General features: G+C 72.7%; 56 protein-coding genes (1 of these 56 running past the window's edge). 31 read left to right on the forward strand and 25 right to left on the reverse strand.

Translation table 11 applies throughout. The annotated features are described in order from the left end of the window. Window positions 1-1,014, forward strand: partial view of an LVIVD repeat-containing protein gene (locus tag IH50_RS0123570; RefSeq protein ID WP_030865735.1) — the 3' portion only. The gene continues 489 nt to the left of window position 1, outside the view; the window shows 1,014 of its 1,503 coding nt (coding positions 490-1,503); its start codon lies off the left edge, out of view; the stop codon is at window positions 1,012-1,014. Here the strand turns inward: IH50_RS0123570 and IH50_RS0123575 are convergent. The 4 genes from IH50_RS0123575 to IH50_RS0123590 form a co-directional block, all read right to left on the reverse strand. Next, entirely contained in the window at window positions 1,002-1,679 is a 678-nt protein-coding gene (locus IH50_RS0123575; RefSeq protein ID WP_030865739.1) for a TetR/AcrR family transcriptional regulator, read from the reverse strand. The two genes, IH50_RS0123570 and IH50_RS0123575, sit on opposite strands and share 13 nt — an antisense overlap. Before the next feature lie 177 nt (window positions 1,680-1,856). Continuing rightward, window positions 1,857-2,537, reverse strand: coding sequence for a phosphatase PAP2 family protein (locus IH50_RS0123580; protein WP_030865742.1), 681 nt, complete (start codon window positions 2,535-2,537; stop codon window positions 1,857-1,859). Window positions 2,538-2,833: 296 nt separating this feature from the next. Continuing rightward, window positions 2,834-3,772, reverse strand: coding sequence for a M56 family metallopeptidase (locus IH50_RS0123585; protein ID WP_030865746.1), 939 nt, complete (start codon window positions 3,770-3,772; stop codon window positions 2,834-2,836). Window positions 3,773-3,866: 94 nt separating this feature from the next. Next, a complete protein-coding gene (locus IH50_RS0123590) occupies window positions 3,867-4,421 on the reverse strand; it encodes a DUF5134 domain-containing protein (protein ID WP_030865749.1) in 555 nt (184 codons plus the stop codon). 158 nt (window positions 4,422-4,579) lie between these two features. Here IH50_RS0123590 and IH50_RS0123595 point away from each other — a divergent pair, with 158 nt between their 5' ends. Next, complete coding sequence (locus tag IH50_RS0123595) at window positions 4,580-6,262, forward strand: FUSC family protein (RefSeq protein WP_030865753.1); 1,683 nt, start codon at window positions 4,580-4,582, stop codon at window positions 6,260-6,262. Next, window positions 6,259-6,840, forward strand: coding sequence for a MarR family winged helix-turn-helix transcriptional regulator (locus IH50_RS0123600; RefSeq protein WP_030865758.1), 582 nt, complete (start codon window positions 6,259-6,261; stop codon window positions 6,838-6,840). The genes IH50_RS0123595 and IH50_RS0123600 overlap by 4 nt, the downstream gene beginning before the upstream one ends. 101 nt (window positions 6,841-6,941) lie before the next feature. Here IH50_RS0123600 and IH50_RS0123605 read toward each other — a convergent pair whose 3' ends face one another. Continuing rightward, window positions 6,942-7,346: a VOC family protein gene (locus tag IH50_RS0123605; RefSeq protein ID WP_030865761.1), complete on the reverse strand. Its 405-nt coding sequence runs from the start codon at window positions 7,344-7,346 to the stop codon at window positions 6,942-6,944. Between the two features lie 82 nt (window positions 7,347-7,428). On the opposite strand from IH50_RS0123605, the gene IH50_RS0123610 reads away from it, so the two are divergent. Beyond that, entirely contained in the window at window positions 7,429-7,971 is a 543-nt protein-coding gene (locus IH50_RS0123610; RefSeq protein ID WP_030865764.1) for a GNAT family N-acetyltransferase, read from the forward strand. A 4-nt stretch (window positions 7,972-7,975) separates the two neighbouring features. Here the strand turns inward: IH50_RS0123610 and IH50_RS0123615 are convergent, their stop codons facing one another. Beyond that, window positions 7,976-8,659, reverse strand: coding sequence for a glycerophosphodiester phosphodiesterase (locus IH50_RS0123615; RefSeq protein ID WP_030865766.1), 684 nt, complete (start codon window positions 8,657-8,659; stop codon window positions 7,976-7,978). A gap of 253 nt (window positions 8,660-8,912) precedes the next feature. On the opposite strand from IH50_RS0123615, the gene IH50_RS0123620 reads away from it, so the two are divergent. The 4 genes from IH50_RS0123620 to IH50_RS0123635 all read left to right on the forward strand — a co-directional run bounded on the left by IH50_RS0123620 (window position 8,913) and on the right by IH50_RS0123635 (window position 12,831). Beyond that, entirely contained in the window at window positions 8,913-10,310 is a 1,398-nt protein-coding gene (locus tag IH50_RS0123620) for a DUF6421 family protein (RefSeq protein ID WP_030865769.1), read from the forward strand. A 38-nt stretch (window positions 10,311-10,348) separates the two neighbouring features. Further along, window positions 10,349-11,095: an SDR family oxidoreductase gene (locus IH50_RS0123625; protein ID WP_030865773.1), complete on the forward strand. Its 747-nt coding sequence runs from the start codon at window positions 10,349-10,351 to the stop codon at window positions 11,093-11,095. Then, the gene (locus IH50_RS0123630; protein ID WP_030865778.1) at window positions 11,092-12,162 is read left to right on the forward strand and encodes a threonine aldolase family protein; all 1,071 of its coding nucleotides are present in this window, start codon (window positions 11,092-11,094) and stop codon (window positions 12,160-12,162) included. Before IH50_RS0123625 ends, IH50_RS0123630 begins: the two co-directional genes overlap by 4 nt. 75 nt (window positions 12,163-12,237) lie before the next feature. Continuing rightward, window positions 12,238-12,831 carry a transglutaminase domain-containing protein gene (locus IH50_RS0123635; protein ID WP_030865780.1) on the forward strand — a complete coding sequence of 198 codons (594 nt, stop codon included), beginning with the start codon at window positions 12,238-12,240 and terminating at the stop codon, window positions 12,829-12,831. A 335-nt stretch (window positions 12,832-13,166) separates the two neighbouring features. Here IH50_RS0123635 and IH50_RS0123640 read toward each other — a convergent pair whose 3' ends face one another. After that, window positions 13,167-13,895, reverse strand: a complete 729-nt coding sequence (locus IH50_RS0123640) for a lysophospholipid acyltransferase family protein (RefSeq protein ID WP_030865782.1) — start codon at window positions 13,893-13,895, stop codon at window positions 13,167-13,169. 290 nt (window positions 13,896-14,185) lie between these two features. Between IH50_RS0123640 and IH50_RS0123645 the strand changes: the two genes are divergently transcribed. The 7 genes from IH50_RS0123645 (at window position 14,186) to IH50_RS0123675 (ending at window position 19,619) form a co-directional block, all read left to right on the forward strand. Next, a complete protein-coding gene (locus IH50_RS0123645; RefSeq protein WP_078914083.1) occupies window positions 14,186-14,491 on the forward strand; it encodes a TlpA family protein disulfide reductase in 306 nt (101 codons plus the stop codon). A 217-nt stretch (window positions 14,492-14,708) separates the two neighbouring features. Continuing rightward, window positions 14,709-15,218 (forward strand): flavin reductase family protein, encoded by a 510-nt coding sequence (locus IH50_RS0123650; protein WP_030865787.1) that lies wholly within the window; start codon window positions 14,709-14,711, stop codon window positions 15,216-15,218. A gap of 220 nt (window positions 15,219-15,438) precedes the next feature. Then, on the forward strand, window positions 15,439-16,227 hold the full coding sequence (locus tag IH50_RS0123655; protein WP_030865789.1) for an electron transfer flavoprotein subunit beta/FixA family protein: 789 nt from the start codon (window positions 15,439-15,441) through the stop codon (window positions 16,225-16,227). Window positions 16,228-16,318: 91 nt separating this feature from the next. Continuing rightward, complete coding sequence (locus IH50_RS0123660) at window positions 16,319-17,281, forward strand: electron transfer flavoprotein subunit alpha/FixB family protein (RefSeq protein ID WP_030865790.1); 963 nt, start codon at window positions 16,319-16,321, stop codon at window positions 17,279-17,281. A 276-nt stretch (window positions 17,282-17,557) separates the two neighbouring features. After that, window positions 17,558-18,829: a DUF6986 family protein gene (locus IH50_RS0123665; RefSeq protein ID WP_030865793.1), complete on the forward strand. Its 1,272-nt coding sequence runs from the start codon at window positions 17,558-17,560 to the stop codon at window positions 18,827-18,829. 74 nt (window positions 18,830-18,903) lie between these two features. Further along, the gene (locus IH50_RS0123670) at window positions 18,904-19,401 is read left to right on the forward strand and encodes a DUF2975 domain-containing protein (RefSeq protein ID WP_030865794.1); all 498 of its coding nucleotides are present in this window, start codon (window positions 18,904-18,906) and stop codon (window positions 19,399-19,401) included. Beyond that, a complete protein-coding gene (locus tag IH50_RS0123675) occupies window positions 19,401-19,619 on the forward strand; it encodes a helix-turn-helix domain-containing protein (RefSeq protein ID WP_030865797.1) in 219 nt (72 codons plus the stop codon). Before IH50_RS0123670 ends, IH50_RS0123675 begins: the two co-directional genes overlap by 1 nt. Window positions 19,620-19,623: 4 nt before the next feature. Here the strand turns inward: IH50_RS0123675 and IH50_RS0123680 are convergent, their stop codons facing one another. Beyond that, complete coding sequence (locus tag IH50_RS0123680; protein ID WP_030865798.1) at window positions 19,624-20,439, reverse strand: hypothetical protein; 816 nt, start codon at window positions 20,437-20,439, stop codon at window positions 19,624-19,626. A gap of 7 nt (window positions 20,440-20,446) precedes the next feature. Next, window positions 20,447-21,541 carry a LacI family DNA-binding transcriptional regulator gene (locus tag IH50_RS0123685; RefSeq protein ID WP_199822124.1) on the reverse strand — a complete coding sequence of 365 codons (1,095 nt, stop codon included), beginning with the start codon at window positions 21,539-21,541 and terminating at the stop codon, window positions 20,447-20,449. Between the two features lie 197 nt (window positions 21,542-21,738). Here IH50_RS0123685 and IH50_RS0123690 point away from each other — a divergent pair, with 197 nt between their 5' ends. The 3 genes from IH50_RS0123690 (at window position 21,739) to IH50_RS0123700 (ending at window position 24,153) form a co-directional block, all read left to right on the forward strand. Continuing rightward, window positions 21,739-22,692, forward strand: coding sequence for an ROK family protein (locus IH50_RS0123690; RefSeq protein ID WP_030865803.1), 954 nt, complete (start codon window positions 21,739-21,741; stop codon window positions 22,690-22,692). Between the two features lie 78 nt (window positions 22,693-22,770). Then, window positions 22,771-22,962, forward strand: coding sequence for a hypothetical protein (locus tag IH50_RS0123695; RefSeq protein ID WP_030865805.1), 192 nt, complete (start codon window positions 22,771-22,773; stop codon window positions 22,960-22,962). A gap of 150 nt (window positions 22,963-23,112) precedes the next feature. After that, window positions 23,113-24,153 carry an NUDIX hydrolase gene (locus IH50_RS0123700; protein ID WP_030865807.1) on the forward strand — a complete coding sequence of 347 codons (1,041 nt, stop codon included), beginning with the start codon at window positions 23,113-23,115 and terminating at the stop codon, window positions 24,151-24,153. A 9-nt stretch (window positions 24,154-24,162) separates the two neighbouring features. Here IH50_RS0123700 and IH50_RS0123705 read toward each other — a convergent pair whose 3' ends face one another. Further along, window positions 24,163-24,927 (reverse strand): MBL fold metallo-hydrolase, encoded by a 765-nt coding sequence (locus IH50_RS0123705; RefSeq protein ID WP_051767423.1) that lies wholly within the window; start codon window positions 24,925-24,927, stop codon window positions 24,163-24,165. Window positions 24,928-25,006: 79 nt separating this feature from the next. Continuing rightward, on the reverse strand, window positions 25,007-26,368 hold the full coding sequence (locus tag IH50_RS0123710) for a dipeptidase (protein ID WP_030865812.1): 1,362 nt from the start codon (window positions 26,366-26,368) through the stop codon (window positions 25,007-25,009). 195 nt (window positions 26,369-26,563) lie between these two features. Here IH50_RS0123710 and IH50_RS0123715 point away from each other — a divergent pair, with 195 nt between their 5' ends. After that, the gene (locus IH50_RS0123715; protein WP_030865815.1) at window positions 26,564-27,796 is read left to right on the forward strand and encodes a geranylgeranyl reductase family protein; all 1,233 of its coding nucleotides are present in this window, start codon (window positions 26,564-26,566) and stop codon (window positions 27,794-27,796) included. Here IH50_RS0123715 and IH50_RS0123720 read toward each other — a convergent pair. Next, window positions 27,786-28,241 (reverse strand): nitroreductase family deazaflavin-dependent oxidoreductase, encoded by a 456-nt coding sequence (locus IH50_RS0123720; RefSeq protein ID WP_030865818.1) that lies wholly within the window; start codon window positions 28,239-28,241, stop codon window positions 27,786-27,788. The genes IH50_RS0123715 and IH50_RS0123720 overlap by 11 nt on opposite strands. A 177-nt stretch (window positions 28,242-28,418) precedes the next feature. Here IH50_RS0123720 and IH50_RS0123725 point away from each other — a divergent pair, with 177 nt between their 5' ends. From IH50_RS0123725 to IH50_RS0123735, 3 genes are all read left to right on the forward strand, one after another. Next, the gene (locus IH50_RS0123725; RefSeq protein WP_037872750.1) at window positions 28,419-29,162 is read left to right on the forward strand and encodes a TetR/AcrR family transcriptional regulator; all 744 of its coding nucleotides are present in this window, start codon (window positions 28,419-28,421) and stop codon (window positions 29,160-29,162) included. Window positions 29,163-29,257: 95 nt separating this feature from the next. After that, a complete protein-coding gene (locus IH50_RS0123730; RefSeq protein ID WP_051767424.1) occupies window positions 29,258-30,565 on the forward strand; it encodes a sensor histidine kinase in 1,308 nt (435 codons plus the stop codon). After that, complete coding sequence (locus tag IH50_RS0123735) at window positions 30,562-31,227, forward strand: response regulator (protein WP_030865828.1); 666 nt, start codon at window positions 30,562-30,564, stop codon at window positions 31,225-31,227. The genes IH50_RS0123730 and IH50_RS0123735 overlap by 4 nt, the downstream gene beginning before the upstream one ends. Here the strand turns inward: IH50_RS0123735 and IH50_RS0123740 are convergent. Beyond that, window positions 31,188-31,472: a DUF6332 family protein gene (locus IH50_RS0123740; RefSeq protein ID WP_107062128.1), complete on the reverse strand. Its 285-nt coding sequence runs from the start codon at window positions 31,470-31,472 to the stop codon at window positions 31,188-31,190. The genes IH50_RS0123735 and IH50_RS0123740 overlap by 40 nt on opposite strands. 186 nt (window positions 31,473-31,658) lie before the next feature. On the opposite strand from IH50_RS0123740, the gene IH50_RS0123745 reads away from it, so the two are divergent. Then, window positions 31,659-32,051: a MarR family winged helix-turn-helix transcriptional regulator gene (locus IH50_RS0123745; protein ID WP_030865834.1), complete on the forward strand. Its 393-nt coding sequence runs from the start codon at window positions 31,659-31,661 to the stop codon at window positions 32,049-32,051. 12 nt (window positions 32,052-32,063) lie between these two features. Here IH50_RS0123745 and IH50_RS0123750 read toward each other — a convergent pair whose 3' ends face one another. The 3 genes from IH50_RS0123750 to IH50_RS0123760 all read right to left on the reverse strand — a co-directional run bounded on the left by IH50_RS0123750 (window position 32,064) and on the right by IH50_RS0123760 (window position 35,055). Continuing rightward, window positions 32,064-32,798, reverse strand: a complete 735-nt coding sequence (locus tag IH50_RS0123750; protein ID WP_030865836.1) for a maleylpyruvate isomerase family mycothiol-dependent enzyme — start codon at window positions 32,796-32,798, stop codon at window positions 32,064-32,066. Window positions 32,799-32,833: 35 nt separating this feature from the next. Beyond that, the gene (locus IH50_RS0123755) at window positions 32,834-33,712 is read right to left on the reverse strand and encodes an SDR family oxidoreductase (protein WP_030865838.1); all 879 of its coding nucleotides are present in this window, start codon (window positions 33,710-33,712) and stop codon (window positions 32,834-32,836) included. A gap of 179 nt (window positions 33,713-33,891) precedes the next feature. Next, the gene (locus IH50_RS0123760) at window positions 33,892-35,055 is read right to left on the reverse strand and encodes an MFS transporter (protein ID WP_030865842.1); all 1,164 of its coding nucleotides are present in this window, start codon (window positions 35,053-35,055) and stop codon (window positions 33,892-33,894) included. Window positions 35,056-35,306: 251 nt separating this feature from the next. Here IH50_RS0123760 and IH50_RS39140 point away from each other — a divergent pair, with 251 nt between their 5' ends. Both IH50_RS39140 and IH50_RS0123770 read left to right on the forward strand, forming a co-directional pair. Continuing rightward, window positions 35,307-36,032 (forward strand): hypothetical protein, encoded by a 726-nt coding sequence (locus IH50_RS39140; protein ID WP_030865844.1) that lies wholly within the window; start codon window positions 35,307-35,309, stop codon window positions 36,030-36,032. Between the two features lie 103 nt (window positions 36,033-36,135). After that, window positions 36,136-36,819 (forward strand): class F sortase, encoded by a 684-nt coding sequence (locus tag IH50_RS0123770; RefSeq protein WP_199822125.1) that lies wholly within the window; start codon window positions 36,136-36,138, stop codon window positions 36,817-36,819. A gap of 46 nt (window positions 36,820-36,865) precedes the next feature. Here IH50_RS0123770 and IH50_RS0123775 read toward each other — a convergent pair whose 3' ends face one another. From IH50_RS0123775 to IH50_RS0123785, 3 genes are all read right to left on the reverse strand, one after another. Further along, window positions 36,866-38,503, reverse strand: coding sequence for a cellulase family glycosylhydrolase (locus IH50_RS0123775; RefSeq protein WP_030865846.1), 1,638 nt, complete (start codon window positions 38,501-38,503; stop codon window positions 36,866-36,868). 122 nt (window positions 38,504-38,625) lie between these two features. Beyond that, window positions 38,626-39,717 carry a GDSL-type esterase/lipase family protein gene (locus IH50_RS0123780; RefSeq protein WP_030865847.1) on the reverse strand — a complete coding sequence of 364 codons (1,092 nt, stop codon included), beginning with the start codon at window positions 39,715-39,717 and terminating at the stop codon, window positions 38,626-38,628. Window positions 39,718-39,937: 220 nt separating this feature from the next. After that, window positions 39,938-40,801, reverse strand: a complete 864-nt coding sequence (locus IH50_RS0123785) for a leishmanolysin-related zinc metalloendopeptidase (RefSeq protein WP_030865849.1) — start codon at window positions 40,799-40,801, stop codon at window positions 39,938-39,940. 314 nt (window positions 40,802-41,115) lie between these two features. On the opposite strand from IH50_RS0123785, the gene IH50_RS0123790 reads away from it, so the two are divergent. Further along, window positions 41,116-42,957: a peroxidase family protein gene (locus tag IH50_RS0123790; RefSeq protein ID WP_030865850.1), complete on the forward strand. Its 1,842-nt coding sequence runs from the start codon at window positions 41,116-41,118 to the stop codon at window positions 42,955-42,957. Between the two features lie 346 nt (window positions 42,958-43,303). On the opposite strand, the gene IH50_RS0123795 is transcribed toward IH50_RS0123790, so the two are convergent. The 3 genes from IH50_RS0123795 to IH50_RS0123805 are packed head-to-tail and all read right to left on the reverse strand — an operon-like array spanning window position 43,304 to window position 46,318. After that, a complete protein-coding gene (locus tag IH50_RS0123795; RefSeq protein WP_030865856.1) occupies window positions 43,304-44,797 on the reverse strand; it encodes a tripartite tricarboxylate transporter permease in 1,494 nt (497 codons plus the stop codon). A gap of 1 nt (window position 44,798) precedes the next feature. After that, window positions 44,799-45,338 (reverse strand): tripartite tricarboxylate transporter TctB family protein, encoded by a 540-nt coding sequence (locus IH50_RS0123800; protein WP_030865857.1) that lies wholly within the window; start codon window positions 45,336-45,338, stop codon window positions 44,799-44,801. Beyond that, complete coding sequence (locus IH50_RS0123805) at window positions 45,335-46,318, reverse strand: Bug family tripartite tricarboxylate transporter substrate binding protein (protein ID WP_030865858.1); 984 nt, start codon at window positions 46,316-46,318, stop codon at window positions 45,335-45,337. Before IH50_RS0123805 ends, IH50_RS0123800 begins: the two co-directional genes overlap by 4 nt. 242 nt (window positions 46,319-46,560) lie before the next feature. On the opposite strand from IH50_RS0123805, the gene IH50_RS0123810 reads away from it, so the two are divergent. The 5 genes from IH50_RS0123810 to IH50_RS0123830 all read left to right on the forward strand — a co-directional run bounded on the left by IH50_RS0123810 (window position 46,561) and on the right by IH50_RS0123830 (window position 51,074). After that, window positions 46,561-47,319, forward strand: coding sequence for a response regulator (locus IH50_RS0123810; RefSeq protein ID WP_037872754.1), 759 nt, complete (start codon window positions 46,561-46,563; stop codon window positions 47,317-47,319). Between the two features lie 157 nt (window positions 47,320-47,476). Then, window positions 47,477-48,592 carry a Gfo/Idh/MocA family protein gene (locus IH50_RS0123815; RefSeq protein WP_030865860.1) on the forward strand — a complete coding sequence of 372 codons (1,116 nt, stop codon included), beginning with the start codon at window positions 47,477-47,479 and terminating at the stop codon, window positions 48,590-48,592. Then, window positions 48,589-49,509 carry a PmoA family protein gene (locus IH50_RS0123820; protein ID WP_030865861.1) on the forward strand — a complete coding sequence of 307 codons (921 nt, stop codon included), beginning with the start codon at window positions 48,589-48,591 and terminating at the stop codon, window positions 49,507-49,509. Before IH50_RS0123815 ends, IH50_RS0123820 begins: the two co-directional genes overlap by 4 nt. After that, a complete protein-coding gene (locus tag IH50_RS0123825; protein ID WP_420709106.1) occupies window positions 49,506-50,252 on the forward strand; it encodes a cupin in 747 nt (248 codons plus the stop codon). Before IH50_RS0123820 ends, IH50_RS0123825 begins: the two co-directional genes overlap by 4 nt. A gap of 66 nt (window positions 50,253-50,318) precedes the next feature. Then, on the forward strand, window positions 50,319-51,074 hold the full coding sequence (locus IH50_RS0123830) for a hypothetical protein (RefSeq protein ID WP_051767425.1): 756 nt from the start codon (window positions 50,319-50,321) through the stop codon (window positions 51,072-51,074). A gap of 62 nt (window positions 51,075-51,136) precedes the next feature. On the opposite strand, the gene IH50_RS0123835 is transcribed toward IH50_RS0123830, so the two are convergent. The 3 genes from IH50_RS0123835 to IH50_RS0123845 form a co-directional block, all read right to left on the reverse strand. Then, on the reverse strand, window positions 51,137-51,811 hold the full coding sequence (locus IH50_RS0123835) for a phosphatase PAP2 family protein (RefSeq protein WP_051767426.1): 675 nt from the start codon (window positions 51,809-51,811) through the stop codon (window positions 51,137-51,139). Window positions 51,812-51,963: 152 nt separating this feature from the next. After that, on the reverse strand, window positions 51,964-53,799 hold the full coding sequence (locus IH50_RS0123840; RefSeq protein ID WP_030865871.1) for a glycoside hydrolase family 15 protein: 1,836 nt from the start codon (window positions 53,797-53,799) through the stop codon (window positions 51,964-51,966). Between the two features lie 65 nt (window positions 53,800-53,864). Continuing rightward, a complete protein-coding gene (locus IH50_RS0123845; protein ID WP_030865879.1) occupies window positions 53,865-54,644 on the reverse strand; it encodes a DeoR/GlpR family DNA-binding transcription regulator in 780 nt (259 codons plus the stop codon). Between the last annotated feature and the right edge of the window lie 91 nt (window positions 54,645-54,735).

Here is a 54,735-nt window from a genome sequence, read left to right on the forward strand (position 1 = left end):
GCGACCGAGAAGTCCTCGTGGGAGGGCATGAAGGTCTTCGACATCAGCGACAAGCGCAACCCGCGCTACGTCGCCGCGGTCGAGACCGCCTGCGGCTCGCACACCCACACGCTGGTGCCCGAGCGCAAGAACGTCTACATCTACGTCTCGTCGTACTCGCCGAACGCGGCCTACCCCGACTGCCAGCCACCGCACGACGGCATCTCGGTGATCAAGGTGCCGCGCAAGGCCCCGCACAAGGCGGCGCTGGTCGGCTTCCCGGTGCTGTTCCCGGGTGAGGGCCCGGACGGCGGCGGCAACCCCGGCGGGCCCACCAACCCGGGTGTCTCCAAGACCACCGGCTGCCACGACATCACCGTGCTGCCGTCGAAGGACCTGGCCGCCGGTGCCTGCATGGGCGACGGCATCCTGTTCTCCATCAAGGACCCGGAGCGTCCGAAGGTGATCGACCGGGTGCAGGACAACGTCAACTTCGCGTTCTGGCACTCGGCGACCTTCAACCAGAAGGCGAACAAGGTCGTCTTCACCGACGAGCTGGGCGGCGGTGGCAGCCCCACCTGCAACGCGGAGATCGGCCCGAACCGCGGCGCGGACGGCATCTACGACATCGTCGGCAAGGGCGACCGGCAGAAGCTGGTCTTCCGCAGCTACTTCAAGATCCCCCGCCACCAGGCGGACACCGAGAACTGCGTGGCCCACAACGGCTCGCTGATCCCGGTCAAGGGCAAGGACCTGATGGTCCAGGCCTGGTACCAGGGCGGCGTCTCCGTCTGGGACTTCACCGACTCCTCGAAGCCGAAGGAGATCGCCTACTTCGAGCGGGGCCCGCTCTCCACGGACCAGCTCGTCACCGGCGGTTCCTGGTCGGCGTACTACTACAACGGCTACATCTACTCGAACGACATCGCCAAGGGCTTCGACGTCCTGAAGATCGACGACCGGCGTACGGACCCGGCCCGCCGGGTCCACCTGCGTGAGCTCAACACGCAGACCCAGCCGGACTACTTCGACTGAGCGTCCGGCTCTATCGCGAAGAACCGGGCCATGTCCGTCCGGTCCTTCCCGCACGTCCCGCCGGGCACCTCGGTGTCCGGCGGGACGCCCATCTCCCAGTCGAGCCGGTAGCGCTTGAACAGCTCCGCGCGCAGCACCGGGACCGGCATGGGCGCGCCCGGCATCAGGGCCGCGTACACGGCGCCCATCAGCAGGGCGCGCAGCATCGGGTAGTCCGCGTCGACGTCGTGGGAGCCGTGCCGGGTGACGGTGTCCCTCAGCAGTTCGGCCAGCCGCCGCTGCTCGGGGCAGGGCAGGAAACCCTCGGCCTGCAGCAGTCCGGCCATGTGCTGGCGCATCAGGACCGGCCGGTCCCGCGCCAGGCCCAGGATCGCGTCGATGGCCCGTGCCATCCGCTCCCGGCCGTCCTCGGTGCGCGGCTCCCGCTCCAGGGCCTCCTCCAGGGTGCGGTGCATCAGCCGGTGCACGGCGGACTGCACGAGCTGGCGCTTTCCCGGGAAGTAGTACGACACCAGGCCCCGCGCGGAGCCCGCCCGGTCGGCGATGTCGCCCAGCGTCGTGGCCTGGTACCCGTGCTCGTCGACCAGCTCGACGGCGGCGTGCAGGAGCCGTTCCTTCGAACGCCTCCGCAACTCTTCATTGACCAGGGCGCTGCGCGGGGACATGCTGGACTCCTGCGTTGACTGGCTGCCAGCCAACTATACTCAGCGCGTCCGGAGAGGCCCCTTGACGGGCTCCTCCGGGTTGCCGTTCACCTCGGGCGACGCGGGGGATCGTCCGAGGTGAACGGTCTTGTTCGCGGCGAAAGTAGCCTCGGGCCACCGGTTCGGGAATGCCCGGACTCAGCGGCGCGCCGGACACCGCCGCCGGTGGACCGTCACGGCCGCCGCCACCAGCAGGGCACCGATCAGCCAGCCGCCCAGGACGTCCGTGGGCCAGTGGACGCCGAGCCAGATCCGGGTGAGACCGACGCCGGTCACCGAGAGGACCGCCACGGCCAGCGCCGTGCGCCACAGGACGCGGCCCGCCCCGTGGCGGTGCAGCAGCCACAGCAGCAGACCGCAGACGACCGTCGCGGTCATGGCGTGCCCCGACGGGAACGCCGCGTAGTGCGCGGAGTCCACCGGGTCGGGCCAGACCGGGCGGGCGCGGTCCAGCGCGGCCTTCAGCCCTTGCTGCACCACTGTCGCGACGGCGACCGTGAGCACCAGCCAGAGTGCCGACCAGGAGGCCGCGTACCGCCAGGCGAGCAGCGCCGCCGCCACACCGCACAGCACCCGCATCGTCCAGGGGTCCCAGACCCAGTCCGTCAGGACGCGGGACGTCTGCGTCAGCCCTTGTTCCTCGACCGCCCAGCGGTGAGTGGTGCGGGCGATGTCGGCGTCCAGTTCGAGCAGCGGGCGCCATTCGGCGCCGACCAGTGTCAGCAGCAGCGCCGAGCACAGTGCCAGCACTCCGGTGGGCAGGGTGACCGGGCGGTGCTCCGGTGGCCTGGGCGGGGATTCGGTGTGGGGGGTGTGCATGAGGCGATCCTCTCCGAACGCCCGCGTCCGGGGCCAGTGTCCTGTCTCCGCCGGTTTTTTCCGGGCTCGCCCCGGCCGGGCGTGCTTAGGGGGTGCCCCGTGTCGGTGTGAGCCGGGGGTGGGGTCGCGCGGCCCGGCGCTTGCGGGGTGCCTCCCCCACTCTCGGCTGCGCTCGAGCGGGAGGTACCCCCATCGCCCACCCGTGCCGCCCTGGGGGTACCTCCCAGGCCTTTGAGGCGCTGGAGGAGGCACGACTGCCCGCGGGAACGGGGGACGGGGTGCGGAGGCGGGGCGGGCTAGCGGAGCGCGTGCAGGCCCGGTACGAACGCCACCAGTACCGGGATCACCGGGACCAGCGACGCCACCGCCGTGAGCCGTAGGCGGTGTGCCGCGGTGAGTCGGTCCGGGGGAGTGAGCAGGCGGTGTACCCGGGCCGGGACGTGGGCCTGTGGGGTCGGGCAGGGGCCGCCGAACACCCTGCGGTGTTCGTTGAGTTCCACCAGCGCGAGGGCCGTGGTCAGCCGGCCGAAGCGGCGGGACGCCATGTCGTCCGCGGCGAGTTCGACCAGCCGGTGCATCTCGTCGCGGAACGCCGCGAACACCGGCACCTGCGGGAAACCGCCCGCCAGCGCGGAGGAGCAGTGCAGCAGCCAGTCGTGCCGGGCCTGCGCGTGCCCCCGCTCGTGGGCGAGGACGGCGTCCAGTTGCCTGCCCTTCAGCCGGCGCAACGCGGCCGTGGTGACGACCAGCCGGGGCGGAATGCCGGGCAGCCACCAGGCGTCGGGCCGCTCGCCCTCCAGGACCACGAGCCGGTCGGAGTCCGGCCGCTCCCCGGGCAGCAGCGGTGCCCGCACCCGCAGTTCGGCGCGACGCGCCCGGCGCCGGGCGCGGGCCCGTACGACCTCCCGGACCAGCATCGCCGCGCTCCACAGCCCGCCGCACGCCAGTGCCACCGCGGTGGTCTGCGCCCAGAGCCCCGCCGTACCGAGCGCGTACGCCTCCACGACCGCACGGGGCGCGGTGGCGAACACCTGGCCGCCCACCGCCCGCCAGGCCGCCGCCGCGCTGAACGTCATCGCCAGCGCGCAGCACAGCAGCACCGCCGCGATCACGCACTGCCACGCCCACAGCGCCACCACCGGTTCACGGTCCGGCCAGTCGGCCCGGGCGAGCAGCCGGGGACCCAGGACGGCGGTCAGGACGCCGAGCAGCAGCAGGACCGCGGGGAGGATCATGCGTGCAGCCTATGAGCGCGGGCCGCCCGAGGGCACGGGCGGGCGCACCGAAGTGACGCAGACAACGGCCGCCGCGGCGCGGTGTGTTCCGCCCTCACATCGTCAGCAGCATCGCCACCATCGCGATCCCCATGGACAGCCGGCAGGCCCGCGCCAGCTCCGGCCGGTCACCCCAGCCCGCGCCCAGGCCGCCCCCCGTCCCGGCGGCCGCGGGAACCAGTCGTATGCCGGCGGTGAGCACGTACGCGACGAAGTAGAGCAGCAGGGCCCCGGTCAGCAGGGGTATGCCCGAGCCGCCGTGCCCGTGGCCCTGCCCCTGCCCGGCGGAGGCGGCCATGGTCACCGCCATGTACACCATCGCCCCGGCGCCGATCAGATGGTGCAGATGGCGCGCGCCGGTGCGGGCCGCCCACAGCGCGTGCAGCCCGGCCGCGCCGAACACCACCGCGTAGGCCGGCCAGGCCCACACCGGCGGGGTGAACACCGCCGCGGGCACGGCCATCACGGCCATGCCGAAGCCCATGAGCGCCTCGCCGCCCGCGGCGCGGCGCTGCTCCACCACATGGCTGCGCATGCGCAGCAGACAGTAGGCGCCGGTCGCCGCGCAGAGCGCGACCAGCAGCCAGCCGGACGACACCGGTCCGTGCACCCGAACCTCCCCCTCGGCCCGCTCGACGGTCGGTCATGGCATGCCCGGTCCCGGCGACGGACACCCGAGCGCACGGGAGTGCGAGGGGAGCGCCCGGGGGAGTGCGGCAGCCCGGCATCTATATTTCACTGGTAAAACACCTGTTAATATTGTTTTCCATGAGCAGGACTCCCCCCACCTCCACCCCGCGGGCGGCCCGGCGCCTCCCGCTCGCCGCCGCGCTGCGCCTCGGGCGGCCCTCCGACATCTGGTTCAAGCCGGCCCTCAGCGTGGTCGCCGCGGTCGCGCCGCCCAGCCTGCTCCTGGTGGCCCTGGGCCGGCTCGACCTCGCGATGTACACCATGGCGGGATCCCTGTGCGCCCTCTACGCCCACAACCGCCCGTACGCCGCCCGGGCCAGGGTGCTGGCGTGGGTGGTGCTCGGCATGCTCGGCGGCCTCGCCGTCTCCCTGGCCGCCGCCTCCCTCACCCGGAACGCCGTGGTCCTGGTCACCGTCGGCGCCGTCCTGGCCGCCGTGCAGAAGGCGCTGTGCGACGCCACCCGCGTCGGCCCGCCCGGCCATGTGATCCTCACCTTCGTCAGCTCCGCCTCGCTGTTCGTGCCGCAGACCCTCGGACAGGTCCCCGGCCATCTCGCGCTCGCCGCCGCGGCCGGTGTCTGGGCCTACCTGGTGGGCATGGCACCCGCCCCGCTCCGGCCGCACGGCCCCGAGCGCCGCGCCACCGCCCAGGCGCTGAACGCCGCCGCCGCGTACGCCGGGACCGGCGGCACCGGCGACGGTCACACCGGGGCCCGCGCCGCCGCCTACGCCGCCGTGCAGGCCGCCTGGCAGTCCCTGCTCTCCACCGGCGACCGGCCCTCCGCCACCCGCCGCGCCCTCGAACGGCTCGTCGTCCGCGCGGAGGTCGCGCTCGCCGCGCCCGCCGACGCCGACCCCGAACGCCTGCGCGCCTGGGCCGGCGCACTGCGCGGCACCGGCGCCGTCCCGCGCACCGACGACCCCCGCGCGGACGCCGCCGAACTCCTCGGGGTGGCCGCCGAGCGCGCCACCCCGCCACGCCCCCTGTGGACCAGGCTCGGCCCGCTCACCCCGATCGCCGTCCGCACCGCCCTCGGCTGCGCCCTCGCCGGCTACGCCTCCCTCGCCCTCGGCATCGGCCGCCCCTACTGGGCCCTGGTCACCGCGGCCTCGCTCTACCAGGCCAACGTCACCCTCACCTGGAACCGGGCCGTCCAGCGCGTCGCCGGCAACCTGGTCGGCGTGCTGCTCTTCGCCGCCCTCGTCCCCGTCGCCCACCTCGGCCCGCTCGCCCTCGTGCTCTGCTGCCTGCTGTGCAACTTCGGCGCCGAGGCGCTCATCGGCCGCAACTACTGGCTCGGCACCGTCTGCGTGACCCCGCTCGCGCTGCTCGTCACCGAGTTCGCCGGTTACCAGCGGCCCGGCGACCTGATCACCGAGCGCGCGGTGGACACCCTCGTCGGTGCCCTGGTCGGCTTCGCCGCCGCCGTGGCCGTCACCAACCGGCGGGCGGGCGACCGCGTGGAGCGGGCGCTCACCACGGCCGACCGGGCACGCGAACACGCCGCGCGCCTCCTGGCCGGGCCCCGGCCCGCCCCCGCCGTCCTGGACGCGGCCCGCCGCGACCTCGCCGCCGCCCTGGTCGACCTGCGGGCCGCCGCCGACGCCGCGTCCGGCGAGTGGTGGCAGCGCGCACCGGCCCAGGAGCGGGTCGTGCTCGCCGAGCAGTCGGGACACCGTACGCTCGCGGCGACGGTACGACGCCAGGGACTGCTCCCGGACCCCGGCACGGGCACGAACACGGAGGACGTACGGCCATGACGGCGACCGAGGGACCGGCGGCGGCCGGCGGCGAGCAACCGGAGACGGCCGACGGGGACGCGCCCGGCCGCTCGCGGGGCGACACCGTCGCCGCCGTGGTCCGGCAGTGGCGGGCCGTCCACCCCGGCCTCGACACCGGCCCCATGGAGGTCATCGGCCGCATCAACCGCTGCGCCGCCCTCCTCCAGCAGGCGGAGGACGCCCCGCTGCGCCGCGCCGGACTGACCCGCCCGGAGTTCGACCTGCTGGGCGCGCTGCGCCGCACCGGCCACGAACTGACACCCAGCGAGCTGGCCCGCGAGACCTTCTCCTCGGGCGCCGCCGTCACCAAACGCCTCAAGCAGCTCACCGAACGCGGACTGGTGGAACGCCGCGGCGACACCCGTGACCGCAGGGTCGCCCACGTCCGCCTCACCGACTCCGGACGCGACCTGGTCGACGGCATCCTGCCCGCGCAGCTCGCCTACGAGACCGCCGTCCTGTCCGGTCTGGACGGCCCGGAGCTCGGCGAGCTCGCCACCCTGCTCGGCGAGCTGCTCGGCCAGCTGGAAGGACGCCTGGGCGCGCTGCGGGCGTGACGGCCGCGGACCCGCCCCCGGCTCACCTTCCGTCCCTCCCGGCACGCCGAGCCCGGCCCCGGGCCCCGGCCCGGAACCGGCCGGGGCCGGGCGCATGCCGCCTAGACGCCCGGCCGGTAGCGCAGCGGGTGCTCGGCCGGGATCTCGACCAGCACGATCGGTGTGCCGTCCGGGTCGGCGATCCACATCTCCAGCAGGCCCCACGGCTCCAGCACCGGCGGACGGACGATGTCGACGCCCCCGGCCGCCAGTTCCTCGTGCGCGGCCGCGATGTCCTCGACCTGGAGCCACAGCCGTACGTCCGGGGACGAGGACGGCGGCGAGGAGGGCTCCGCGCGGCCCGAGAGTTCCAGGAACCCCCCGCCGAGGAAGTAGACGGTGCCGCGTTCCGGTCCGGTGCCGAACTCGCGGTGGACGGCGAGGCCCAGCCGCTCCCCGTAGAAGGCGCGGGAGCGGTCGGGGTCGGTGGGGCGGAGCAGGACGCGGCTGCTCAGTACGTGCACCATGCGGCCGAGCGTAGTGGCCGGGTTAGTCTCGTTCCCGCCCGAGCCACGCCGGAAGGCGCCCAGGAGAACCGGAGACATGCCCATGGAATCCGCCACCGACACCGCACTGACCTTCCGCGACGCGACCGACGCCGACGTGGACGCCCTCGTCGCGCTGATCCAGTCGGCGTACCGGGGCGAGTCCAGCAGGGCAGGGTGGACCACCGAGGCGGACATCCTCCAGGGGCAGCGGACCGACCCGGAGGGCGTGCTGGAGGTCATCAAGGCGCCGGACAGCAGGCTGCTCACGGTGGAGCGCGCCGGGCGCGTGGTCGCCTGCTGCCAGCTGGAACACCGCGGCGCGCACGCCTACTTCGGGATGTTCGCGGTCAGCCCCGCCCTCCAGGGCGCCGGACTCGGCAGGACGGTCATCGCGGAGGCGGAACGCCAGGCCCGTGAGACCTGGGGCGTGAGCGAGATGCACATGACGGTGATCTCCGTGCGGGAGGACCTGATCGCCTGGTACGAGCGGCGCGGCTACCGCCGTACGGGACGGATGACGCCCTTCCCGTACGGCGACGAGCGCTTCGGCATTCCGCAGCGGGACGACCTGGAGTTCGAGCTGCTGGTGAAGGAGCTGGTCTGACGGCTCACGCCGTGAAGCGGCCGGTGCGCTTGATCTCCGGGTAGTCGGTGGTGGCACCGTCGAGTCCCAGGGCCCGCACCAGTCTGAGGTGGTCCTGGGTGTTCACCACCCAGCCGATGATCCGCAGCCCGGCCTTCCGCGCCTGCTCCACGGTCTCCAGGGTGAGCCGGCGGATGTCGAGACAGACGGTCGATGCCCCGGCCGCGACCGCCCGCTCCACGATGCCGGTGTCGTACCGGCTCGCGATGAGCGCCGTACGGACGCCGGGCACCAGGCGGGCGGTCTCCGCGATCGCCTCGTCGTGGAACGAGGACACCTCGACCCGCTCGGCCAGGTCCCGTCCGTTCATCACCTCGGCCAGGGCGCGGGCGGCCTGGACGTCCTTGATCTCGGCCTGGAGCGGCGCCCGGACGGCGTCGAGCACCTCCTCGAAGACGGGAACCCGCTCGCCCCGCCCGGCGTCCAGGGCACGCAGCTCGGCGAGGGTCTTGTCGGCGATCGCGCCCGTGCCGTCCGTGGTGCGGTCCACCTCCGTGTCGTGCATGACGACGAGCGCGCCGTCCTTGCTCAGGTGCAGGTCGAGTTCGATGACGTCGAGTCCCGCCTCCTGGGCGGCGACGAAGGACCGGAGGGTGTTCTCGGGCTCGACACCCATGACTCCGCGGTGACCGATGGTGAGGAAGTTCAAGATCCGACTCGCTTCCGTCGACGGCGGCGGGGGGCCGCGTCCCTACGGCCCTCCTGGACCGTATCGCCTGTGCCCGCCGCGTCCAGAGGCTGAACCCGGATCGCAGACACCGCCGCCCACCCCGGTGGCACACAGGAAAAAATGCGGTGAAGCCCGGGGTGAGGCAGGATAATTTCCTGAGGTGTCCCTTGCTGGGAGAAACCCCATATGTATACGGTCCTCTTACGCGAGGTTCTCCTGTGGAGGATGGGACATGACGGAAATTCTTGTGCAGGTGGGTGCCGAGGGACAGGTTCCTCCGGCGACCAGGGTGGTGGAGCACCCGGCATGGCCCGTGCTCAAGGATGCCGTGGAGCGGATCCGGCCCTGGCAGTCCAAGGACGGCTCGATCGACTTCGACGCCGACGGAGCCCCGGACCGCGCCGACGCCGAGCGCGCGGTGCGCACCGTGACCGGTGCCGTCGAAGAGCTCTCCCCGCTGCTCCCGCACGACCGCGCCTACCACGAGGCCCTGGCCGAGGACCTGGCCCGCTGGGCCGAGGGCGGCTTCGAGGTGCCCGACTTCCTCGACTCGCTGCTGGCCTTCCAGCCGGCCGCGAACCGCGTGGACGGCCTCCAGCACCTGGTGGTCTTCCCGATGTACACGCAGAACGGCAACCCCGACCGCAACCTCGAGGCGGTCGTCCTGCGCATGGTCTGGCCCGACTGGCTGGCCGAACTGGAGCGCACCCGCTACGACAACCCGCTGTTCTGCGGCATCACCTTCGAGGACTTCACCGCGGGCTACGACACCAACTCCGCGGTCCTCTTCCCCGAGACCATCGCCGTGCGCGAGGCCCCCGAGCGCTTCACCTGGGGCGGCATCTTCTGCGACCGCGAAGCCGCCCGCTTCCGGCGGGTCACCGAGGCCGCGGTCGACGTCCTGGGCCTGGAGCTGCCCGAGGACGTCGCCGCGATGGTGCACGACCAGAAGCGCTGCGAAGAGGCGTTCGTGCTCTGGGACATGGTCCACGACCGCACCCACAGCCACGGCGACCTGCCGTTCGACCCGTTCATGATCAAGCAGCGCCAGCCGTTCTGGATGTACGGCCTGGAGGAGCTGCGCTGTGACCTCACCGCCTTCAAGGAGGCCGTGAAGCTGGCCGGCGACGGCGTCCCGCAGGCCCGTGACGTGCAGGTCGCGGTGCTCTTCGACCGGATGTTCCGCTTCCCCGTCACCGGCGCGCGCGTACGCAACTACGACGGCCTCGGCGGCCAGCTCCTCTTCGCCTACCTGCACAAGCACGATGTCGTCCGCTGGACCGACAACAAGCTCTCCATCGACTGGGAGCGCGCCCCGCGGGTCACCAACCAGCTGTGCGCCGAGATCGAGACGCTGTACCGCGACGGCATCGACCGCCCCAAGCTCGTCCACTGGTTCGCCGGGTACGAGCTGGTCTCCTCCTACCTCTCCCCGCACCCGGGCTCCACGTGGGCCAAGGGCCCTGACGCCCTCGACCTGACGCAGCCGCCGCGCAAGCTCGTCGACGACGTGCTTCCGGACGAGTTTCCGCTGAGCATGTTCTATGAGGCACTGTCCAAGAAGCTGAAGAACGTGATCGCCTCGACCAAGGGCATCACGGCGGACGGTGCCGAGCGGGTCGCCGCGTGAGCGATCGCCGGACCACAACTGCTCAGGAGGCGGGAACCATGGGGAACGGGGCGCTCGACGGTGCGGTGATCGCGGTGGCCGGAGCGGGGGGACCCGCGGGCCGGGCGGCACTGCTCAGGCTGGCCGAGGCGGGGGCGACCGTCGTCGGCTCGGACAACGACCCGGAGCGGCTGGCGGAGGCCGTGGACGCGGCGCGCTACGCGCACGGCGGCGCCACCGTCACCGGTGACACGGTCGACCTGCTCGACCTGCACTCCACCCGCGAGTGGGCCGCCCGCACCGAGAAGGAGTTCGGCCGGATCGACGGCCTGGTCCACCTCGTCGGCGGCTGGCGCGGCAGCGAGACCTTCACCAAGACCAGCCTGGACGACTGGGACTTCCTGGAGCTGCTGCTGGTGCGCACCGTGCAGCACACCTCCCTCGCCTTCCACGAGGCGCTCCAGCGCAGCGACCGCGGCCGGTACGTCCTGATCAGCGCGGCCGGCGCCACCAGGCCCACCGCGGGCAACGCCGCCTACGCCGCCGGCAAGGCCGCCGCCGAGGCGTGGACGCTGGCCATGGCCGACTACTTCCGCAAGGCCGGGGGTGAGCGGGGGCCGACGTCGGCGGCTGCGATCCTGGTGGTGAAGGCGCTGGTGCACGACGCGATGCGCGCCGACCGCCCCAACGCGAAGTTCGCGGGCTTCACGGACGTCAAGGACCTGGCCGAGGCCATCGTCGGCGTCTGGGACAAGCCCGCCGCGGAAGTGAACGGAAACCGTCTGTGGCTGACCGAGAAGCCGTGAACCCACCGAGGACCGACGCGCGTCGTCATCACGACCCGGACGTCCGCGGTTTCGCCAGCGACAACTACGCCGGGGTCCACCCGGAGGTGCTCGCCGCCCTGGCCCTGGCCAACGGCGGGCACCAGGTCGCGTACGGCGAGGACGCGTACACCGAGAACCTCCAGCAGGTGATCCGCAGCCACTTCGGCCCCACCGCCGAGGCGTTCCCGGTGTTCAACGGCACCGGTGCCAACGTCGTCGCGCTCCAGGCGGTCACCGACCGCTGGGGCGCGGTGATCTGCGCCGAGAGCGCCCACATCAACGTGGACGAGGGCGGCGCCCCGGAGCGGGTCGGCGGCATCAAGCTGCTCACCGTGCCCACCCCGGACGGCAAGCTCACCCCCGAGCTGATCGACCGGCAGGCGTACGGCTGGGACGACGAGCACCGCGCGATGCCGCAGGTGGTCTCCATAGCCCAGACCACCGAGCTGGGCACCGTGTACACCCCGGACGAGATCCGCGCCATCTGCGAGCACGCCCACGCGCACGGCATGAAGGTGCACGTCGACGGCTCCCGGCTGGCCAACGCCGCCGCCACGCTGGACGTGCCGCTGCGCACCTTCACCAACGCGGTCGGCGTCGACCTGCTCTCGCTGGGCGGCACCAAGAACGGCGCCCTGTTCGGCGAGGCGGTCGTGGTGCTGAACCCGGACGGCATCCGGCACCTGAGGCACCTGCGCAAGCTGTCCATGCAGCTCGCGTCCAAGATGCGCTTCGTCTCGGTGCAGCTGGAGGCCCTGCTCGCCCGTGACCTGTGGCTGCGCAGCGCCCGGCACGCCAACGAGATGGCCCAGCGCCTGGCCGAGGGCGTGCGCGCCGTGCACGGCGTGGAGATCCTCTACCCGGTCCAGGCCAACGCGGTCTTCGCACGGCTGCCGCACGACGTGAGCGAACGCCTGCAGAAGCGGTTCCGCTTCTACTTCTGGGACGAGGCGGCCGGCGACGTCCGCTGGATGTGCGCCTTCGACACCACCGAGGACGACGTGGACGTGTTCGTGGCCGCACTCAAGGAGGAGATGGCCCGCTAGCGGTGCATGCATAGGTATGCGGTCGACCGGAAATGCATTGACTGCCGGTCGGTCGCGTACTTATGCTCTGACGGCATGCAGCTGATCCAGGAAAACCCGGACCTCTCCGCCTATCTGGTCGCCGACGAGGCGATCGACCATCACCATCCGCTGGTCCGCGAGACGGCGGCGCGGCTTGCCGCAGGAGTGGCCGACTCGTATGAATATGCGCGGGTGGCCTTCGAGTTCGTGCGCGACACCATCCCGCACTCCCAGGACTCCGGCGATCCCCGGGTCACCTGGCGCGCCTCCGACGTCCTGGAGCAGCGCACCGGCGTCTGCTACGCCAAGGCCCACGCGCTGGCCGCGCTGCTGCGGGCCGAGGACATCCCGACCGCGCTGTGCTACCAGAATCTCGGCGTCGTGCACGGCCTGGTCGCCGTGCGGTTCCGCGGTACCTGGCACCGGCAGGACCCGCGGGGCAACAAGCCCGGGGTGGACGCGCGGTTCTCCCTGGACGGCGAGCGGCTGGCCTTCGCTCCCGATCCGGCGTCCGGCGAGACCGACCACCCGGTCCTGTACGCCGCGCCGCACCCGGTCGTACTGAACGCCCTGAGGTCCGCCCCCGACCGCCCGCACCTGTGGCGGACGCTCCCCACCGTACTGGGAGACGAGAGCAGCCTGCCGTAACCGCCGTAGCTGCGGGCAGTCGCACCGACGTACTGCCGTAGCTGCGGGCAGTCGCACCGACGTACTGCCGTAGCTGCGGGCAGTCGTGCCTCCCCCAGTGCCTTAAGGGCCTGGGAGGTACCCCCAGGGCGGCACGGGTGGGCGCAGCGGCACCCAGCAAGCGCCGGCGGTGTTGGTGCGGGCCGGGAGGAACAGCGCAGCCCGGCGCTGACGGGGTGCCGTCGCGCCCACCCTCCCCCACTCTCGGCTTCGCTCGAGCGGAGGGACCCCCATCGCCCTGCGGCACGACTGCCCGCGGAGAGCGGGCAGATGCGGCGCGGCCGGCCGCGGTGGTGTCAGCGTGCCTCGGCCTCGCGGACCTGTTCCGGGGTCGGGGCCGTGCCGCCGAGGTGGGCCGGCATCCACCAGGTGTCGTCCGGGCCCTTGGGGCGCACCGGATAGGCCCGCTGCGCCGCCTCCAGCAGTTCCTGCACACGCTCGCGCAGCTGCCGGGTGAGCGCGCCCGCGTACTTGTCCCTGGACGCCTCGATCGCCTCGCCCACGCGGATGGTGATCGGGGTGTGGCTGCGCCCGAAGTTGCGCGGGTGTCCCTTCGTCCACAGCCGCTGCGTGCCCCACAACGCCATCGGGACCAGCGGCACGCCGGCCTCCTGGGCCAGGCGCGCGGCACCCGACTTGAAGCTCTTCAGCGTGAACGACTGGGAGATCGTCGCCTCCGGGAAGACGCCCACGATCTCCCCCGACCGCAGCGACCGCAGCGCGTGCTCGTACGCCGCCTCGCCCCGCTCGCGGTCCACCGGGATGTGCTTCATGCCGCGCATCAGCGGACCGGAGATCCGGTGCCGGAAGACGGACTCCTTCGCCATGAAACGGACGAGTCGTTTCTGGGGGAGCGCCGCCAGGCCGTTGAAGACGAAGTCCAGGTAGCTGATGTGATTGCTCACCAGCACGGCGCCGCCCGAGCGCGGTATGTTCTCCGACCCCTGGCAGTCGATCTTGAGGTCCCACGCCTTGAACAAGGTGCGGGCGAAACCGACGACGGGCCGGTAGACGAGTTCTGCCATGGGCGGGTCGGAAACCTTTCCTTCTCTGCCTGGGAAGGAGGCTCCCAGTCGAAGTTACGCAGCCGTAGGTTTTACGGCTTGTCGCAGATGGTGCCCGAAGAACGGCCGGTGAACCAGCCCTGGTGCCTGTCGTCGGCGAGATTCTCGTCACGTCCACCCCTTGATCCACCTCGGACTTTGTGCGTACGGGCGGGAATGCCCGCGCCCCCGGCGGTGCTGGACATCGTCGACGGGTGATCCGTGAGAGGAGTGCGCGAGTGCGGGACGGGGACGACGGAGGACGGCCCGGCATGCCGGAACCGTGGGCCGGGCCGGAGGCCGGACTGGGGGAGCGCGCCACCCTGGTGCAGTTCTCCAGTGCCTTCTGCGCGCCCTGCCGGGCGACCCGGAGGGTGCTCGCCGAGGTGGCCGCGCTGGTGCCGGGTGTGGCCCACGTGGAGATCGACGCCGAGGCCCGTCTGGACCTCGTACGCCGTCTGGGGATCGTGAGGACGCCGACGGTGCTGGTCCTCGACGCGGCAGGCCGGATCGTACGGCGCGCGACCGGACAGCCGCGCAAGGCCGATGTGATTGCCGCGCTCGGGGAGGCCCTGTGAGGGCCGGCCGGGCCGTGGTGAGGCATCTCCCACATCACGGGAGCGACTTGACTGTGCGTGCCACCCGTCGTCAGCCTGACCCCATGCCTTCGGAACTCCTTCGCCTCCGGCGGGTACCCGGCCGCCCGGCGGTCGCCGCCCGCGCCGCGCGTGTGCGCCGACCGGGCCGGTGAGCAGCCGCGAACCCGTTCGTCACCTCCCGCGGAAGGACGTTCTCATGACGGCCACGTCCGGCCCGGGCACCGCCCGGCCCGCCTCGCCCGAGCTGTTGCGCTCCGTCTTCCGCAGGCACGCGGCGGGCGTCGCCGTGATCACCGCGCGCGGCCACCGCGGACCGGTCGGCTTCACCGCCACCTCCCTCGCCTCCGTCTCCGCCGAGCCCCCGATGCTCTCCTTCGGCATCGGTACCGGGAGCTCCAGCTGGCCGGCGATCGCGACGGGCGGCCACGTCGGCGTGCACGTCCTCGGGGAGCACCAGCGGGAGCTGGCGGAGACCTTCGCGCGCAGCGGCGCCGACCGCTTCGGTCCGGCCACCGCCTGGCAGGAGGGGCCGGAGGGGGTTCCGGTGCTGGACGACGTCCCGGCCTGGATGGTGTGCGAGGTGGTGGCCCGGGTGCCCGCCGGGGACCACCGGATCGTGATCGCCGAGGTCCTGCTCGGCGACCCCACCGGCCGCGGCCGTCCGCTCCTCTACCACCAGGGACGCTTCAGCGGCCTGCGCGACTGAGGCGGGGCTCCCCCTGGTCGCGGACCCGTCGAGTTCCGGTTACGCTGCGTTGCGAAGGTCACAGTTCAAAGCGCTTGCTTAGCGGGAAAGAACTGGGTGTACTGACGAGTAATATTTCGGTCGGAGCGCGGGCCGCCCCGGCCGGGACCGCCCGCTTCAGGCGCCTATGCTGCCTGTGCAGGCAGGCAGCCAGAAATGACGATGCAGTAGGAGAGCCGGCGTGAGCTTGAGGATCGTTGTCACCGTGAAGTACGTGCCCGACGCCACCGGCGACCGGCACTTCGCCGATGACCTGACCGTCGACCGTGACGACGTGGACGGTCTGCTCTCCGAACTGGACGAGTACGCGGTCGAGCAGGCGCTGCAGATCTCGGAGAACTCCGACGACGACGTGGAGATCACCGTCCTGACGGTGGGCCCCGAGGACGCCAAGGACGCCCTGCGCAAGGCGCTGTCCATGGGCGCGGACAAGGCGATCCACGTCGAGGACGACGACCTGCACGGCACCGACGCCATCGGCACCTCCCTGGTCCTGGCCAAGGCGATCGAGAAGGCCGGCTACGACCTGGTCGTCTCCGGCATGGCCTCCACCGACGGCACCATGGGCGTCGTGCCGGCGCTGCTGGCGGAGCGTCTGGGTGTGCCGCAGGTGACCCTGCTGTCCGAGGTGTCCGTCGAGGACGGCACGGTCAAGGGCCGCCGCGACGGTGACACCGCCTCCGAGCGGCTCGAGGCCTCGCTGCCGGCCGTGGTGTCGGTCACCGACCAGTCGGGCGAGGCCCGTTACCCGTCCTTCAAGGGCATCATGGCGGCCAAGAAGAAGCCGGTTCAGTCCTGGGACCTGTCCGACCTCGACATCGACGAGGACGAGGTCGGCCTGGAGGGCGCCTACACGGTCGTCGAGTCGGCGGCCGAGCGTCCGGCCCGCACCGCCGGCACGATCGTCAAGGACGAGGGCGAGGGCGGTAAGCAGCTCGCCGCCTTCCTCGCGGAGCGAAAGTTCGTCTGACACGGCCTCGCGAGCCAGAGGTTCGTCTGAGCCGCGAGGCTCAACTCGCTTCCCGCCCCTCACACTTCGCAAGCAGGAGAGAAGAAGTCCCATGGCTGAAGTTCTCGTCTACGTCGACCACGTGGACGGTGCCGTCCGCAAGCCCACCCTGGAGCTGCTGACCCTGGCCCGCCGCATCGGCGAGCCCGTCGCCGTCGCGCTGGGCAACGGGGCCGGTGACACCGCCGCCGCGCTCGCCGAGCACGGCGCGGTGAAGGTCCTCACCGACGATGCCGCCGAGTACGCCGACTACCTGGTGGTCCCGAAGGTGGACGCGCTGCAGGCCGCCGTCGGGGCCGTCTCCCCGGCCGCCGTCCTGGTCCCGTCCTCCGCCGAGGGCAAGGAGATCGCCGCCCGCCTGGCGCTGCGTCTCGGTTCGGGCGTCATCACCGACGCCGTCGACCTGGAGGCCGGCGACGAGGGCCCGGTGGCCACCCAGTCGGTGTTCGCCGCCGGTTACACCACCAAGTCCCGTGTCTCCAAGGGCACCCCGGTCATCACGGTCAAGCCGAACTCGGCCGCCGTGGAGGCCGCCCCGGCCGCGGGCGCGGTCGAAGCCCTGTCGGTGACCTTCTCCGCGCAGGCGACCGGCACCAAGGTCACCGGCCGCACGCCGCGCGAGTCGACGGGCCGTCCGGAGCTGACCGAGGCCGCGATCGTGGTCTCCGGTGGCCGCGGTGTCAACGGCGCGGAGAACTTCGCGATCATCGAGGCGCTCGCCGACTCGCTCGGCGCGGCCGTCGGTGCCTCGCGCGCCGCCGTCGACGCCGGCTGGTACCCGCACACCAACCAGGTCGGCCAGACCGGCAAGTCGGTCTCGCCGCAGCTCTACATCGCCTCCGGCATCTCCGGTGCGATCCAGCACCGCGCCGGCATGCAGACCTCGAAGACCATCGTGGCCGTCAACAAGGACGCCGAGGCCCCGATCTTCGACCTGGTCGACTACGGCGTCGTCGGCGACCTGTTCGACGTCGTGCCGCAGCTCACCGAGGAGATCAAGACCCGCAAGGGCTGATCACCCCGAGCCGTACGAGGCCCCCGCGACCGCTCCGGTCGCGGGGGCCTCGGCGCGTCACCGCCGGGGAAGGACGCCCGGGCCGGTGCTGTACTGGAGAACGGGAGAGCGGCGGAGGCGCTCCGGCACGGGCGGACGGTGCCGGACGGGCGTGAGCGTGAGGAGGCGGGGGAGCGGACCCGGGGCGCAGGACGGGTGTTGACCGGGGGAGGGAGGCCCGATAACTTCATTCAACGGATTGTTGATTCCGTATTGCGGAATTCGGGAGGGTGTGGGATGGGCCAGGGGCGGCAGGAGCGGGTGGCGACAAGTCTCGCGGGCGCCGTCACCGAGGAGATCGGCGCCTCCCTCGCACCGGTCGACGCCGAACTGGAGCGCCGCTACCCCGGAGACCCCGGCACCCGTCAGCCCGTCCACACCGTCTACGTCCCCGGTGACGTCTTCGCCGCCGGCACCCTCCGCACCTGGGGCGACCGGGCCCTCGCCGCGCTCGACGAACACGCCCCGGACGCCGCCTCCTTCGCCGCCGTCCTCGGGCTCGGCGACGACCTGGCCGAGGACGTGTACGGCCGCGTCCGCGCCAAACTGGAGCGCGAGCCGGTGGAAGACCTGCGTGTCGACTTCGAGGACGGCTACGGCAGGCGCCCCGACGCCGAGGAGGACGAGGCCGCGGCCCGTGCGGCCCGGCTGATCGCCGAGGCGTACGCGGCCGGCACCGCGGCTCCGTACATGGGCATCCGCGTGAAGTGCCTGGAGGCCGCCGTCCGCGACCGGGGCATCCGCACCCTCGACATCTTCCTCACCGGTCTCACGGAGGCCGGCGGCCTGCCCGACGGGCTGGTCCTGACCCTGCCCAAGGTCACGTACCCCGAGCAGGTCACCGCCATGGCCCGCCTCCTCGGCGCCTTCGAGGAGGCGCGCGGCCTCGAACCCGGCCGGATCGGCTTCGAGATCCAGATCGAGACCAGCCAGGCCGTCCTCGCCGCCGACGGCACCGCCACCGTCGCCCGCATGATCCAGGCCGCCGGGGGCCGCGCCACCGGGCTGCACTACGGCACCTACGACTACAGCGCCTGCCTCGGCGTCTCCGCCGCGCACCAGGCGAGCGACCACCCGGCCGCCGACCACGCCAAGGCCGTCATGCAGGTCGCCGCCGCGGGCACCGGCGTACGCCTCTCGGACGGTTCCACCAACGTGCTGCCCGTCGGCCCCACGGAGCGGGTCCACGACGCCTGGCGGCTGCACTACGGCCTCACCCGCCGCGCCCTCGCCCGCGCCTACTACCAGGGCTGGGACATGCACCCCGGCCACCTCCCCACCCGCTACGCGGCCGTCTTCGCCTTCTACCGCGAGGGCTTCGCGCAGGCCGCCGCCCGCCTCGCCCGGTACGCCGACCGGGCCGGCGGCGACATCATGGACGAACCCGCCACCGCCAAGGCCCTCGCCGGACACCTGCTGCGCGGCCTGGACTGCGGCGCCCTGGGCGCCGCCGAGGTGGCGCGCCCGACCTCGCTGTCCCGCGCCGACCTGGAGGTCCTCGCACGGTAGTCCTGGTCGCACCCGCTTGCCCCACCTATCGAATTTCGATAGTTTTCCATCGTGATTCGATTCGAGGAGGAGCGATGGGACGGCTGACCGTGGTCGCGTTGCGCATCGTGATGGTGACGCTGCTGGCGGGTTCCCTGGGGATCCAGGCGGTGATGGTGCCGCTGATGGCGAGCGACCTCGAAGGGCTGGACGCGGAGTACTCGTACCTGCGCGTCCCGCTCCTCCTCGTCGTGGTCCTCGGGGTCATGACGGCCCAGGTCGTCCTGGTCTGCGTCTGGCGGCTGGTGACGATGGCGCGGCGCGGGACCGTCTTCTCCCACGCCGCCTTCCGCTACGTGCACACCGTCATCGGCGCGTTCGTCGCCGCGGCGCTGCTGGTGTTCGCGCTCGGAGCGCTCCTCGCGCCCGGCGAGGCCGTGGCCCCCGGCATCGTGGCACTGCTGGGCGGGGCCGGTCTGGCGATCCTGGGCATCGCCCTGGTCGTGCTCGTCCTGCGGATGCTGCTGGCGCAGGCCGTCGCGCGCGACGTCGAGGCGACGCGGATGCGGGCCGAACTGGCCGAGGTGATCTGATGCCGATCGCCGTCGACATCGACGTGATGCTGGCCAAGCGGAAGATGTCCGTGGGTGAACTCGCCGAACGCGTCGGCATCACACCGGCCAATCTGGCGGTGCTCAAGAACGGCCGCGCCAAGGCGGTGCGCTTCACGACCCTCGCCGCGCTCTGCGACGTGCTCGAGTGCCAGCCGGGCGACCTGCTGCGCTGGGAACCCGACGACACCCGGCCCTGACCCGTCACCCGTGCCCCCGCCTCGGCAGCGGTGCCGGTGACGCGCCGGTGCCAGGACGTCCGTACCGCCCGGACCCCGCATACCGCTCCAGGCCGCAGACCGTCACCAGCCCCTCCTCGGCGAACAGCCGGGTGCCCCGCGCACACAGCCGGAGGTCGGCGCGGGCCCGCGCGCAGAACTCCTCGGGGGAGGCGCCGAACAGCTCCCGCAGTCCGGGCACGTGCGCGAGCAGATCGGTGAGCAGCGCCCGCTGGCCCGGATGGGCGCGCGGGACACCGGTGCCGTCGTGCAGCACACCGTGGCGGTTCACGTACGCGTACGCGCCGGGGAGCACGGAGCCGTCGGCGAGTTCGACGCGCACATCGGGTGCGGGCAGCCAGGCACGGTGGAAGTTGCCGTCCGGCCGCGGTGCGCCCTCGCTCGCGTCGACCACCGCGAGCTGCCGGGCGTCGAGCCAGAGGACGAACAGCTCCCGCACCGTCCCCGGGGCGCGGACCGGCGAGTGGGACACATAGCCCATACGGCTGACGTGCGCCGAGACACCGATGCCGACGCCCGTCACCCGCGTCCGCACCATGGGCACCGGTGTGATGACCCCGGACTCGGCCATCTTGTGCCGCAGCTGACCGGGACAGGCGTTGGAGCCGACCGCGAGCACGGGCACGCGGTCCTCGTACACCAGGCGGTCCAGCGGCAGCAGCCGGTTTCCGTCGAGCAGCCCCGAATCCCGCGGCCAGGCGCCCGGATACAGCAGCGGGTGCTCGCGTGGGGCCTTCTCCAGCCCCAGCGCCCGCAGGGTGCGGTCCTCCTCCGACGGCACCGCCCGCTCAGTCCGCCGGGGGCAGCTCGCCGGAGCCGCGGGTGATCAGCCGGGTGGGGAGCTCGATGCGTTCCGGGGTGAGCAGGGTGCCGTCCAGCTGGCGGAAGAGCCGCTCGGCCGCGGTCCGGCCGAGGGCCGCCGCGTCCTGGGCGACGACCGTGAGACCGGGCTGGAGCAGGTCGGCGAGTTCGATGTCGTCGAAGCCGACCAGGGCGACCCGGCGGGTGTGCCCGGCCAGGACCCGGATCACGGTGACCGTCACCCGGTTGTTGCCCGTGAAGATCGCGGTGACCGGGTCCGGTCCGGAGAGCATCTCCTCGGCCGCCCGGCGCACCCGCTCCGGGTCGGTGATGCCCAGCGACATCCAGGAGTCCGCCACCGTTATCCCCGCGTCCTCCATGGCGGTCCGGTAGCCGCGCAGCCGCTCGGCCGCGGTGTGGATGCGGGGCATGTCGCCGATGAAGCCGATCCTGCGATGACCGTGCGCAATCAGGTGGCTCACGCCGTCGTGGGCGCCGCCGAAGTTGTCCGACACGACGACGTCCGCGTCGATGCGCCCGGCCGGACGGTCCACGAAGACGGTGGCGACGCCCGCCTTGATCTCCGGATCCAGATAGCGGTGGTCGTCCCCGGCCGGGATCACCACCAGACCGTCCACCCGCCGGGCGCACAGCGCCAGCACCAGTTCCTGCTCGCGGTCGGCGTCCTCCGCGCTGGAGCCGTTGATCAGCAGGGCGCCGTGCGCGCGGGCCACCTCCTCGACCGCCCGGCTCAGCGGCCCGTAGAACGGGTCCGCGAGATCCTCCAGGACCAGACCGATGCTGGCGGTGCGGCCCTTGCGCAGCACGCGGGCGCTGTCGTTGCGGCGGAAGGCGAGCGCGTCGATCGCCTCCTGGACACGGCGCTCCGTCTCCGGTGTGACACCTGGCTCGCCGTTGACCACACGGGAGACCGTCTTGAGCCCGACGCCGGCGCGCGCGGCCACGTCCTTCATCGTCGGACGGTTGCCGTAACGGGTCCCTGGGACGCGGTCGGTGCGGCGGGTCGTCTCCGGCACGGTGCGGTGTCCTGTCCTGTCGGCCACGGGATGAGATAGGTCCATGGGCTTGTATGAGGATGTGGCGTCGAGCATAGAGCCTGGACAACGTTGTCAGGCTCGGGAGACACTGTCCAACGCACACTCCGGCCCACACCTCGCCGTACGACCGGACCGTTGCTCGTGCTCCATGTGTTGCCTCGTGCTCGCACATGGTCGTTCTCGGCGATTTTCTGATGCTTCAACGGGGAGATCCGACACTGATGCACACCGACCTCGTGGCCGCGCTCGACATCGGCGGCACCAAGATCGCGGGCGCGCTGGTGGACGGCCAGGGCCGGATCCTGGTCCGTGCCCAGCGGCCGACGCCCGCGCGGGAGAACGGTGAGACCGTGATGCGGGCGGTCGAGGCGGTGCTCGGTGAGCTCACCGCGTCCCCGCTGTGGCACCACGCCGGCGCGGTGGGCATCGGCAGCGCCGGCCCCGTGGACGCCTCCGCCGGCACGGTGAGCCCGGTCAACGTGCCCGGCTGGCGCGGCTACCCGCTCGTCGCCCGGGTCCGGGAGGCGGCCGGGGGCCTGCCCGTGGAGCTGATCGGCGACGGAGTGGCGATCACGGCCGCCGAACACTGGCAGGGCGCCGCCCGCGGCCACGACAACGCGCTGTGCATGGTCGTCTCGACCGGGGTCGGCGGCGGCCTGGTGCTCGGCGGCCGGCTGCACCCCGGGCCCACCGGCAACGCCGGCCACATCGGCCACATCAGCGTGGACCTCGACGGCGACCTGTGCCCGTGCGGTTCGCGCGGCTGCGTGGAGCGCATCGCGAGCGGCCCCAACATCGCCCGCCGCGCCCTGGACGACGGCTGGCGTCCGGGCCCGGACGGAGACACCTCCGCCGCCGCGGTGGCCGCCGCTGCCCGCGCCGGGGACCCGGTGGCCGTGGCGTCCTTCGAGCGGGCGGCCAGGGCGCTGGCCGCCGGGATCGCGGCCACCGCGACACTCGTCGAGATCGACATCGCCGTGATCGGCGGGGGCGTGGGCAAGGCGGGCGAGGTCCTCTTCGCCCCCCTCCGCAAGGCCCTCACCGAGTACGCCACCCTGTCCTTCGTCCAGCGCCTCGCCGTGGCCCCGGCCCGGATGGGCACGGACGCGGGCCTGGTGGGCGCGGCGGCGGCGGCGCTGGCGGGCAGGACGGACACGGCGGTGGCGGGGGTCTGAGGACCGCGGGACGGCGGGCGGCCGGGGCCCGGGAACCGCGCGCGTGACCTCGGGGCCGTTCCGGCCGTTGTGGCGGGTATGAAGAAGCGCAGCATGCTGGCCCTCGCCTCCCTCGCCACCGGTTTCGTCGTCGCGGCCGTCACCCCGTCGCACGCGGTCGCCGACGGTGCCGCCCCGCTCGGCGTCGACGACACCCTCGGCACCCTCGACCGGACCGTCGCCGAGGACAACACCCTGGACCTGGACGTCGACCGGGGCACCAAGGCCTGACAGGACCCCTCACGGCACGGCCGTACGGCGCCGGCGGCCCCTGGGACCACAGGGGCGCCGGTGCCGTTCTCGTGCGTTCTCTCCCGGATCTGGTTTCCGTGGCAGGGTGGAGCGGGCAAGCCACAGGGGGCCAACAGAAGAGGGGGAAACGTGATCGTCTGGGTCAACGGCGCGTTCGGTGCGGGAAAGACCACCACCGCGCACGAACTGATCGAGCTGATCCCGAACAGCACGCTCTTCGACCCCGAGGTCATCGGCGGAGCACTGGAACGGTTGCTCCCGCCCAAGTGCCTCGCCGAGGTCGGCGATTTCCAGGACCTCCCGATCTGGCGACGACTCGTGATCGACACGGCGGCCGCGATGCTCGCCGAGCTCGGCGGGACCCTCGTGGTCCCCATGACCCTGCTGCGCCAGGAGTACCGCGACGAGATCTTCGGCGGGCTCGCCGCCCGGCGCATACCGGTGAGGCATGTCCTCCTCGCCCCGGCGGAAACGATCCTGCGCGAGCGCATAGCCGCCCGTGAGTTCCCGGCGGACCTCCCCGACGGAGAGATACGCGTCCGGCAATGGTCGTACGACCACATCGAGCCGTACAAGGCGGCCCTCGCCGCCTGGCTCACCGCCGACGCCTACCCGGTCGACAGCGGAACCCTCAGCCCCTACGAGACCGCCCTGCGGATAGCCGAGGCGGTCGGCAGCGGGGAGGCGCCGGCCTGCGACATCGTGCAGACACCCGAGCCCACCGCCGAGACGGTCGCCGCCGGGGTGCTGCTCTTCGACGAGCAGGACCGGGTGCTGCTCGTCGACCCGACCTACAAGCCGGGCTGGGAGTTCCCGGGCGGGGTCGTGGAACGTGGTGAGGCTCCCGCGCGGGCGGGCATGCGCGAGGTCGCCGAGGAGACCGGGATCCGCCTCGACGACGTACCGGCGCTCCTCGTCGTCGACTGGGAGCCGCCCGCGCCGCCCGGATTCGGCGGCCTGCGGCTGCTCTTCGACGGCGGCCGTCTCGACTCCGCGGCCGCCGGACGCCTCCTGCTGCCCGGCCCGGAACTGCGCGGCTGGCGCTTCGCCTCCGAGGCCGAGGCCGCCGATCTGCTGCCCCCGGTCCGCTACGAACGGCTGCGCAGAGCGCTGCGGGCACGGGAACGCGGGAAGGCGATGTACCTGGAGGCCGGGGTGCCGGTCGGCTGAGGCCGTCGGTCAGTCCGGGACCCGGCCCGCTCCGCCGGCTTCCGCCGCGCCCCTGTCCGCCCGGTCCACCGCCGCACGCAGTGCCCGGGCCGCGCCTTCGGTCACCGGTTCGCCGTGGCCGAAGCAGGCCACCTCCGCGTCGAGAGCGGCCAGCCGGTGACAGGCGGCGAGGACCTGCCGCCGGTCGAGGTTGAACACGCCCGGCATCACGGTGCCGTCCACGGGCGAGGCGGCCACCGTGTCGCCGGTGAACAGCACGCCGTACCGGGGCAGGTGCAGCGCGACGCTGCCGAGCGTGTGTCCCGGCACGTGCACGACGTGCGCCCCGCCGCCCACGTCGAGGACGTCGCCGTCCGACAGCTCCACGACCCTGGCCGGGCGTTCGAAGTCTCCCGGAGGGAGAAGCCGCGCCGCCCGCTCGTGCAGGGGCCGCTCCCACTCCTCGAACACCGGGGGCGGACCCGGAACCTCACCGCGTACGTGCGGTGCGTCCAGCCGGTGGGCCAGCACCTCGGCACCGGTGAGCGCCGCCACCTCGGCCGCCCCGCCGGCGTGGTCCTCGTGGAAGTGGGTGAGCACCACGCGGCGTACGTCCCGTGGGTGCCGGCCGAGCGCGGTCACGGCCTTGGCGATCGCCGCCCCGGAACCCGCCGGCCCCGCGTCGATCAGCGTCAGCCCCTCCTCGTGCCCTTCCCCGCCGTCGCGCCAGAGGTACGCCTGACCGACGGGGAAGCGCAGGAGATGGAGGCGGGGGTGGAGCTCTACGACGTCCATGGGACGACCGTAGGGCGAAGCCCCCGCCCGCGGACGGGGACTCTGCTGTCGGCAGAGCGGCGGACCGCTCCCCTCGGCGTCAGTTCGCGCCGGACGCGTAGGTGCGCAGGAACAGCGCCTCCGTGACCGACAGCCGCTCGAGTTCGTCGGGGGAGACGCTCTCGTTCACCGCGTGGATCTGGGCCTCCGGCTCGCTCAGGCCGATGAGCAGGATCTCCGCCTTCGGGTAGAGGGCGGCGAGGGTGTTGCACAGAGGGATCGAGCCGCCCTGGCCGGCGTACTGCATCTCCTGGCCCGGGTACGCGACCGCCATCGCGTCGGCCATGGCCTGGTAGGCCGGGCTGGTGGTGTCCGCGCGGAACGCCTGCCCCTGGCCGATCTGTTCGGTGCTCACCCGCGCACCCCACGGCGTGTGCGCCTCCACGTGCGCACACAGGAGCCTCGTCGCCTCGGCCGCGTCGACGCCCGGCGGCACCCGCAGGCTGATCAGCGCGCGGGCGCTCGCCTGCACCGACGGCGTGGCGCCGACCACCGGCGGGCAGTCGATGCCGAGCACGGTCACCGCGGGGCGCGCCCAGATGCGGTCGGCGACCGTGCCGGAACCGATCAGCTCCACACCGTCCAGCACCTTGGCGTCCTTGCGGAACTGCTCGTCGTCGTACCGCAGTCCGTCCCACGTCTCGTCGCCGGCCAGCCCGTCGACGGTGGTGGAGCCGTCCTCGGCGCGCAGCGAGTCCAGTACGCGCACCAGCGCGGCCAGCGCGTCCGGCGCGGCCCCGCCGAACTGGCCGGAGTGCAGGTTGCCCTCCAGGGTGTCGATCCGCACCCGGACGAGCGTCATGCCGCGCAGGGTGGAGGTGACCGTCGGCAGACCGGCGCGGAAGTTGCCCGCGTCGCCGATCACGATGGTGTCGGCCGTCAGCAGGTCGGGGTGCTCCTCGGCGTACCGCTCCAGGCCGCCGGTGCCCTGCTCCTCCGAACCCTCGACGATCACCTTGACGTGCACGGGGACGCCGCCGTTCGCCTTCAGCGCGCGCAGCGCCAGCAGGTGCATGATCACGCCGCCCTTGCAGTCGGCGGCCCCGCGCCCGTACCAGCGACCGTCGCGCTCGGTCAGCTCGAACGGCGGGGTGGCCCAGCCGGCCTCGTCCAGCGGCGGCTGCACGTCGTAGTGCGCGTACAGCAGCACGGTCTTCGCGCCCTCCGGGCCCGGCAGACAGCCGTACACCGACTGCGTGCCGTCCGGGGTGTCGAGCAGCGCCACGTCCTGGAAGCCCTCGGCGGTGAGCGCGTCCGCGATCCAGCGCGCGGCACCCTCGCTCTCCTCGCGCGGGAACTGGCCGAAGTCCGCCACCGACTTGAAGGCCACCAGCTCGGCGAGCTCCTCCTTCGCCCTGGGCATCAGCGAGGCGACGGTCGCGGCGACCGGATTCGACGACATGGGCACGCTCCTTGTGGGTGCGACGTTGGAACTTCCGCGGACATCTTCGTACGAGATGATCGCGCGGTGTGCGTGAGGACCCGTGTACGGGGCACCCACGCCGCCGATCCTCCCACAGTGGCCCGAGGTGATCGCCGCCGTAGGATGCGGGAGGACATCAGCGGCAGGCGGCTGGATCGGGAGCAGTAGACCATCGTGAGCAGCGAGAACTCTTCGGCGGACGACGTACAGCAGGTGTGGGACGTCGTCGTGGTGGGCGCGGGACCCGCGGGGGCCTCGGCCGCCTACGCGGCGGCGGTCGCGGGACGGCGCGTGCTGTTGCTGGAGAAGGCGGAGCTGCCGCGCTACAAAACGTGCGGCGGCGGCATCATCGGCCCCTCCCGCGATTCGCTCCCTCCCGGCTTCGAGCTGCCGTTCAAGGACCGGGTGCACGCGGTGACGTTCTCCCACAACGGCCGCTTCAGCCGCACCCGCCGCTCCCGGCAGATGCTGTTCGGGCTGATCAACCGGCCCGAGTTCGACCAGCAGCTCGTGGAGCACGCGCAGAAGGCGGGTGCCGAGCTGCGCACCGGCGTCGCCGTGCAGCGGGTGGAGCAGCACGGCTCGGCCGTACCGGACCGGCGCACGGTCGCCGTCGTCCTGCAGGGCGGCGAGACGGTGCTCGCGCGGGCCGTGGTCGGCGCGGACGGCAGCGCCGGCCGCATAGGGGCCCACGTCGGCGTCAAGCTGGACCAGGTCGACCTGGGCCTGGAGGCGGAGATCCCGGTGCCGGAGACGGTCGCCGAGGACTGGAAGGGGCGGGTGCTCATCGACTGGGGCCCGATGCCCGGCAGTTACGGCTGGGTCTTCCCCAAGGGGGACACGCTCACCGTCGGTGTGATCTCGCGGCGGGGCGAAGGCGCGGCGACCAAGCGCTACTTGGAGGACTTCATCGGGCGGCTCGGCCTCGCCGGCTTCGAACCGAGCATCTCCTCCGGCCACTTGACCCGCTGCCGCGCCGACGACTCGCCGCTGTCGCGGGGGCGGGTGCTGGTGTGCGGGGACGCGGCGGGGCTGCTGGAGCCGTGGACCCGCGAGGGCATCTCCTTCGCGCTGCGCTCGGGCCGGCTGGCGGGGGAGTGGGCGGTGCGGATCGCCGAGGCGCACGACGCGGTGGACACGCGCCGGCAGGCGCTGAACTACGCCTTCGCCGTCAAGGCGGGGCTCGGCGTGGAGATGAGCGTCGGCAAGCGGATGCTGGCGGCGTTCGAGCGGCGTCCGGGGGTGTTCCACGCGGTCCTCACCGGTTTCCGCCCGGCCTGGAAGGCGTTCAAGGACATCACGCAGGGCTCGACGACGCTCGGCGAGCTGGTCCGCACCCACCCGTTGGCGCACCGCGCGCTGATGGCGCTGGACCGGCGTCCCGCGGGTGACGAGGTCAGCTCCTGACGGTGATCCGGAAGACCGGGTGGTCCTGGGCGGCCGCGGCGATCTCCTCGTCGGAGGACCGGGCGGTGACCCCCTGGAAGTACTGGTTCACCTCCCAGCCCCACTTCTCCAGGTAGGTCCGCAGGATCGGGAGCTTCTCCTCGTCGGGAAGCTCCACGGCCGTGAAGGCGCGGACCTTGCGTCCCACGCGCAGCTCCCCGCCGCCGGCGGCGCGCATGTTGCGCACCCACTGGGAGTGACCGCGCGCCGAGACCAGGTACCGCTCGCCGTCGTGGGTGTGCGGGTTGACCGGGATGCGCTGCATCTGTCCGCTCTTGCGGCCGCGGACGGACATCTCCGCGGTTCCGGCGAGGCTGACGCCGTGCCGGGCCAGCCAGCCGATGACGCTGTTGAACCGGATGGCCAGGGGGCTGCCTTTGAGGTAGTACGGCGCGGACGGTGACATCGGTGACTCCCGGGTCGAAGCGGTGGTGAGAGCGGCGCTCTCTTTTGTGAGCGCTGCTCTCGCGGTGTGCCTTCAGTCTGCACGATGCCGGTGCGGCAAAGCAAGAGCACTGCTCTCGTATGCGTTCACCGCTCTTGTTTGTGTGCACTGCTCTGGATTCATGGAACACTGGTCCGCATGAGCAGCACCGCACATGGCGCCCGTGCCCGGGCCAGGATCGAAGTCACCGCGGCCATCAAGGAAGAGGCCCGCAGCCAGCTCGCGAAGGAGGGCGCCGTCAAGCTCTCGCTGCGGGCCGTCGCCCGCGAGCTCGGCATGGCCTCCTCCGCGCTCTACCGCTACTTCCCCAGCCGCGACGACCTGCTGACCGCGCTCATCATCGACGCCTACGACTCCCTCGGCGCGGCGGCCGAAGAGGCCCGGGACGCGGCCGCCGACGTCGGACCGGTGCGGCGGTGGACCGCCGTGTGCGAGGGCGTGCGCCGCTGGGCGCTCGGGCACCCGCACGAGTACGCGCTGATCTACGGCACACCGGTGCCCGGCTACACCGCGCCCGAGACGACCGTGCCGGCCGCCGCCCGCTCCGCCCTCGTCATCATCGGCATCCTCCGCGAGGCGCACCAGGGCCTCGGCCTCGCCAAACCCCCGCTGCCGGCCGAGCTGAGGCCCGAGGCCGTGCGCATGGCCGCCGACCTCGCCCCCGACCTGCCGCCCGAGGTGGTGGTGACGATGGTGGCCGCCTGGGCCCAGTTGTTCGGGCTGATCGGGTTCGAGCTGTTCGGGCAGTTCAACCGGGTGGTGGAGGACCGCGACACGTTCTTCCGCCATGCGGTGGGGCAGCTCGCGCACTCCGTGGGGCTGGTGCACCAGCAGCAGGGTCCCCTGGCCGCACCGGGCGGACCCGCCGTCGGGCCGTCGTAGGAGGCCGGGCGGACGGACGTACTCCGCCGGGAGTACGCGTGATCACCACGCCGGGCCGACGCCGCACCGGGCGTCCGGCGTCTAGCGTGACGGACATGGACGAGCAGCGCGGATCCGGCGGCGGGCCGCCGGGGTGGTGGCGCCCGGGGCGGCGGCCGTTCCGGCACGGCCCGCCCGGCGGGATCCGCCGGGCCCACGAGGACGACGGGGCTTTCGGAGCCCACGGAGCCCATGGAGCCGCAGCCACCGAAGGCGGCGAGACCCCGCGCCCCCGGTGGCCCTGGCGTTCCACCGTGCTGCTCACGGTGTTCGTGCTGGCCGGCTCCGGCTTCGCCGAGCACGCCCAGGAGGGCGAGCGGGTCGCCCTGGACCCCTTCGGGCGGATCCTGCTGTTCCTGGCGGGCGCGCTTCTGCTGTGGCGCGGGCGTCACCCCGTGCCCGTCGTGTTCGCCACCGTGGCCGCCGTCCTGCTCTACACCGGGGCCGGATACCCGTACGGACCGGTGTTCCTCACCGTCGCCGTCGCCTGCTTCAGTGCCGTCGTCTCGGGGCACCGGCATGCCGCGTGGGCGGCGATGGGGACGTTCTGGGCGGGACACGCGCTGATCGCCCATGTGCTGTACGGACGGCTGCCGCCCTCCGGCGACGAGGCGCCCTCCTGGAACCAGGAGATCGTGATCGCCACCTGGGTGGTGGCGCTCGTGGCGGTGTCGGAACTGGCCCGGATCCGCCGTGAGCAGTGGGCGCGGGAGCGGGCCGAGCGGGCCCGGGCGGCACGGCGGCGCGCGGACGAGGAGCGGCTGCGGATCGCCCGCGAACTGCACGACGTCCTCGCGCACAGCATCTCCGTCATCAATGTGCAGGCGGGCGTCGGTCTCGCCCTGCTGGACAGCGACCCGGAGCAGGCGCGCAGCGCGCTCACCACCATCAAGGCCAAGAGCAAGGAGGCGCTCGGGGAGGTGCGTCAGGTGCTCGACACACTGCGCGCGCCGGGCGCCGCGCCGCGCGCCCCGGCGCCCGGCCTGGACCGGCTGCCCGAACTGGTGGAACAGGCCGCGAGCGCGGGCCTCACGGTGACGGTCGAGGGGGAGCCGCCGCATCTGCCGCCCGGCGCGGACCTGGCGGCCTTCCGCATCGTCCAGGAGGCCCTTACCAATGTCGTACGGCACTCGGGCTCACGCGAGGCACGGGTGCGGATCGAACGGGACGCGGGGCGGCTGCGGCTGCGCGTCGACGACGACGGGCCCGCCACCGGCGCCGACGCGGGCGGCAGCGGGAACGGGCTCGCCGGGATGAGGGAGCGGGCCGCCGCGCTGAATGGCACCATCGAGGCGGGCCCGCGCCCGGACGGAGGCTTCCGGGTGCTCGTCGTACTGCCGATCGAGGCCGAGGAGGACCGGTGATCCGCGTACTGCTCGCCGACGACCAGTCACTGGTCCGGGCGGGATTCCGCGCGCTGCTGGACGCGCAGCCGGACATCGAGGTGGTGGGGGAGGCGTCCGACGGCGCTCAGGCCGTGCGGCTGATCCGCGAACTGCGGCCCGACGTCGTGCTGATGGACATCCGGATGCCCGCGCTCGACGGCCTGGCCGCCACCCGCCGCGTGACCGGGGACAAGGACCTGGGGGACGTGAAGGTGGTCATGCTCACCACCTTCGAGCTCGACGAGTACGTCTTCGAGGCGATCCGCTCGGGCGCCTCGGGCTTCCTGGTCAAGGACACCGAGCCGGAGGAACTGCTGCGCGCGGTGCGGGCGGTGGTGGAGGGCGACGCCCTGCTCTCGCCGGGGGTGACCCGCCGGCTGATCGCCGAGTTCGCGGCCCGTTCCAAGGAACCGGCCGCCGCCGGCGCCCTGTCCGGGCTCACCGAGCGGGAGCGGGAGGTCATGGCGCTGGTCGGCATCGGCCTGTCCAACGAGGAGATCGCCCGCCGGCTGGTCGTCAGCCCGCTCACCGCGAAGACCCACGTCAGCCGCACGATGGTGAAACTGGGTGCCCGCGACCGGGCCCAACTGGTGGTGCTGGCCTACGAGTCGGGGTTGGTGCGGCCGGGCTGGCTGGGCTGACCCGCCCGCCGGAACCGGACCAGCACGGATACCGTGCGGACGGCGAACAGCACCGCCGCGAGCACGAGTCCGGTGTGGTACAGCACCGTCTCGAAGAGGCCCGGAAGCTCGAAGAGCAGCGCCGGCCCCGCCACCGCCCCGAGGACGACCACCGCCGCGAACGCCGCGCTGCACAGCGCGTACCCGGTCTCCACGGTGATCGCGTCCCGCTCGGCCTGGCTCCGCCGTCCCCCGTACCCCGTCACGCCCGCCCCCCGCATCCGGCCACCCGAGGAGTCAAACAGGCGCGCGCCCCGGCGGGCAAGGACCCCGGCCGCCCTCGCGGCGAGGTGCCCTGCGGCCGGGTCCGGCGTCCGTCGGGGACAGGGGTGGTGAGTGGAGAGAAGGTGTGCTCGGAAGACTCGTACGCACATGCCTGCTACGGTGCGCCCATGGCGGCGAAGCAGGCCGAACAGGCACTCGTGGAACGGTGGCGGGACGTGCTCGCGCTGCATGCGCGCACCCAGTGCGAGATCGACCGAGCCCTGCACGGACACGGCCTGTGCGCCAGCGACTTCGAGGTCCTCGACATCCTCGCGCAGGGCCCCGGACCGGGCGGCTGCTCCTACCGCGTCCAGGAGATCTCCGAGCACGTCCATCTCAGCCAGAGCGCCCTCTCCCGGCTGGTCGCCCGGCTGGAGAGGGAGGGCCTCGCCGAGCGCGGGACGTGCCCGGAGGACCGGCGGGGAGTACGGGTGTCGCTCACGGCGAAGGGGCGCGCGCTGCACGGTGAGGTACTGCCCGTGCAGCGCGCGGTGCTGGCCCGGATGCTCTCCGACGGCTGACCGGCGGGGTCCTCAGCCCACGGCGGACGTCTCCCGCCACAGCGCGGCGAGCTCCGGATCACCCGACACCGCCGGTACCGGCACCCGGTTCCACAGCGCGAGATACAACTGATCGGCGGGTCCGGCCAGTTCGCACTCCGCGTCCCCGGCCGTGCCCCGGCTGGTCACGGCCGGTTCCTGGGACAGCCGTACGGTCCACACCGCGTCCGCGTCGGTCGCGCGCACCCGCAGGACACGGGGCGTCCGGGTGCGCACCCGGCTCTTGGGCCGGGCGTGGAACCCGCGCAGCAGCTCGTCGACACCGTCCACGGCGAAATCCGTGGCGACCGGCGACGGCGTGCCGCCGCGTGCCGACTCGGCGTCGAACCGGTGGACGGTCGTCTCGTGCGCCTGCCGGCGGGCCCAGAACGCGAGCGAGGAGGGCGGTCCGGGCAGAAAGGTGAAGCACTCCACGCCGGGCGCCGCCCCCGCCAGGGTGTCCACCAGGCGGCGGTGACCGTCGCGGTACCAGGCCATGAGCGCGGGGCCGTCCAGCGCGGGGTGTTCACCCATCGGACGCGGCGCGGCGTGCCCGTCCGCGACGAAGGCCGCGGCCCACCGGTGCACCACACCGGTGTGCCGGACCAGGTCCCGCGTACGCCACCCCGGGCAGGTCGGCACGGCGGCGTCCGTGCCGGCCCGCTCCGCGGCGTCGGCCAGCAACTGGCCCTCTTTCTCCAGTGTCTCCAGGAACCAGGCAGTGTCCATGGGCAGGAGTCTGCCGTACGGACGTCCGGCCGGGTCTACGGGAGCGGGGTCCCGCCCGTCGCGTTCACGATCTCCGCGGTGATGTACGACGCCTCCTGCGAGGCGAGGAACACGTACGCCGGGGCCATCTCGGCCGGCTGGGCCGGACGTCCGATGGGCGCCTGCTTGCCGAACTCCGCGGTGTCCGGCAGGGTCGCCGGGATCAACGGCGTCCACACCGGCCCCGGCGCCACGGCGTTGACCCGGATGCCCCGCTCGATCAGCATCTGCGCCAGCCCCTGGGTGAACGTGACGATGGCGCCCTTCGTGGTGGCGTAGTCCAGCAGGTGCGGGCTCGGCTTGTAAGCCTGCACAGAGGCCGAGTTGATGATGCTGCCGCCCTCCCGCATGTGCGGCACGGCCAGCTTGCACAGCCAGAACATGCCGTACAGGTTGGTCCGCATCACGCGGTCGAACTGCTCGGTGGAGATCGCCTCGATGCCGTCGGGCTGCGACATCTGGTACGCCGCGTTGTTCACCAGGATGTCGATCCGGCCGAACTCCGAGACCGCGCGGTCGATCAGCGCCCGGCAGTTCTCCTCCTCCCGGACGTCGCACGCGACGGGAACGGCCCGCCGGCCGGCCTCCTCCACCCACCGCGCGGTCTCGGCGGCGTCGTCCTTCTCACTGTCCAGGTACGTGAAGACCACGTCGGCGCCCTCGCGGGCGAACGCCAGGGCGACCGCCCGGCCGATCCCCGAGTCCCCGCCCGTGATCACGGCCGTGCGGTCCGCCAGCCGGCCGCTGCCACGGTAGGAGTCCTCCCCGTGGTCCGGCGGCGGGTCCATGGGACCGGTCCAGCCGGGATGCGGCTGGTCCTGGGACGGGAAGTCGGGGGTCGGGTGCTGATCGACGGGATTCTGCTGCTCGGTCACGGTCTCTCCCGGGTCCGTGGAGGGGCGGTCGTACGGTCGGCGCCCGCCGATGGAGAACCGGCGGACACCGGCGCCCGCCGATGGAGAACCGGCGGACGTCGTCGTCCGGGTACCCCGGCACCGCGCATCCGATCAGGCCCTCCCCGACGCCACCCGGACGGCCCGGGGGCCGGACGGAGTCAGTCCGCGCGCACGTGGCGGGTGGCGAAGCCGATGGCGGTGGCCACCACCGCCAGGACCGCCACGCTGGTCAGCGCGGCCGGGAGGCTGAACCAGTCCGCCATGAAGCCGATCGCGGGCGGGCCGAGCAGCATGCCGCCGTAGCCCAGGGTGGAGGCGGTGGCGACCCCGCCGGCCCCCGCGAGCGCGCCCGCCCGCTCGACGGCCACGGGGAACAGGTTCGCGAGCCCGAGGCCGGTGACCGCGTAACCGAGCAGGGCCGCCCACAGGGACGGCGCGAGCGCGCCGAGCAGCATGCCGGCCGCCGCGGTGGAACCGCCGGCGAGGACGGTACGGGTCCGTCCCAGCCGTTCCAGCAGCGTCGTCCCGGAGAGCCGTCCGACCGTCATGGCCAGCGCGAAACAGGAGTACCCGACGGCCGCGGCACCCGGCGAGGCGCCGAGGTCCTCCTCCAGGTGGAGCGCGCCCCAGTCGGCCAGCGCCCCTTCGCCGTACGCGGTGCACAGCGCGATGAGCCCGAAGACGATCACCAGGGTGCGGGTACGGCGGTCCGGCCGGCGCGGGGCGCCCTGCCCGGTCCGTTCCGTGTCCGCCGGGGTCAGTGGCTCGCACCGCATCAGCGTCCGCCCCGCGACGGCCGTCACGAGCAGCCCCACGGCGGCAAGCCCCCACAGATGCCGGGTGGGCGACAGCGAACCGGCGACCAGGGCGCCCAGCCCCGCGCCGATCATGCCGCCCAGACTGAACGCGGCGTGGAAACTCGGCATGACGGGCCGCCCCAGCGCGGCCACCAGGTCGACGGCGGCGCTGTTGAAGGCGACGTTGATCCCGCCGTACGCCGCGCCGAACAGCAGCAGTACGGCGCCGAGCGCGAGGGCGGAACGGGTCAGCGGGGGCAGCCCGACGCTCAGGCAGAGCAGGACCGCGCAGACGACGGTGACGAGATGGCTGCCGTACCGGCGGCACAGGCGGCCGGTGAGCGTCATGGTGATCACGGCCCCGGCGGAGACGCCGAGCAGGGCCAGGCCGAGGGCGCTCGCGGAGGCGCCGGTCTGTTCCTTGACGGCGGGGATGCGCACCACCCAGCCGGCGAAGACGAAGCCGTCGAGGGCGAAGAAGGCGGTCAGGGCGAGACGGAGTCGGACGAGATCGGTACCCGGCACCACGCTGTGCGAACGGGTTTTGTTTATCAACGGCACAAAGTCAGGTTAGGCAGCGCCGCGACCTGCGGCAAGAGGAGCCGGAAAGGGGCGGATGCGGCCGGTGTGCCGCCGGAGGAGTGAGGACGTTAACCCGTGTGATCGCCCCGGATGGTGGGGCCGGACACCGTGGACGAACGTGGATCATGCCGGAGGCCGGGACATCCGTGCTGACGAGGAGTCAGCTGCCCAGTCTCCCGTGGAAGGACTCCCAAATGCGTTCTGCCCGCATGGTGCTCGCCACCGCGACGGCCACGGCGGCCCTCGCCATCGCCGCGCCCGCAGCCTACGCCGACCACTCGGGCGACGAGGGCTACGACAAGTCTTCTCACAGCAAGGAGTACGACGAGGAGAGCAAGGACGAGGGGTACGGCAAGGAGAGCAAGGACGAGGAGCACGGCAAGGAGAGCAAGGACGAGGACTACGGCAAGGAGAGCAAGGACGAGGACTACGGCAAGGAGAGCAAGGACGAGGACTACGGCAAGGAGAGCAAGGACGAGGGGTACGACGAGGAGAGCAAGGACGAGGACTACGGCAAGGAGAGCAAGGACGAGGGGTACGACGAGGAGAGCAAGGACAAGGACTACGGCAAGGAGAGCAAGGACAAGGACTACGGCAAGCACGACAAGCCGCACGGCGGCGTGCACACGGGCGGTGGGGCCCTGGCCGTCGTGAACGAGGAGGACTGGGGCACCGCCAAGGACTCGAAGTACGACCCCGAGACGTACAAGGAGAAGGACGACTCGGGCAGCGAGGAGTCCTACGGCGGCAAGCACGACAAGGAGTGGGGCAAGGAGGAGAAGCCGCACGGCGGGATGCACACCGGCGGCGGCGGACTCGCCGATCCCGGTGTCACCACGGGCGGTCTGGCCGCACTGGCGGTCCTCGGCGCCGGCGCATACGCGCTGCGCCGCAAGAAGGGCGCCGGGAGCGTGGCCTGAGCCATGCCCGGCTCCATAGACGGGGCCGTCGTACGTGCCCCGCACGTCATGACGGCCCCGCTCGCTCGTCCGTGTGCCGTGTCCGAATGAGGTGGTCCCCCCGATGCCGGCCAGTCCCCCTTCACCCCTCGAAACCGATCAGGCGTCGCCGATGCGGCGGCGGCTGCGCGCCGCCATGACGGCGGTCTTCTGGAGCGGAGCCGGCCTGCTGCTGGTCGCGACGCTGATGGGCGGAGGGGAGGGCCCTCCCGACGACGCGCACGGCCCGCGCGCGGCATCCGCGGCCTCCGCCGCACCGTCCGCCCCCGCCCACCGCGAGCCGGCGGCCGAGCACCTGCCGCGCTCCAAGCCGAAGCGGCTGCTCATCCCCGACATCGGCGTCGACGCCCCCTTCACCGACCTCGCCATCGACAGCAAGGGCCGGCTCGAACCACCGCCGCCCCACGACACCAACCTGGTCGGCTGGTACGCCAAGGGTGTCTCCCCGGGCGAACGCGGTACGGCGATCATCGCCGGGCACGTGGACACGACGACGTCCCCGGCCGTGTTCGTACGGCTCAGCGAACTGGAGAAGGGCGACCGTTTCCGGGTGCTGCGCGCCGACGGCAGCAAGGCGACGTTCGTGGTGGACGAGAAGGAGTACTTCGAGAAGGACGACTTCCCCGACGAGCGTGTGTACGCCGACACCCCCGACGCCCAGGTGCGGCTCATCACCTGCGCCGGGGAGTACGACCGCGCCGCCAAGGACTACACCGAGAACCTGGTGGTCTTCGCCCATCTCGTCTGAACCGGCTGCCCGGAAGGGGGGAGGACGCCTTCCGGGCAGCGGTCCGTCAGACCACGGAGCAGTCCGCGCCGTTCAGGCCGAACGCCGTGGGACTGGGGTTCGCGCCGGTCCACGAGGCCGTGAAGCCCAGGGAGACCGAGCCCGACGCGGGGATCGACGCGGTGTACGGGGCGGAGGCGACGCTGACCTCGGAACCGCTCTGCGTCGGTGTGCCGCCCCACATGTTGGTGATCCGCTGGCCGGCCGGGAAGGTCCAGGTCAGCGTCCAGCCGTTGACCGCCGAGCTGCCGGTGTTGCGGACGGTGACCTCGCCCTGGAAGCCGCCGGGCCACTCGCCGGTCACCCGGTAGCCGATCGCGCAGGCGCCCGTCGTGCCGCCGGAGGAGGTGGTGACGGTCACCGTGGCGGAGCGCTGCGAACGGTTGCCGGCGGCGTCCCGGGCGTAGACGGCGAAGGTGTAGGCCGTGTCCGCGGTGAGGCCGGTGACGGTGGCGGAGGTGCCGGCCGTCGTGGTGACGACGGTCTCCGCGCCGCCGCTGATCCGCACGACGTCGTAGCCCGTGACACCGTTCGCGTCGGTGGCGGCGCCCCAGGTGAGGGTCGCGGACGAGGCGGTCACCGCCGAGGCGGCCGGGGTGCCGGGAGTGGTCGGGGCCGTGGTGTCGTCGCCCGGGCCGGATCCGTAGACCGCGGCCTCCTCGGACGTGGCCGCGATGCCGTCGGCGCCGTTGAAGAGACGCTCGCCCCAGCCGGTGAGCTGGTCCGGGTCGAAGTTCGTGACCATGTCGAGGTATTCGACGCCGCCGCCGTTGCCGCTCCAGGACCAGCCGAGGTAGCCGATTCCGAGCTGCCGGGTGACGGACAGGATGGTGTCCTCGTCGGGGTCGCCGTCGGAGTGGTTGTGGCCGAACTCGCCGACCACGATGGGAAGTTTCGCGGAGACGAAGCGCCCCAGGTAGTCGCTGATCTCGGCGGCGGTGTCGAAGACGCCGTACATGTGGATGGAGAACACGGTGTTGGCGTCCGGGTCGGCGGCGAAGACCGAGGCGGCGTTGTTCCGCATGGTGAACGCCCAGTCCTGGCCCCAGTTGGGGGCGTCGACCATCAGCGTGTGGTCGAACCCGGCGTCGCGCAGCTTCTGGATCGCCGCCTTGGTGTCGGCAGTCCAGGCCGTGTAACCGGTGTTGCCGTACGGCTCGTTGCCGATGTTGACGATCACGTAGTCCTCTTGGCCGGCCAGGGCGCTCTGGACGCTGATCCAGTAGTCGGCGGCCCGGGAGAGGGTGGCCGCTCCGCTCTGTTCGCCGTAGCCGGTGGTGTCGTGCACCTCCAGGACGCAGATCAGCCGGTTCCGCTTGCACTGTGCGACGACGTTTCCCACGTCGGCGGCGTCGTTGCGGGTCCAGCGGTCGCCGCTGGAGAGGACGACGCGCACGGTGTTGGCGCCCTTGGCCTTGATGTGCGCCAGCGAGCCGATCCGGTCGGCGTACCAGGTGTGCGCGTGGTTGACACCACGCATCACGAAGTCGTTCCCGGACGCTTCGAGGAGCCGGCCGTTCTCGACGCGGAAGCCGGTGGGCGCCGCGTGCGCCGGAGTGGTGAAGGCGAGAAACGGGAGGAGGAGTCCCAGGAGGGCGGCGAGCAGGCCGACGGCTCGTGGGGAGGGGGGCGTACGGGGTCTCATGGCGGCTCCGTGGGAGTGTGGTCGGCTGTCCTTGCTTGTGCGTTGTGCGTTGTGCGTTGTGCGTTGTGCGTTGTGCGTTGTGCGTTGTGCGTCGCGCGTCGCGCGTCGGTCCGTGCCGTGCGTCAGGAGACGGCCGTGCAGTCGACGGTCGCCGCCGGGGCCGAGGAGGTTGCCGGGGCGGTGGCGATGAAGCCGAAGGAGGCGCTCGCGCCGGGGGCGAGGGCTCCGTTCCAGTTCGCGTGGGTGACGGTGGCCGTGCCGTCGGCGGCCGTGCCGAGGGTGCCGTTCCAGACCTGGCCGACACGGGCGCCGTCGGCCGGTACGACCGTCACCGTCCAGCCCGTGACGGGAGCGGCGGAGGTGTTGCGTACCGTCACCTCGGCCTGGTAGCCGCCCTGCCAGGTGGAGACCGCGCGGAAGGAGGCGGTGCAGGTGGCGTCACCGGGCTCGTCCGGGTCACCGGGATCACCGGGGACGCCTTGGTCGAGAAGCGCGGCCAGGGCCGGGAACCAGCGCGCGGCGATCTTCTCGTTGCCGGCGTCGTTCGGGTGGACGCCGTCGTAGGTGTCGGTGGCCGTGTCGAATCCCGTCCACTGGTCGACCACGGTCACCGGGGAGCGGTCGGTGCTCGTCGCCGCGGCCCATGCGGGGATCCGGGCGTTGAGGTCGACCACGCGCTGGGCGCAGGCGGCGCAGGTGCCGGGGTTCATGGGAATGATCTGGGCGACGAGGACCCGCATGTCCGGGTTGGACTCCCGCATCTGTCCCACGAGCCTGGTGTAGGCGGCGAGGACGCGGTCGGGGGAGATATTGCTCCAGACGTCGTTCGTGCCGAAGTGCATGACAACGATGTCCGGCAGTGTTGCCGCCAGCCGCGCGGGAAGCAGGTTCCGGTCCGCCACGTTGGTGACCAGTTCGCCGCCGTGCCCTTCGTTGTCCCCGTCGTGCGCCACGCCGCAGCCCTGCGCGGGCAGGGTGCCGACGAAGTCGACGTCCGTGTACCCGGCGTCCAGCAGCCGGTTCCACAGCAGGGCCCGCCAGCAGCCGGGCGATCCGGTGATGGAGTCGCCCAGTGGCATGACGCGCACCGGGCCGGCCGCCGCCGGTGCGGCTGCCGCGGCCGGGGTGGCGGTCACGCCCACGGGGAGGAGCAGGGCGGCCAGCAGGCCGAGTAACGGAAGCGTGCGTATGCCCAGGAGGCGGATGTCGCGCATGGTTGTTCCCCTTCCCTGAAGGATGTGGGAGCGCTCCCATGCGGAACATCAAGCCATCGTTGTCATTGACGCGTCAAGAGGCCGGGGCAAGGCGGGTGCCACGAGAGGCCGGACTCCGCGCCGCGGACCTCTCCGTCACCGGGTGCGAGGAGAGGGCCGGGCCGGGCGGGCCGCGACAGCCGTACGACGGTGACCGCCGCGGCCCGGGGCGGGGGTGACCCTACGGTGTCGCGGCGGGGAACCGGGTGGGCACCACCGGCAGCATCATGCCGTCGCCCAGGGGCGCCGTGTGCGGTACGAGGGCGCCTTCCCTGGCGATCTGGAGCAGGTCCGGGAGTTCGTAGGGCTCGGCGCCCTCGAGGTCGACCTGGTAGCCCATGTCGCCGAGGCTCGCCGCGGTCATCCGGCTCAGCGGGTTGTGCGCACCGGAGATGAACGGCGACATCAGTTCGTTGACGAAGACGGCCTCGCGCCAGTGGCTGTCCTGGGTTCCGGGGCCGCCGAAGTTGGCGACCGGTACCGGGACCGGGTCCTTCTCGCCGAGGAGCGCGGCGAACTCCGCCATCGCGCCCGCACCCACGAAGGTGGGGTTCCGGCTGCCGGCGCCCTTGAGGAGGCCGAAGTCGCTCCACAGGGTGCCGATGCACAGGACGTGTCCCATCTCGTGCGTGATGACGTCGACCAGTGTGCCGTTCGCTTCCATCACGGCGAGGTCGGCGGAGTCGAACCTCATCACGCCCTTCGCCGGCAGGAGCCGGCCGAACTGGGCGGACTCGTCGCGGAAGTCGGTGGGCCCGGCCATCCCCAGGATCTGCCCGGGACCGTCGATGTCCACCCCCTCGGCTTCGATCAGCAGGTCGTCGATGACATCACCGCCGACGAGTGCGGTGTCCAGGTCCCCGACGATGACCCTGGCCCAGCGGTCGGCCGCCGTGGCGAAGGCATCCTGCTGAGTGCTCGTCAGTCCGCCGAGAAAGCGGACCTCGATGGTGAACGGCGAGGTCGTGCGGGCGACTTCCCTGGCCCGCTCGAAACTGGCGACCGCCCGGTACGTAGGGAAGGTGTTCGTGGCGACGCTGCCCATCGTGCTCTCCTCGTGTCGGCCCCGCGGCAAGTCACCCCCCCTCCGACCACACTAGGCCGATCGGGTGGGCGGCGCGCGTCGGCCGGTCACGCCGCCGTCCTCGGCGTGCGGGTGGGCGAGTCCCCTCCTAGCATGGATCGCGGGGCGTGTCGGAAACCCCCCTTTCCCGGTCCCGCTCACCCGGCACCCCGGTTCCGGCCGTGAGCCGACCACCGCCGTCCCGGCCGCCGGCACGCTGCCCGCCGCCGGGACCTCCCGCGCCCACCGTTCCACGGGCTGGTGACGGAAGCGGCGGCGGAGCAAGGAGTATTACGTTGACCGAGCAACGACGTGCCGGACGGCCCTCCACGGCCGGGTACCGTACGTCCCTCTTCTGGCGGATCGTCACCGGCGGGGCCGAGTACGTCGACCGGCGCGTCGGCTGGGACCGGCTGCCCGTCCTGCCGGGTCTGCTGGCTCTCCTGGGACTGCGGGTCAGGCTCCGGCAGGAGAACCTCCACGACACCGGTTCCCTGCCCTCGGTGAATCCGCCCGGCATCGGGCCGCCTTCCGGGAGCCACCGGGTCAACCGGACCGCCGACGGCAGTTACAACGACCTCGACGAGCCGCGCATGGGCATGGCGGGCACCCGTTTCGGCCGGAACATCCCCCTGGACAGGATCGGCCCGGCCACCCCCGAGGACGTGCTGTCCCGGCCGAGTCCCCGCGAGGTCAGCAGCGCCCTGCTCACCCGCGACGAGCTGATCCCGGCCGAGTCGGTCAACTCGCTGGTCGCCGCCTGGCTCCAGTTCATGGTCCGTGACTGGTTCAGCCACGGCACGAGTCCCACGGAACGGCCCTGGGAAGTACCGCTCACGGACGACGATCCCTGGCCGGAACGGCCCATGCGGATCATGCGGACGCCGGACGACCCGACCCGGGACCCGCGGGCACCCGCCGGGACGCCCGACACCCGTGTCAACGTCTCCTCCCACTGGTGGGACGCCTCACAGATCTACGGGGCGGACGAGACCGCACAGCGGCTGACGCGCACCGGCGAGAGGGGCAGGATCCGTCTGTGGGACGACGAACGGTCACCGTCGCCCACGGACCCCTCCCGCGTGCCCGGGTTCTGGTTGGGACTCGCGATGATGCAGGACCTGTTCGCCCGGGAGCACAACGCGATCTGCGACCACCTGCACGACGCGTACCCGTCGTGGGCCGACGAGGAGCTGTTCCAGCGCGCCCGGCTGGTCAACGCGGCCCTCCTCGCCAAGATCCACACCGTGGAGTGGACACCGGCGGTGATCAGCCACCCCACGACCGTCAAGGCGCTGCGCGCCAACTGGTGGGGCCTCGCGGGCGAACGCGTGCACGACCTGTTCGGCCGGATCAGCCGCAGCGAGGTCGTCAGCGGCATCCCCGGCGGCGCCCGTGACCACTACGGCGTCCCGTACTCCCTCACCGAGGAGTTCGTCGCCGTCTACCGGATGCACCCGCTCATCCGTGACGCATGGCATCTGCGTTCCGTGACCGACGACCGGACCCTGCGGCACTGCACCCTCCGCGACATCTCGGGGCCCGGCGCGCTGGAGATCCTGCGGACCACCGGGACGGCCGACCTGCTCTACAGTTTCGGCACGCTCCACCCGGGACTGGTCACCCTGCACAACTTCCCCAGGTTCCTCCAGGAGTTCGAGCGCCCGGACGGGCATCTGCAGGACCTCGCCGCCACGGACATCCTGCGCTCCCGCGAACTGGGCGTCCCCCGGTACAACGAGTTCCGGCGGCTGCTGCGGCTGCGGCCCACGGCGGACTTCGACGAGCTGACGGACGACCCGGTGTGGGCGGAGCAGATCGAGCGGCTCTACGACGGCGACATCGAGAAGGTCGACCTCATGGTCGGGCTGTACGCGGAGAGGCGGCCGGCCGGGTTCGCGTTCAGCGACACGGCGTTCCGCGTCTTCGTCCTGATGGCCTCGCGCCGGCTGAACAGCGACCGCTTCTTCACCGACCACTACACCCCCGAGGTGTACTCCAAGGCCGGCCTGGCCTGGATCGACGACAACAGCATGATCACGGTGCTGCTGCGCCACCACCCGGAGCTGCGCCCGGCCCTCGCGGGCCTGACGAACGCCTTCGTGCCGTGGCACACCGCCACGGGGGCGGACACCTGACACGGCGGACGGACAGGCCCCGCGAGCAGCGGGAACCCCGGCTCACCGCGGCGGGCATGGCCGGGCCGGCCGGGCCGCGGTGAGCCCGGTGTCCACCGCGGCCGAGGCGCCGTCGCCGCCCGGAGTACGTACGGCGACGGCGCGGACGAGCCACCACGTCGTACGACCGGCGGCGCGCCGAGCGCCCCGGTGCCCGAGGCCGCCGGACGACGCCGGCCCGCGGGCCGGACGCGTCCTCGAGTGCCAGGTCGCGCGTCCCCTGCCGCGGAGGGATCCGCCGGCCGGCGGACGCACCGGCCGGCGTGATCCTTCCCCGCGCCGCCGGGACACGCCGCCCCGCGGGCGATCAGACCTCGGCACCCTTCCGGGGCAGCGCCTTGCGCACCAGCGGCCAGGCCAGCAGCAGCACGACGACCGCGTAGACGATCACCGAGAACGGTGTGTCGACCAGACCCGTGACACTGCCGTCACTGATCTGCAGGGCGCGGCGCAACTGCTGTTCGGCGGCCGGGCCGAGGATCACCCCGATGACGGCGGGCAGCACCGGCAGCCCGTACCGCCGCATGCCGAACCCGATCAGGCCGATGATCAGCAGGATCACCAGGTCGATCACCTCACCGCCGACCGCGTACGCGCCCACCGCCGCGAAGAACATGATCCCGGCGTACAGGTACGGCCGCGGGATGCGCAGCAGCTTCGCCCACACCGGCGCCAGCGGCAGGTTGAGGGCGAGCAGCAGCACCATGCCGACGAACAGCGAGGCGATCAGACCCCACACCAGGTCGGGTTCGCGTTCGAACAGCAGCGGACCGGGCTGGATGCCGTACTGCTGGAACGCGGCCAGCATCACCGCCGCGACCGCTGTGGTCGGCAGACCCAGGGTCAGCATCGACACCAGCGTGCCCGCCGCCGAGGCCGAAGCGGCCGACTCCGGGCCCGCGACACCCTCGATGGCGCCCTTGCCCCACTCGTCCTTGTGCTTCGACAGCCGCTTCTCGGTGACGTACGACAGGAAGGTCGGGATCTCCGCACCGCCCGCCGGGATCGCCCCGAACGGGAAGCCGATGAACGGGCCGCGCGCCCAGGACTTCCAGGTGCGCTTGAGATCACCGCGGCCCAGCCACGGCCGGCCCACCGGGATCGGCTCCGGCGGCCGGCGCCGCAGGTGCGCCGCGACCCACAGGGCCTCGCCGATGGCGAACAGGCCCACCGCGACGATCACCACGTCGACGCCGTCGGCGAGTTGCAGCGAGCCGAAGGTCAGCCGCTGCTGGCCGGTCATCTGGTCCAGGCCCACCAGGCCGATCGTCAGACCGATCAGCAGCGAGGCCAGACCCCGGATCCGGGACGAACCCAGCACCGACGTCACCGCGATGAACGCCAGCACCATGATGGCGAAGTAGTCCGGGGCGCCGATGTCCACCGCGAGATCGGCGACCGTCGGAGCCAGCGCGACCAGCAGGACCGTGCCGACCATGCCGCCGGCGAAGTGCCCGATCGCGGCGGCCGCGAGGGCCTGCGCGCCGCGCCCCGACTTGGCCATGGGGTTGCCCTCCATGGCCGCGACCACGGCCGCGCTCTCCCCGGGCGTGTTCAGCAGGATCGAGGTCGTCGAACCGCCGAACATCGCGCCGTAGTAGATCCCGGCGAACATGATGAACGCGCCGGTCGGCTCGAGCCCGTACGTCACCGGCAGCAGCAGCGCCACCGCCATCGCCGGGCCGATGCCGGGCAGGACGCCGATCGCGGTGCCGAGCAGCACGCCCACGGCGGCCCACAGCAGGTTGAGCGGGGTGAGGGCCGTACCGAAGCCGTCCATGAGGGAGTTGAGGGCGTTCACGTCAGAGCACTCCCATCAGCGGACCGCCGGGCAGCGGCACTCCGAGCAGGTTGTTGAACACGGCGTAGGTGACGAAGGAGACCACCGCCGCGATCAGCGGATCGCGGTCGGGTCTGCGGCTGCCGAGCGCGAAGGCCGCGCCCCAGAAGAGCAGCGCGCCCGCGAGGGGGAAACCGAGCGGCTCGATGAGCACCGCGGACCCCAGGAACACGCCGGCCAGCAGCGACACCGTGCGCCAGTCGGCGGGTTCGGACAGGTCGACGTCCTCGCCGGTCTCGGCCTGCCCCCGGCCGCCGCGCAGCACGTCGACGGCGAGGAGCGCGGCGATGACCAGCAGGCCCGCACCGACCACGACCGGCACGGTCCTCGGGCCGACCGGCCCGCGCTGGGTGATGTCGACGTCCATGGTGAGGGCGTCGGTGAGGACGAGCACGCCGAGGGCCAGCAGCAGGACGCAGACGCCGAGTTCGGAGTGGTCGCGGAGCCAGGAGCGGCGTGCGGCGGTGGGGGCGGGGGTGTTGTCGTCGGTGGTCGTCGTCACAGTCCGAGCTCCTTCAGTACCGAGACCACGCGCTTGTCCTCGGCGTCCAGGAACGCGCCGAACTCCTCGCCGGTCAGGAAGGCGTCGTCCCAGCCGTTGCGCTTCATCGACTCCCGCCACTCGTCCGAGTCGTGCAGCTCCCGCACCAGGCGGACGAGCTTGTCGCGTTCGGCGTCGGTGAGGCCGGGCGGGGCGACGATGCCGCGCCAGTTGGTGAAACTCACGTCGTAGCCCGCCTCCTGGAGCGTGGGCGCGTCGAGTCCCGCGACGCGCTGCGGGCCGGTGACCGCGAGCAGGCGCAGTTCGCCGGACTTGATCTGGTCGAGGTACTCACCGACCCCGGAGACGCCGAAGGCGACCTTGTCGCCGAGGATCGAGGCGAGCAGTTCGCCGCCGCCGTCGAAGGGGATGTAGTTGACCTCCTTCGGCGCGATGCCGGCCGCCCGCGCCATCAGCATCGGCGCGAGATGGTCGGGCCCGCCGGGGGAGGACCCGCCGCCCACCGGGAGCTTGCCGGGGTTCTCCTTCCAGGCGCCGATCAGGTCGTCGACCGTCTTGTACGGGGAGTTCTTCCCGACCACGACGACGTCCTGCTCCTCGGTGAGCCGGGCGATCGGAGTGGTGTCCGCGAGGGTCTTCGGCGTGTCGTTGGAGCGGACGGCGCCGACCACGCCCAGGCCCATCGACATGGCGAGCTTGCCGTTGCCGTGTTCGCTCACCAGCCGGCTCAGGCCGACGGTGCCGCCGGCGCCGGGCAGGTTGAACACCTCGACGGAGTGGGTGAGTCCGGCGTCCTCGGCGTCCTTCGCGGCCGTACGGGCCGTGATGTCGTAGCCGCCGCCGGGTGTGTTGGGAACCATGAAGCGCAGGCCCGGGATCTGCGTGCCGGTCTCGGTGCCGCTGCCGGTCGTGAGCAGCGGCGGGCCCACGAGCAGGAGCACGGCGGCCCCGAGCAGGGCGAGGGGTGTGCGCAGGCGCACGAAAGCCACCACCTGTCGGTCGGTCGTCTGGGATCACGCCAGGCCCCGCGGGGGAGGGTGACGCGGGCCACATGGTGCCCGCACGCCGCCGGGCTGTCGCGCTTGCGGAAGCAATGGAGGTTGTGGTCATTGCGTCAGCACGGGTGCGTCAGTGGCGCACGTCTCTTTCCTCAGCCGCAGGTGGGGGCCATGATGGGCGGTTCCGGTCACCTCACCGACGCGGTGGCGGAAGGAGCAAGCAGATGGACAGTGGTCGGGGCGGCCGCCCCGCGCCCGCGACAGCCGACACGATCGACGTGCTCGTGGTCGACGACGACTTCCGGGTGGCCCGGGTGCACCGGGCCTACGTCGACCGCCTCGACGTGTTCCGGGTCGTCGGTGTCGCGGGGACGGGGGAGCAGGCCATCGCCGCCGTGGACGAACTCCGTCCCGATCTGGTGCTGCTGGACCTGTATCTGCCGGACCTCTTCGGTCTCGACGTCATCCCCCGGCTGCGGACCGCCGGGCACGACTGCGACGTGATGGTCATCAGCGCCGCCCGGGAGGCGGACGCGGTGCGCGGCGCGGTGCGGCACGGGGTCGTCGACTATCTGCTCAAGCCGTTCGACTTCGAGGACCTGCGGGGACGTCTGGAGCGTTACGCCGTGCAGCGCGGGCGGCTGCTCGGTACGGTGGTGCGCGGTCAGGCGGACGTCGACCGGGTGCTGGCGGGTGGTGCGGCGGGGCCGGTGTCACCGGTGCTGCCCAAGGGCATGAGCGCGGAGACCGCGGGGCTGGTCGAGCGCACCCTGCGCGAGACCGACGGCACCCTGTCGGCCACCGAGTGCGCCGCTCTGACCGGGGTCTCGCGGGTCAGCGCCCGGCGGTACCTGGAGTACTTCCACACCATGGGCGCCGTGGAGGTGTCGCTGCGGTACGGGTCCACGGGGCGGCCCGAGCGGCGGTACCGGTTCCTGGGGCGGGACGGGGGACTGCGGCCGGGGGGTGAGGCGCGGGCGTAAGGGGTGCGGATCCGGTTTCGGCTTCGGTTCCGACCGGTCCCGGATACGGGGCACGGGGTTGTCCCCGGCTGCGGGCGGGCCTAGGGTCGACCGTCGGGGTAAGCGCTTTCTGAAACGCTTTCCGGTCTGCCTTCGCCGTCGTTCCGAGGAGCGCCGCATGTCCTTGTCCCCCGTCCGCCGCCGTGTCGCCGTCGTCGGCACCGGCGCCATCGTCAGCGGCGGCCATCTGCCCGCGCTGCGCACCCACGCCGACCGCACCGAACTGGTCGCCGCCGTCGACGTGGACCAGGGCCGGCTCGACGCCTTCCGCGCGACCGCCGGGGAGCAGGTCGCCGGGTTCACCTCGATGAGCGCGATGCTGGACGCCGTACGGCCGGACCTGGTGCTGATCGGGACCCCGCCCTCGCTCCACCGGGAGCAGACGGTGGCCGCGCTCAAGGCCGGCGCCTGGGTCCTGTGCGAGAAGCCGCTGTGCCTGTCGCTCGCCGAGTACGACGACATCGCGGCCGCCGAGGAGACGTCGGGGGCGTACGCGTCCGTGGTCTTCCAACACCGCTACGGCTCCGGCGCCGCCCACGCCCGTGAACTGATCCGCGGCGGTGAACTGGGCGCCCCGCTGGTCGCGCACTGCCAGACCACCTGGCACCGGGACGCCGCGTACTACTCCGTGCCCTGGCGCGGACGCTGGGCCACCGAGGGCGGCGGGCCCACCATGGGGCACGGCATCCACCAGTACGACCTGCTGCTGCACCTGCTCGGCGAGTGGGAGGAGATACGGGCCATGGCGGCGCGCCTCGTCCACGACACCGAGAGCGAGGACGTCTCCACCGCCCTGGTCCGCTTCCGGGGTGGCGCGCTCGCGACCGTCGTCAACAGCGTGCTCTCCCCGGACGAGGTGAGCCGGATCCGTGTCGACTGCGCCGACGCGACGGTCGAACTCACCCACCTGTACGGGCACGGCAACGACGACTGGTCCTACACCCCGGCCCGGCACGTCCCCGCCGAGCGTGCCGCGGCGTGGCGCACGCCCCCGCGGGACGTGCCCAGTTCGCACACGGCGCAGCTGGGCACCCTCCTCGACGCCTGTGACGCCGGGACGCGACCGCCGGGGAGCGGCGCGGAGGCGCGGAGCACCCTCGAGTTCGCCGCCGCGCTGTACAAGGCCGCGTTCACCGGGCGGCCGGTGCGGGCCGGGGAGATCGGCCCCGGTGACCCGTTCTACACGGCCATGCACGGTGGCCACTCCGACTGGGCACCCGAGGAGCACGCATGAGCATCCGCGTCACGCATGAGATCGGCGACGCCGTGGTGGTGACGGCCGCGGGGGGTACGGAGATCCTGCGGTACGTCTACCGGCCCGATCCCGAGGCGTTCGAGTCCCGCAAGCCGTACGCCCATCCGGTGCGGACGCTGGGCGGGCGTACGGTGACCGGGTACCGGCCGAACGACCACCGCTGGCACAAAGGGCTGCAGATGACGGCCAGCCACCTGTCCGGACAGAACTTCTGGGGCGGCAACTCGTATGTGCACGGCCGGGGTTACCTGCCCCTGCCCGAACGCGTCGGGTCGATGCGGCACGACGGGTTCTCCGGGTTCGCCGTCGGGGACGAGCGTCTCGATCTCGTCGAGGAGCTCACCTGGGTGGAGAACGGCGGGGACGAGTGGGCGCGGGAGGAGCGCGGGCTGAGCGTCCACTCGGTCGACGAGCAGGCCGGGGCGTGGGTGCTCGACTGGTCGATCCGGTTGAGCAACGCGCGGGATGTCGACCTGGTGTTCGGGTCCCCCACCACCGCGGGGCGGGAGATGGCCGGGTACACCGGGCTGCAGTGGCGGGGGGCCCGGGACTTCACCGGCGGTGCGGTGTTCGGGGCCGAGGCCGGAACCGGGACGCTCATGGGGACGCAAGGACCGTGGCTCGCCTTCACCACCGAGCACGATGACGTGGACGCCCACTCCACACTGGTCTTCGCACACGCGCCCGAAAACCTCGACGGGAGGACCGCCGTTCATCCCTCGCACTGGTTCGTGCGGTCGGAGCCCATTCCCTCGGTGGCGTTCTCCTGGGCGTTCTTCGAGGAGTTCGCGCTGCCGCCGGGGGAGTCCTTCTCGTACCGCTACCGGATCGTGGTCGCGGACGGCGCGTGGGACCGGGCGCGGGTGGCGTCGTATCTGGACGGGCTGCCCTGGTGAGCGGGGGCGGTGCGCCGCTGCCGGGGGCCGTGGGGCTGTCGCACCTGAGCGCGTACGCGTGGGAGGCCGCGGACGGGGTGTGCGGGGGGAGCCCGCATCTGCACACGGTGTGCACGGAGGCGTACGTCGTCACCGGCGGCCGGGGCGCCGTGCAGACGCTGAGTTCCGGCGGGTACCGGGACATCCCGTTGGAGGCGGGGACGCTCGCGTGGTTCACGCCGGGGACCGTGCACCGGATGGTGCAGGGCGGTGATCTGCGGGTCACGGTGCTGATGCAGAACAACGGGCTGCCGGAGGCCGGGGACGCCGTGTTCACCTTCCCGGCAAAGGTGCTGGCCGACCCCGGACGGTACGCGGACGCCGCGATGCTTCCGGCCGGTACGGGCCCGAGTGCGGAGGCGGCGGCGCGGCGGCGACGGGACCTCGCGGTCGAGGGGTACCTCGTGCTGCGGGAGGCGCTTCGCGCCGGTGACGACGGACCGTACCGGGAGTTCCTGCGGACGGCCGCGCGGCTGGTGCGGGAACGGGTGCCGGTATGGAGGGAGGTGTGGCGGGCGGGCGCACTGGCGGCCGCGGAACGCACGGGTGCGCAGCTGGACGCGCTGGAGGGCGGTGACTTCACCCATCTGGCCGGGGCGACGGCGTACGAGGCGGAGCCCAGCCGGCGCGGCGGGTACGGGATGTGCGGGCGGCGGGACGAGTACGGGCTGCCGGGGGCCACCGTGCCGTACGGGGGCGGGTGAACCCGCCGCCCGCACGGACGGCGCCGGGACCCTCCCGGTGCCGCCGGCCCGGCGGAGTCTGCTTGGATGGCGCGGGTGACGAACGACTCCCCGGATCCCCGTGCGGACGAAGCCGGTTCCGGCCGGGAAGCCGCCCTGCTGGAACGTGCCGCCGCCGACCGGGACGGCCGGGCCTGGAGCGACCTCTGGACGGAGCTGTACCACAACGGCACGATCGACGCGTCCCACCCGCTGGTGCTGCCCGCGCTGACGGCCATGGCCGAGGGGGACGACGCCCACACCGCCGCCTCGGCCCTCCACCTGGCCGGCGCGGTCCTCGTCCAGGCCGATCAGCGGCACGGGCCCCGGGACCTGCGGGACCGGTACGCACCCGAGGTCGCGCGCCTGCTGGCCGCCGCCCACCGGTGGCGCCGGACCACCAGGGACCGCGCCGAGTACTGCCACCTGCTCGAAGCGGTCCTGAACCTGGAGGGCGACATCCACTGGGGCGAGGAGCTGCTCTGGGGCGTCGTCAGCGAGGAGTACGAGCTCGAATGCCCTGAGGAGGACTGCTCCGCGGCGCTGTGGGTGGTCATCGGCGAGCGGGGCTTCTTCAGCACGTCGGAGGATTACGCCCTCTCCGACGGCGTCGACACCCTCCCTCTCCACCCGGCCGCCCCCGGTGCCCTCGACGGCCTCGGCCGCCGCCTCCACGGGCTGGCCCTGGCGGACGGCCACGAGGACGTGGCGCACGCCCTGACCCATGCCTTCGGCGAGGCGACCTGCCCGCAGTGCGAGAGGCGCTGCTCCGTAATCGGACAGGTCGTCGCCCGCTCGGGCTGAGCCCGCGGCGCGGGACCGCGGCCGGCGGACCGGGCCCCGCCACCGTCACCGGCGGCCGCGGGTCACGGCCGGCGCGGGAACCGCGTGCGGTGCGGGGCGTACGACGCCGGAAGCCGGGCCGCGCCCACGGCCAGCGCGGTGGCCGCACTGGCGATGCCCAGGATCGCCCCGGCGGCCACATCACCCGGATAGTGCACCCCCGTGTGCACCCGCGAGTACCCCACCGCGCACGCCAGCGCCCCCAACGGGACCGACGCCGCGGGCAGCACCGTGCCCACCGCCGTCGCGAACGCGACCGCCGACGCCGTGTGCCCCGAGGGGAACGACGCCGACGTCGGCATCGGCACGTGCCGGTCCACGGTCACCCGCGCCGCCTCCCGGTCCGGCCGGGCCCTGCGAACCAGCCGCTTGCCCAGCAGATTGGCCGACGCCGACGCCACGGCTATGGCGCCGACCCCGGCCAGCGCCGCCCGCCGCGGCCGCGCCCCGCCCAGCGCGAGGACCCCGGCGATGGCGAAGGAGATCTTCGAGTGGTCGGCCGTGTGGGACAGCCTGCGCAGCGCCCGGTCGAGCGTGGGCGTCGGCGTGGCGGCGACCGCCGCGTACAGGGCGCCGTCCACGGCCCTGAGGTCGCCGAGGACCGCGGCGGCGACCCTGCGCAGTCCGTCGGCGGGCGGCACCGGCCCGGTGAGCGGACGGGTGACGTCCTGGTGGTCGGTGGTGGGCGGCTCGCTCATCTGTCTCTCCCGCGATGGCATCGTGGACGAATCACCAGGTGCCCACGGTACGCATGATCCATCCGCACCAGCTCGCCCACCCCGGCCGGCCGGTCCGTGGTCACCGCGCCGGCCCCGACCGGGACCCCGCCCGCCCGCATGCCCGCGGCGCCTCAGCCCAGGGCCCGGTCCAGGTTGAACGCGGCGCTGATCAGGGCGAGGTGGGTGAACGCCTGCGGGAAGTTGCCCCGTTGCTCCCCTGTGTGGCCGATCTCCTCGGCGTACAGGCCGAGATGATTGCCGTACGTCAGCATCTTCTCGAAGGCGAGGGACGCCTCGTCGAGCCGCCCGGCGCGGGTCAGCGCCTCGACGTACCAGAACGAGCAGATGGAGAACGTGCCCTCGTCGCCGTGGAGTCCGTCGGGGCTCGCCAGCGGGTCGTAGCGGTAGACCAGCGAGTCGGACACCAGGTCCTCGGTGAGGGAGTCGAGCGTCGACAGCCACTTCGGGTCGGTCGGCGCGATGAACTTCGACAGCGGCATCATCAGCACCGCCGCGTCCAGCACCTCCCCGTCCTCGTGCTGCACGAAGGCCCGGCGCGACGCCGACCAGCCGCGGTCCATGATCCGCCGGTAGACGGCGTCCCGGCTCGCCTGCCAGCGGGGGAGATCGGCGGGCAGGCCCCGCCGGTTGGCCATCCGGACGGCGCGCTCGATCGCCACCCAGCACATCAGGCGCGAGTACAGGAAGTTCTTCCGCCCGCCGCGCGTCTCCCAGATGCCCTCGTCGGGCTGGTCCCAGTGCGCGCACACCCAGTCCACCAGCGCCGTCACATGGTCCCACTGCTCGCTGGAGACGGGCTCGGCCCACTTGTCGTAGAGGTAGATGGAGTCGATCAGCGCCCCGTAGACGTCCAGTTGGAGCTGGTCGGCCGCCGCGTTGCCGACGCGGACCGGTGCCGAGCCGCAGTGCCCCTCCAGATGGCCGAGTTCACGCTCGGGGAGGTCGGTGCGGCCGTCGATGCCGTACATGATCTGCAGCGGGCCGGAGGCCTTGCGGTCTCCCGGACTGATGTGCCGGGAGACGAACCCCATGAACGCCTCGGCCTCCTCGGTGAAGCCCAGCCGCAGCAGCGCGTACACACAGAACGCCGCGTCGCGCACCCACACGTACCGGTAGTCCCAGTTGCGTTCCCCGCCGAGCTCCTCGGGCAGGCTGGTCGTCGGCGCCGCCACGATCGCCCCGGTCGGCGCGTAGGTGAGCAGCTTCAGGGTGAGGGCGGAGCGGTGCACCATCTCCCGCCAGCGGCCCCGGTACCGCGAGGAGGACAGCCACCGCCTCCAGTACGCCACCGTCGCGCCGAACTGCCGCTCCGCCTCCCCGCACTCGCAGCGGTCCACGGTCACCTCCGGACCGGCCTGGTCCAGGGCGAACACCGCCGTCTCCCCCTCGGTCAGCTTGAACTCGGCCCGTACGTCCGGCCCGTCGGTCTCCATCGGGACGGTCGCGGTGAGCGCCAGGGACAGCTCCCCGGAGTCGAAGACCGCGATGCCGCCGGTCAGCCGCACGGTGTGCGGGCGGGAGCCGTAACCGAACCGCGGCGCCACCAGCGCCCGGAACGGCACGGAGCCGCGTACGCACAGCACCCGCCGGATCAGCCGGTGCCGGGCCTCGTCGGCCGGCGTGCCGCCGACCGGCATGAAGTCCTGCACCTCACCGACCCCGTCCTCGGTGAAGAACCGGGTGATCAGCACGTTGGTGTCAGGGAAGTAGAACTGCTTGGTGCGGGCCGGCACGGCCGCCGCCAGCTCGAAGCAGCCGCCCCGCTCGGCGTCCAGGATCGCCCCGAACACGCTCGGCGCGTCGAAGGACGGACAGCAGTACCAGTCGATGGTGCCGTCGGTCCCCACCAGCGCCACACTGCGCAGATCACCGATCAGCCCGTGGTCGGCGATCGGCACGTACCGGCGCGCCCCGGACCCGTCCTGTTCCCTGGCCATCGCGTCCATCGCAGCCTCCCTGGGCCGGCACGCCGTGCTCATCTGCCAGCTTAGGCAGCTTCGGCCGGACCGGCTCAGGCCAGCACGACCCGCAGTCCCGCCTCCTCGAAGCGGCCCACCGCCTCCGGGTCCGCGCCCGTGTCCGTGACCAGGGTGTCCACCCGCTCGGCGGTACAGATCCGGGCGAACGCCCGCCGGCCCAGTTTGCTGGAGTCGGCGGCCACGATCACCCGCTCGGCCCGCTCGCACAGCAGCCGGTTCACCGCCGCCTCCGCCTCGTCGTGGGCCGCCGCCCCGTGCACGGCGTCGAAGGCGACGACACCCAGCACCGCCACATCGAGGGTGATCTGCCCCAGCACCCCGTCCGCGAGCGGCCCGACCAGCTCGTACGACTGGGCCCGTGCCACCCCGCCGGTCAGCACGATCTTGAACTGGGGGCGCACGGCCAGCTCGTTGGCGATGTTCAGCGCGTTCGTCACCACGGTCAGCGCGGGCGAGCCCGAGGCGAGGTCCCCGCGCACGGCCAGCGCCCGCGCCACCTCCGTGGTGGTCGTACCGCCGGTCAGCCCGACCGCCTCGCCCGGTGCGACGAGATCCGCCACCGCCTTCGCGACGCGCTGCTTCTCGGAGGCGTGCCGCGCGGTCTTGTAGCGCAGCGGCAGCTCGTACGACACCCCGTGCACCACCGCGCCGCCACGGGTGCGCACCAGCATCTGCTGCTCGGCGAGCCGGTCGAAGTCGCGCCGGATCGTCGCGGCCGACACCGCCAGCTCGCCGGCCGCCTCCTCGACGTCCAGCCGGCCGCGCTCGACGAGCAGCTCCAGCAGCGCCTTCCAGCGGGCGTCCCGCGACATCCGCCCTCCCGTCGTCTCTCCCGGTCTCCCCGGATCTCCTTCGGTCCTCGGCGACCCTAACGCACCCGCCCTTCGACCTGATGCTTGATTT

This window comes from Streptomyces sp. NRRL S-37, assembly GCF_000721605.1.
Taxonomy (GTDB): Bacteria; Actinomycetota; Actinomycetes; order Streptomycetales; family Streptomycetaceae; genus Streptomyces.

What these genes read in the sequence shown, in the direction of transcription:
- IH50_RS0123820 (WP_030865861.1), top strand. Translation starts at nt 48,589, where the DNA reads ATGAGCATCCGCGTCACGCATGAGATCGGCGACGCCGTGGTGGTGACG.
- IH50_RS0123595 (WP_030865753.1), top strand. Translation starts at nt 4,580, where the DNA reads ATGAGCAGGACTCCCCCCACCTCCACCCCGCGGGCGGCCCGGCGCCTC.
- IH50_RS0123580 (WP_030865742.1), bottom strand. Translation starts at nt 2,537, where the DNA reads ATGCACACCCCCCACACCGAATCCCCGCCCAGGCCACCGGAGCACCGC.
- IH50_RS0123840 (WP_030865871.1), bottom strand. Translation starts at nt 53,799, where the DNA reads ATGGACGCGATGGCCAGGGAACAGGACGGGTCCGGGGCGCGCCGGTAC.
- IH50_RS0123745 (WP_030865834.1), top strand. Translation starts at nt 31,659, where the DNA reads ATGGCGGCGAAGCAGGCCGAACAGGCACTCGTGGAACGGTGGCGGGAC.
- IH50_RS0123605 (WP_030865761.1), bottom strand. Translation starts at nt 7,346, where the DNA reads ATGGTGCACGTACTGAGCAGCCGCGTCCTGCTCCGCCCCACCGACCCC.
- IH50_RS0123845 (WP_030865879.1), bottom strand. Translation starts at nt 54,644, where the DNA reads ATGTCGCGGGACGCCCGCTGGAAGGCGCTGCTGGAGCTGCTCGTCGAG.
- IH50_RS0123645 (WP_078914083.1), top strand. Translation starts at nt 14,186, where the DNA reads ATGCCGGAACCGTGGGCCGGGCCGGAGGCCGGACTGGGGGAGCGCGCC.
- IH50_RS0123710 (WP_030865812.1), bottom strand. Translation starts at nt 26,368, where the DNA reads ATGTCGTCGAATCCGGTCGCCGCGACCGTCGCCTCGCTGATGCCCAGG.
- IH50_RS0123640 (WP_030865782.1), bottom strand. Translation starts at nt 13,895, where the DNA reads ATGGCAGAACTCGTCTACCGGCCCGTCGTCGGTTTCGCCCGCACCTTG.
- IH50_RS0123780 (WP_030865847.1), bottom strand. Translation starts at nt 39,717, where the DNA reads ATGCGCGACATCCGCCTCCTGGGCATACGCACGCTTCCGTTACTCGGC.
- IH50_RS0123600 (WP_030865758.1), top strand. Translation starts at nt 6,259, where the DNA reads ATGACGGCGACCGAGGGACCGGCGGCGGCCGGCGGCGAGCAACCGGAG.
- IH50_RS0123720 (WP_030865818.1), bottom strand. Translation starts at nt 28,241, where the DNA reads ATGTCACCGTCCGCGCCGTACTACCTCAAAGGCAGCCCCCTGGCCATC.
- IH50_RS0123665 (WP_030865793.1), top strand. Translation starts at nt 17,558, where the DNA reads ATGGGCCAGGGGCGGCAGGAGCGGGTGGCGACAAGTCTCGCGGGCGCC.
- IH50_RS0123810 (WP_037872754.1), top strand. Translation starts at nt 46,561, where the DNA reads ATGGACAGTGGTCGGGGCGGCCGCCCCGCGCCCGCGACAGCCGACACG.
- IH50_RS0123730 (WP_051767424.1), top strand. Translation starts at nt 29,258, where the DNA reads ATGGACGAGCAGCGCGGATCCGGCGGCGGGCCGCCGGGGTGGTGGCGC.
- IH50_RS0123775 (WP_030865846.1), bottom strand. Translation starts at nt 38,503, where the DNA reads ATGAGACCCCGTACGCCCCCCTCCCCACGAGCCGTCGGCCTGCTCGCC.
- IH50_RS0123575 (WP_030865739.1), bottom strand. Translation starts at nt 1,679, where the DNA reads ATGTCCCCGCGCAGCGCCCTGGTCAATGAAGAGTTGCGGAGGCGTTCG.
- IH50_RS0123610 (WP_030865764.1), top strand. Translation starts at nt 7,429, where the DNA reads ATGGAATCCGCCACCGACACCGCACTGACCTTCCGCGACGCGACCGAC.
- IH50_RS0123675 (WP_030865797.1), top strand. Translation starts at nt 19,401, where the DNA reads ATGCCGATCGCCGTCGACATCGACGTGATGCTGGCCAAGCGGAAGATG.
- IH50_RS0123695 (WP_030865805.1), top strand. Translation starts at nt 22,771, where the DNA reads ATGAAGAAGCGCAGCATGCTGGCCCTCGCCTCCCTCGCCACCGGTTTC.
- IH50_RS0123705 (WP_051767423.1), bottom strand. Translation starts at nt 24,927, where the DNA reads ATGGACGTCGTAGAGCTCCACCCCCGCCTCCATCTCCTGCGCTTCCCC.
- IH50_RS0123660 (WP_030865790.1), top strand. Translation starts at nt 16,319, where the DNA reads ATGGCTGAAGTTCTCGTCTACGTCGACCACGTGGACGGTGCCGTCCGC.
- IH50_RS0123815 (WP_030865860.1), top strand. Translation starts at nt 47,477, where the DNA reads ATGTCCTTGTCCCCCGTCCGCCGCCGTGTCGCCGTCGTCGGCACCGGC.
- IH50_RS0123685 (WP_199822124.1), bottom strand. Translation starts at nt 21,541, where the DNA reads ATGGACCTATCTCATCCCGTGGCCGACAGGACAGGACACCGCACCGTG.
- IH50_RS0123690 (WP_030865803.1), top strand. Translation starts at nt 21,739, where the DNA reads ATGCACACCGACCTCGTGGCCGCGCTCGACATCGGCGGCACCAAGATC.
- IH50_RS0123750 (WP_030865836.1), bottom strand. Translation starts at nt 32,798, where the DNA reads ATGGACACTGCCTGGTTCCTGGAGACACTGGAGAAAGAGGGCCAGTTG.
- IH50_RS0123830 (WP_051767425.1), top strand. Translation starts at nt 50,319, where the DNA reads ATGGCGCGGGTGACGAACGACTCCCCGGATCCCCGTGCGGACGAAGCC.
- IH50_RS0123585 (WP_030865746.1), bottom strand. Translation starts at nt 3,772, where the DNA reads ATGATCCTCCCCGCGGTCCTGCTGCTGCTCGGCGTCCTGACCGCCGTC.
- IH50_RS0123725 (WP_037872750.1), top strand. Translation starts at nt 28,419, where the DNA reads ATGAGCAGCACCGCACATGGCGCCCGTGCCCGGGCCAGGATCGAAGTC.
- IH50_RS0123770 (WP_199822125.1), top strand. Translation starts at nt 36,136, where the DNA reads ATGCCGGCCAGTCCCCCTTCACCCCTCGAAACCGATCAGGCGTCGCCG.
- IH50_RS0123635 (WP_030865780.1), top strand. Translation starts at nt 12,238, where the DNA reads ATGCAGCTGATCCAGGAAAACCCGGACCTCTCCGCCTATCTGGTCGCC.
- IH50_RS0123625 (WP_030865773.1), top strand. Translation starts at nt 10,349, where the DNA reads ATGGGGAACGGGGCGCTCGACGGTGCGGTGATCGCGGTGGCCGGAGCG.
- IH50_RS39140 (WP_030865844.1), top strand. Translation starts at nt 35,307, where the DNA reads ATGCGTTCTGCCCGCATGGTGCTCGCCACCGCGACGGCCACGGCGGCC.
- IH50_RS0123835 (WP_051767426.1), bottom strand. Translation starts at nt 51,811, where the DNA reads ATGAGCGAGCCGCCCACCACCGACCACCAGGACGTCACCCGTCCGCTC.
- IH50_RS0123670 (WP_030865794.1), top strand. Translation starts at nt 18,904, where the DNA reads ATGGGACGGCTGACCGTGGTCGCGTTGCGCATCGTGATGGTGACGCTG.
- IH50_RS0123620 (WP_030865769.1), top strand. Translation starts at nt 8,913, where the DNA reads ATGACGGAAATTCTTGTGCAGGTGGGTGCCGAGGGACAGGTTCCTCCG.
- IH50_RS0123650 (WP_030865787.1), top strand. Translation starts at nt 14,709, where the DNA reads ATGACGGCCACGTCCGGCCCGGGCACCGCCCGGCCCGCCTCGCCCGAG.
- IH50_RS0123785 (WP_030865849.1), bottom strand. Translation starts at nt 40,801, where the DNA reads ATGGGCAGCGTCGCCACGAACACCTTCCCTACGTACCGGGCGGTCGCC.